Consider the following 56629-nt stretch of genomic DNA (forward strand, 5'->3'; position numbering starts at 1 on the left):
AGGGCAGGCGCGACCGGTTACGTGACCAAGGACAGCGATCCGGAGGTATTGCTGGCGGCAATCCGTAAGCTCGCCGACGGCGGACGTTTCATCGACCCGAAACTGGTCGACGCGATGGTCTTTGAAAAGCACGCGGGAGACGTGCCGCCGCACGAAGTCCTGACGGATCGGGAGTTTCAGGTGCTGCAGCTGCTCGCCAGCGGCCGGAGCATCAATGACATCGCGCAAGCGTGCTCGCTCAGCGCCAAGACGATCAGCACGCACAAGATGCGGCTAATGCAAAAGCTGGGTCTTTCGAACAACGCGGAGGTGATCCGTTACGCGATCAGGCACGGCTTGATCAGCGAGTAGTCGATGAAGCTGGACCATTGCTTTCGAACGAACCCGTCGCGCGGGTACACCTGATGGGAGAACATCGCATGGAAGTGCTATCGGCGCGTGAAATCGAATTGCGAGCGTGGATAAGCCGATGGTATGACCATGCCGTCGCAGTGGGCCTCGTACGGCCGCCGTTTCTGCTCGACGATGCAAAGGCCACACGCCTCGAGGCCTATTTCGCCGCGGGGTTGACGCCGGAGGAGGCTGCGCAGCTGTTCTTCGGAACCGTGCATTAAGTCTCGCCGCTCCTGGCGGTTCATCGACCGCAAACTCCCTCTCGAAGCACGGTGCCAGGCGCAAGTACCTGGCACCCGCCCGGTCGCCCGGCGCTCGCCATTGCGGTTGCCTCGCGCACGTCTCGCCCGCTCATCATAAGCGCGCATTTCCCACATATCGGGGAAACTCCCTGGCTCTCGAAAATTGGAATTCGACTTAACAAAGTTAGAATGACTGCTCTAAGACGGCTTCAGACCGTCTGCCCGACCGACGGCCCGGCGTGGGAACAACCTTCACGAATCGCAGTGGCAGCGATCACCGTGTCCGCGAGAACCTGAGAGATATCCCGTGAGCAGCCCAAAACAGATGCCATTTGCCCTATCCGTTTCGACCGACGTGTCGCAACTGCCGAACCAGTTCGTCGCCGGCTTTTGCGCGCTGATGAGGTTGAACGTCGATGCGTGCAGGTCCGCGGTCACAGGTGCCGCGCTGCACTGGGAAAGCCTATTGCGCGCCCAGACACCTGAACAGCTGATCAGACGCCAGGCCGATGTGATGCCTTGGCTCGTCCTGCAGTTCACCGGTTACACGCGCGGCTGGATGGACATCGCGTCGGAAACCATCGCGCCGTGCCGCGCCGGCAGCAATCACGACGACGGGCATCAGCTCCACGAGGGCACCCTGTGCGCTGAGCAGCCGGCCTGCGCAACGAGCATCGACGCGACGCTGAGCGAGGACCTCGTGCCGCCGCAGGAGCAGCGGGACGGCGAGTCCGTCGCCGAAGCAGACGTAGAGGAAATGGTCCGTGCCATTCTCGAGCGCGTTGCAAAGCCAACCCCCGACACGCCGGAACGCCGAAGTCCGCCTCGCGCACGCCGCTCGTCGACACGATAGGCGACAGGCTTCCACAAATTCTGCCGGGTCTGGTTCTCGCGTGCTGCCGATGCAGCCGTGGCCGGATCTGGTCACCCGTTGTTTCTTCCTGCCGCGAGGTAAGCGATATGTTGAGCCCGCACGAAGTGGCCACGCTGCTGCTGTTGAAGGATGCGCCTGAACGAATCGATTCGGATCGGGTAGAACTTGGCGCGCTGCGCGAACTGCAATTGATCGCGAATGAGCCAGCTGGCTCGGGATTCCGGCTTCCTCACGTGACGCCGCGTGGCGACGCTGTGCTACGGGCGTTCGCAAGGGTCCGTTGACTCGTGCAAGACAGCAAATAACACAGCATTCTCCCGGCGCGGGGAACGAATTATGCGGCAGCTCGAACCGAGGCTCGCGGTTCGATACCTGAAAACATCCGACAGGATGCTGCCACCAGCTTATGAAATATCTCGCCCGGGTTGCCGCACTTGCCGGCCTGGCTATTGCCGTCTGGCTCGTGTGGCACGTCGACGCGCAGAAGGTGCTCGGTTTGATGCGCGCGGCCGGCGCCGGGCTCGCGCTTGCAGGGATGGTCCATGTTCTGCCGATGCTCGCCAACGCGAGGAATTGGCAGATGCTGATGCGCGGCCCGATACGCCCGAATCTGTTCGCCGTACTGCGCCTCGTCTGGATTCGGGAGTCCGTGAACGGCATGTTGCCCGTCGCCCGAGTGGGCGGCGAAGTCGTGACCTTTCGCATGATGCGCAAATGGGGCATGGAGCCGGCCCCCGCCATGGCGAGCCTCGTCGTCGATCTGCAACTGACGCTGATCAGCGAAATGCTGTTCGCCATTGCGGCAATCGGCTATCTGATCGCCCATGCGGGCGCCGCGGCGTTGCACCTTGCGGCCAGGCTCGGAGGCGGCATCGCCATTCTGGCGGTTCTGCTTCTGGCGTTTTCGTTCGTGCAGCGCGCGAGTCCGTTCGCCCGTCTGACGAAGCTGTTCAATCGCATCACCAGCGGCAAATTCCGCTCGCTCGTCGGCGAGTCGGTCCGCATCGATCAGTCGATCAGCGAGCTCTGGCATCAGCCTGGCGTGATCATCCGTTACCTGCTCATCTGGCAATCACTCCAATGCATCGCGACCGCGCTCGAGCTATGGCTCGCGCTCTATTTTCTGTCGGCCAAAGCAGGTTTCCTGCAGGCACTCGTGCTCGAGTCGCTGATCCAGGCGCTCAGCAGCATCGCGTTCTTTGTGCCTGGCGCGCTCGGCGTTCAGGAAGGTGGGTTTCTGCTAATCGGTACGGTGCTTGGTTTTCCTCCGCAGCTATGCCTGGCGCTCGCGGGTGCGCGCCGTTTTCGTGACATCATCGTCTTTCTGCCGGGGCTGATTGCGTGGCAGGTGGAGGAATGGCGCGACAAGCGGCGGGCTCCAGCCGGTGCGGCGGCAGGTGGCGCCGCAGAGGATCCCGGTGAGCACCGTAGCCGCCCTTCGCAGAGGGTCGGTCGCAAATCATGATGCGAGACACTGGAAAACATGATGCGGTAGTGCTGTTCGGCGCCTTCGATCGCCACAACCTGGGTGATCTGCTGTTCCCTCACGTCGTCGCAAGACTGCTTGCGCGCGATGACGTGATCTTCGCCGGCCTCGCGCAGCGCGACCTGCGCGTCCACGGCGGTCACGCTGTACAGGCGCTCGCGCAATTGGCCGCCGAACGCGGCAAGGACCGCGTGCATATCGTGCACGCAGGCGGCGAGATCCTGACTTGCGGCGACTGGGAGGCGGCGGTGATGCTGCTGCCGCGGGACGAGGCACGGAAGATCATCGCGCGACTGGATGCACATCACGATGAGCGACGCGCATGGGCACGTGCGCTGACGGGTCTCGATGCGCTTGCTCCCTACATGGCGTCCCGTGAGATGTTTCCCTTTGCGTCGAGCGTCATTTATCAAGCGGTTGGCGGCGTCGATGTCGAGCGGCTGGACCCCTGCATGCGAGCAGAAGTCCTCGCGAAGCTCACGCAAGCCGACGACGTCAGCGTGCGCGACGTCCACACGCAGAACGGGCTCGCCGCGGCGGGCATTGTCGCGCGGCTCGTGCCGGACCCGGCGGTGATGGTGGCCGAGTTGTTCGGCGCGACCATTCGCGCTCGCAAAGAGCGGAGCGGCGTGGCGAATTTGCTGCGGGCGTTTCCGGACGGATATGTCGCCGTGCAGTTCAGTGCGGACTTCGGCGACGATAGAACGCTCGGTGTGCTAGCGAGCGAGCTCGATCGCGTGTCGAACGAGAGCGGGCTTGGTAGCGTCTTTTTCCGAGCGGGTGCCGCGCCCTGGCATGACGATATGGCGTGCTACGAACGGATTGCAGCACGGATGAAGGTCTCACGTACTCAACTCTTCCGTTCGCTGGAGATATGGGACATCTGCGCACTGATCGCCGATGCCGCGGCCTATGCGGGAAGCAGCCTGCACGGACGGATCGTCGCGATGGCGTTCGGCGTGCCGCGGGTGAATTTCGTTCATCCGGCGCGCGCGCATGACGCGACGAAACAGTCCGCGTTTGCCGCGACGTGGGAGCCAGCGGGCGTGCCGGGCAGCGTCGGGATCGAGGCTCTTTCGGAAGCAATGCTCGATGCGCTGACGATCGACCGGGCGTTGCTGGGGCGGACGGCCACACACCTCGCCGCGCGCTACCGCGAGGGGTTCGCACAGATGCGAGTTGCGATGTGTTGCGCGTGAAATCCGGGGCCCTGCGCGACGAGCGCAAAGCCCTGTCAGACAAACGCCGCAAGCAATGCCGTCAGATTTTCAGTCGAGAAACCTTCGTGCCGGCCAGCGACACGTCAGCCATCAGACCTGAATTCGTCAGCACGATCGCCTGAACGGGTTCGGTGGCCGTTGTCGTATCGATCGTGCCGTTCGCTCCGACCTTCACGAGCGCGACCGAACCTTCGCCACCGACCGACCATCCATTGGATTTGCGAAAGCTGTCGAGCGCCTCTTGCGTCATGAACAGAAAGATCATGGCCTTCGACTGCGCGCCCGCCTGCAACCCGAACGATCCCGATATCGTCTTGAAGTAGCCGACCGATTTCCCGTGCACCCGCAAAGCGCCTTCACCGTATTGGCCACCCGCGATGAAGCCGACCTTGAGCACGGACGGGAACACGAGTACGCCGTTCGCCTTGTCGACGAGTTCTCTTGAACCTTTGACCGTCTCGAACAGCCGCGTCAGGGTCTCGTTGACCTTCGCATCGATGACCTGCCGCTTCGATGCGTTGGATTCGGCGGCAACGGCGTCACTCAACGTGACCGCAGACCCGCTCAGCGCCACACCCGCGACTGCCAGAACCGCGGCACCTGTTTGTAAGAAGCTTCTTCTGCGCATGCTGCCTCCATCGTGGTTCACGGTCGGACCCGTGATGCTGCAATGGTTGAAGGAATATATTCCACCGACACTTGCCAATTGCGTTGACTGCTGCGGGACCGACTGCCTGTCGCCTTGAACGAATAAGCCGTGCATTCAGTCACCACCTGATCGTAGAAGATGACCTCGCTATTGTATGTAAGGGGCAGCACGGGTATTGCGTCGACATGCGTCGAATCGCGCAATTTGCGAATCGAAACTTTAAGCCTGCCTTAATCCGCACTTCATAGATTGAACGCTGGCCGAGCTGAGTTTGGTCGAAGGCTTTTCGAGCAAATCGAGTTCGGAATGAAATGGCTTATCGGATGGAGGAGAAACATGACGCGGACGCGAGGTATCGATGCCCACTAGAACGATCACTAAAGGCAACCATACATACCGGATCGTAACCATTGGGGTAGCGGAAGGTGGCTACACATTTGAAATCATCCACATCGACCGTTCTCGGAACGTGATCAAGGAAGTGCGCCATCAACCGGGTATCGCTTACGCTCTGGAGGAAACCGCGTTGGACAACGGAATTCAAGTGGCCACGGAAATGGCCGGACAGCAGAAAGACTGAATTCCGTTTCGTTTCTCCTTTGCTTAGCCCACGTGTGCGAGCGCGCGTGCCGTGCGAACCGTGGACGGGCGGTCGCGCAGCAGTAGTGGCATCAAACGCCGATTGGCTGTCCGCGCCGCCCACTCGCAATACGCGGCGCTGCCGAGCACCCAGCCGTTGAGCGTCGCCTGCATCAGGTTATCGACCTCGCATTCGTCGAGCGGCTGCGCGCCCAGATCGCGGTAAGCCTGTTGGCGCTCGAACGGCGTATTGCCGAGCGCCCGGTACAGCGCGTGATCCTTGATGAAGCTATCCACACGCGACCCAATGTGGTGCGCGCAACTCGACCACTGGTAGTTTGCCGGGTCGGCAACAAGACGCTTGCGCACCGGCGCCTGATCGATGACCTGGCTCGTGAGCAGGAAATACCGCTCGGGCTCGATCACCGTCGCCCGGTACCCGCCGCGCCACACCGCACCGCGGCGTCCATGGCGGCGGTTGAAGGTCTCGACATAGCGGCGGCACACTGCCTGCATCGCCATGGCCACGCTCGATTCGTATGAAGGCGTGACGAGGAACTGGACCGCGTCAGGCATGAGCACCCACGCGTGGACTGCCAGATCGGCGACGCGCGCGGCGTCTGCCAGACAGGCGAGGAAGTACAGGTAGTCTCCCTCGTCCAGGAATGCAGGGCCCGCGATTCCCTGCAAGATAACGTGTTGCGGTTGTTCGGGGACGTAGTGCCGTGCGAGCCGTGTCATGCTGAATTAACCGGAAATCCGCTGTGGGAACGCGATCCCACAGATATCGGACGCGTCATGGTGCGTAACGCGCTACAGAAAATTCTATCGATCATCTCCGCGCATTTGCATCGCGAAAAGGCCATTTTTCTGGCCTCTTTTCGCTGATTTGCCGATCGCAGCCAGCACCTTTTATGTCACCGCTGAATTACGGCGCCGCTTCGTATCCCAGGTCTATCCCTTGTCGAAAAGACTTAAAACACGCGAGACCGTCTTGGTGGTCAGCACCAGCAACGCGCCGGCGACGCTGTAGTCGACGTGATGCATAACGTCGACCAGATAGAAAACGGAAAGCGCAATGATCGGGTGGTAGATCGCACGGCTTATCAGGCTTTTCATCGGTATCTCACGCTGTAGTGTTCGCGCGAAGCAGTCAGTTCAGCGACGCGCCAGGTTCTAAAAGTCCGAGGAAGGCTTGACTGCCGAAGTACGGATGACGTCGATCCGTGATGTTCCTTCCTGTCGTGAACTCTGCCTGCGACATGCCGCTGCCGTCCTGCCCGTGAGTCGATGTTTCTTGACCGATCGTCCACTTCTCGCCGACGCATTGCGCGAGTCTCCAGCCGACCCGCAAAATGCTTCATAAGCTTCGCGAAAACATCGGTAAGGAATTTGTCATCGCGTGAGATAGCGGGTATAACATGTAGCCCTTGGCCGTCCTCGCGATTGCGCGACGGCCAGGTTTCTCGCCCGGGAAATCGCATTTCACGCGAGCTATCCATGGATGCAGTCTCTGATGTTCTGCGCGCCGTTCGTCTGAGCGGCGCCGTGTTTCTGAACGGGACATTCACCGCGCCGTGGTGTCTGATCGGCCGCACCGATGCATCGCTCTGCGGCGCTTATTTGCCGCCTTCCGAGCGCGTCGTTTCCTATCATCTGATCACAGAGGGGAGTTGCTGGGCGAAGCTGGCCGGCGATCCCGGTTCGGCCATTCACGTCCATGCCGGCGAACTGATCGTGGTGCCCCAAGGGGAAACGCACATCATGGGCAGCGCGATCGGCTTATCTCCGGTGCCGTCGGACTCGCTGCTGGCCGGGCAGATGGCGACAGCACCCGGTGAAGTGATGACGCTGTCCCATGGCGGCGGGGGCGCTGTGACGCGCATCGTGTGCGGCTTTCTGGCCTGCGACGATACTTTGAACAATCCGCTGCTCTCGGCGCTGCCACGACTCTTCAAGATCGACATGCGCCAGGATCCGCGCGCGGCATGGCTCGAGTCGTCTCTCAAACTTGCTGCCGCCGAAGCGGCCGAGTCGCGCGCGGGCGGCACGATCGTGCTTGCCAGGCTATCGGAACTGCTTTTCGTCGAAGCGATCCGCAGCTGTATCGAAGCGCTGCCTGAGAACCAGACCGGGTGGCTGGCCGGCGTGCGTGACCGCTACGTTGGGCGCGCGCTTTCGCTGCTTCATGCGCAGTCGGCGCATGCGTGGACCGTCGAGGAGCTTGCGCGCAAAGTGGGCCTGTCGCGTTCCGCGTTGGCGCAACGCTTTACCGATCTACTGGGGCAGCCGCCGATGCAATACCTCGCCAGATGGCGCATGCAGATTGCGGCGCACGAACTTCTGACCGGTAGCAAGCCGCTCAACGCTGTGGCGGAACAGATCGGCTATGAGTCGGAAGCCGCGTTCAGTCGCGCGTTCAGACGCGAATTCGGCATGCCGCCTGCCGGCTGGCGCAAGAGCAAGGGACAGCCCAACGGCGCGGCAACATCAGCGCAGCCCTCGCAACATCCGGGTGGCCTCGCCGCAATGCCGGACCGGTGATGTCTGCCAGGAGGCGCCGTGCCGGCTCGACGACCTCGTCTGTCGATCCGTGCAAGCAGCGAGAAGAAACGGCGTTTCAGTCATATCGCGCGGCGACTCGATCATAGAACCTCCAGACTCCCAATCGTAAATTGAGCGTGCCGGAAAGCCAGACCATTCGACTGGCTCCGCCCGGCGAACCGACGCTCAACGCCGGACCGCGCAGCGGTCCACATTGGGAGAACTTCTATGAACGCAGTATTGCGGCTGTCCGATCGCGATCGCTACGCCCGATGCATTCGCGCTTCGAAATTGGTCAATTGGGATATCGACCGTGATGTGATCGGAGGCCGTACCTTCGATATGTCCCAGAAGTATTTGCCGGACGGACTCTCGCTGGTGCCGGATTTCATCACGCTGTCGGACGCGGAAAAGCGGTTCGTTAGCCAGATTCAGGGGCGCACCTACGCGAACGTATTCGGGCTGGTCGAGCGCTTCATCAATGCCAAGGTGCTGGAAGTGAGCCGAGACTACTGGCTCGGCGATCAGGTCGCGCTCGAAGCGCTGGTGCGCTTCAGCGACGAAGAGCTCAAACACCAGGCGCTGTTTCGGCGCATCGAACGAATGATCGGCGAAACGCTGCCCGCCGGTTATCGCTTCGACGTCGATCCCGATGCGCTTGCCGCCGTGGTCCTCGGCAAGAGCACGTGGGCGGTGCTGGCCATGACGCTGCATATCGAACTGTTCTCGCAGATTCACTACCGCCAGAGCATTCATCCTGACGATCAGCTATCCGAGCTGTTCAAAGATGTATTTCTCTACCACTGGAAGGAAGAAAGTCAGCACGCGATTCTCGACGAGCTCGAATGGAAACGCCACGACGCTACGCTGACGGATGCGGCGCGCGATCACGCGGTCAACGAGTTCATCGAACTGCTGACCGCGTTCGACGGCATTTTGCGCGTGCAGGCGGCAGCGGACTCGCGCTATTTCATCGCGAACTGCGGGCGTGCCGTAGTCGAGGCCGAAGCCATGTCGATCGAAGCGAATTTCCATCACGCTTACCGGTGGCAGTACCTCCATTCCGGTATGCATCATCCTCATTTCGCGGAAGTGCTCGATGGGCTCGTCTCCGAAGAGCAGGGGACGCGCATCCGGGCGGTCCTCGCCACGATGCATTGAGCGCGCGGACGCACACGACTCATCCAGCTAAAGGAGAGAAATATGAATGCCAATGTACAGCCTACCGAAGCGCATATCGTCAACGGACTCAACGTCGACGATCTGCTCGCGCTGATCGACGACGTCAGGCGCGATGTGTCGAAAGCCGCGTCCAGCTGGCGCGTCGCGACCGTCTGGCAGGGCCAGACGCATAGTCGCGCGGAGGTCGACGGGTTCTCGATCGGCGGCCAGCGTGTGCCGCGCCGATTCACGATAGATATCGACGAGCCTTGCGAACTCGGCGGATCGAACCGGTTTGCGAATCCCCAGGAACATCTGATCGCGGCGTTGAACGCGTGCATGACGGTGGGCTACGTCGCGCAATGCGCGGTTCGCGGGATCACGCTGCAATCGCTCGAAATCGAAACGGAAGGCGACATCGACCTGAGGGGGTTTCTCGGGCTCGATCCGCAGGTCGCGAACGGCTACGAGAGTTTGCGTTACACCGTTCGTATCAAGGGCAACGGCACCAGGGAGCAATTCGCGGAAGTGCACGACGCGGTGATGGCGACGTCTCCGAACGTCTACAACCTGGCGAATGCGGTTGCGTTGAAAGCGACGTTCGTCGTCGAGTGAATGGCAAGGCGTGACGCGCGCGGCGAGGACCGGATGGTTTTCGCCGCGCCGCGTTTGCCTGGCGTGGACCTTACGAGGCGGTGAAGACAATCATTGGCGGGCGCGGCGACGGTCGGTGCTTCATCATTCCAGTCCCTCGTGCTTCATCGCAAGCTGGACGGCCGGACGCGCGCGCATGAGTTCGGCAAAGGTTGCCAGTTTCTCGGGCACTTCGATACCCATCTTTTTAGCCCAGAGCAGCATGGTGAACAAATAGGCATCAGCCACACTCGCTTCGCTGCCGAACAGGTAACCACCCCTGAATGAACTGACCCCGAGAAGTTGGACACTTCTGCAGGGAGTCTTGTGGGCAAGTATTCGGAAGAGACCAAGCTCGCGGTCGTCAAGGATTATTGTTCGGGAACGGCGGGGCTCAAAGTCGTTGCTCGCCGCCATGATGTGGATGTTACGTCGCTACGCAAATGGGTGGCAGGTTATCGTTCGCATGGTGCTGCTGGCGTAAGGGAAAAGGCGCGGGCCACCTATAGCTTAAAATTCAAGCTGTCGGTGTTGCGACGCATGCGTGACGAGAGCCTCTCCTATCGGCAAACGGCCGCGCTGTTTGATATTCGCAACTTCAATATTATCGCTACGTGGGAGCGCAACTACGATCAAGGCGGACTGGAGGCCTTGTCTCCGCACGCTTCCTTACGCCGCAAGAAGATGACAAAGCATCAGACCACAGAATCTCCGAGATCATCAAAGGGCGACGCTGGGCGCACTCGCGACGAATTAATGAAGGAACTGGACAACCTCCGCATGGAGAATGCCTATCTAAAAAAGCTCAATGCCTTGGTTCAAACGACCGCGCCGCAAGCGCAGCGCAAAAAGCGCAAATCGTGATCGAGCTAAGGCACCAATACCCTCTTGCCGGTCTGCTCAAGCTGGCAGGCTTGGCGCGCAGCACTTTCTATTATCAACAGAAGGCGCTGCAGCTAGTCGACAAATATGCTGACCTTAAGGCCCGGATCAAGGCTATCTTCGACAGACATAAAGGGCGATACGGCTACCGGCGAATCACCGCTGCGATCCGACAAGAGGGCCAGACCGTCAACCACAAAACGATCCAGCGTCTCATGGGTGATCTGCGTCTGAAGTCCTGCGTACGGATCAAGAAATACCGCGCCTATAAGGGCGAGGTTGGCAAGATCGCGCCCAATATCCTTGAACGTCAGTTTGACGCGCATTTGCCTAACCAGAAGTGGGTCACAGACGTGACCGAATTCAACGTTCGGGGAGAGAAGCTCTATCTCTCCCCAGTGCTTGACCTGTATAACGGCGAGATCATTGCGTACCAGATGGCCCGGCGTCCTTTGTTTGACATGGTAGGCACGATGCTGAAGAAAGCGTTTGGTCGGCTCAAGCAGGGCGACAAAGTTATCTTACATTCCGACCAAGGCTGGCAAGGCGAATTCAACCGGTCGTCGCAACACTGGATTGTTGAACAGATTTTAGGTACTCGTCCAGCGCTTCCGCAGGCGTCTTCCAGCCGAGCGTTTTCCGGGGCCTGGTATTCAATATGTTAGCAACGGCTTGGATCTCTCGAGCACTCCACCGGGACAGGTCTGTGCCCTTTGGAAAGTATTGTCGTAGAAGGCCATTGGTGTTTTCGTTCGTACCGCGCTGCCATGGGCTGTGCGGGTCGGCGAAGAATACCTTCACGCCGGACTCGATAGTGAAGCGGGCGTGATCGGACAGCTCCTTGCCACGATCCCAGGTTAGTGATCGCCACAACTGGGCAGGCAGGTCCGCCACGGTCTTCTTGAGTGCGTTGGCCATCGTGACAGCTCCGTAGCCGGCCAGCGCGGGTCCGTTTTTCGTGCGCGGAATCAGTCCATAGCCTTTCTCCCGGGGTAAGTGCACGAGCATCGTGAAACGGCTTGATCTTTCCACCAGCGTCCCAATGGCGGATCGGTTCAGGCCAATGAGCAGGTCTCCTTCCCAATGGCCCGGCACAGCACGATCTTCCGCCTCTGCAGGCCGACTGGAAATCATCACCTCCTCGCTTACGTGCGCCCACGCCTTGGCACGCGCTCTCGCTCGGGGAACGCGCAACGCACGACCGGTGCGCAGGCAGCCCACCAGCTCGCGCTTGAGCGCGCCGCGCCCCTGAATATAGAGCGCTTGATAAATTGAACCGCCCCGGGTTTTCCGGAGACTCCACTTCTTGAGAAAATGGAGCTATGGAAAACACGAAGAAGAAATCCCCAAGATACTCGCCGGAAGTGCGTGAGCGGGCTGTGCGAATGGTGCTGGAACATCAAGGCGACCGGGAATCGCAATGGAAAGTGATCGCGTCGATTGCGGCGAAGTTTGGCTGCTCGGGCGAGACGCTGCGTAGCTGGGTGCGCAAGGAGGAGCGGGATCGGGGTTTGCGCCCGGGCACGAGTACGCAGGAGCAGGATCGGCTCAAGGAACTGGAGCGGGAAGTACGTGAGCTTCGGCAGGTCAATGAAATCCTGCGCAAGGCGTCAGCGTATTTCGCACAGGCGGAGCTCGACCGCCGACCGAAGTGATGATCACGTTCATCGATGATCACCGGCACGTCTACGGGGTCGAGCCGATCTGCAGGGTGCTGCCAATCGCACCGTCGACGTACTACACCCATGTGGCTCGCCGCGCCAATCCTGACCTGGTGCCGCCGCGGGCCCAGCGTGACAGGATGCTCAAGGATGAGATCCGGCGCGCGTGGGAAGAAAACTTCCAGGTCTATGGCGCAGACAAGGTCTGGACGCAATTGAAGCGCGAAGGCATTGTCGTGGCGCGCTGCACGGTCGAGCGGCTGATGAAGCAGATGGGCCTGCGCGGCGTGGTGCGGGGCAAGACGGTACGTACGACAGTGAGCGATGGTTCGACGCCGTGCCCGAAGGATCTGGTGAAGCGGCAATTCACGGCCGAACGGCCCAATGCGCTGTGGGTTTCAGATTTTACCTATGTATCGAGCTGGCAGGGCTTCGTCTATGTCGCGTTCATCATCGACGTGTTCGCCCGACGCATTGTCGGCTGGCGCGTGTCGAGCTCGGCGCGCACGGACTTCGTTCTGGACGCACTGGAGCAGGCCTTGTACGAACGACAGCCGGCGCAGCAGGACGGGCTGATCCATCACAGCGACCGCGGCGTGCAATACGTATCGATCCGCTATACGGATCGGCTGGTCGAGGCGGGCATCGAGCCGTCGGTGGGCAGCGTGGGCGACTCCTACGATAACGCACTGGCTGAAACGATCAACGGCTTGTACAAGGCAGAGGTCATCCATCGCCTCGGACCGTGGCGCAATCTGCAGGCCGTTGAAATGGCGACGCTCGAATGGGTGGACTGGTTCAACAATCGTCGGCTCTTCGGCCCCATCGGCAACATTCCACCCGCGCAGGCCGAAGCCGCTTATTATGCAAATCTCGCTGGGTCTGCCGCCGTGGCATGACTCAAGCAAAATAGTCTCCGGGAAACCCGGGGCGGTTCAAATGGCTTCGTGAGAGATGCGCATACACTCATCGTCCGGGAAATCTACCTGCAATCGATTGGCAATCTGTTCAGGTGACCAGCCGTTGACCCACTTTCGGTCACCGCGATTTGGTTTATTTCGCCCCTTGAACGGCGCCTGCCTGGGCCCGGCAATTTCACGACCATCAACGTCATGTACTTTGCCCTCCAGGCGCTCCTGTACATATTGACGCAGCCGTGCATTAGTCGCCAGCTTCGCTGGCTTTGGTCGTTTAGCGAACCGTTCCGCCTTCCACTGCGCGACCGAAGCACGATACTCGAGGCACCCACCACGGGTCGCCGCATTGCGCGTGAGTTCCCGCGAAACGGTTGATGGATTGCGTCCGATACGGCGGGCGATCTCGCGCACCCCGAGGCCCTGGGCAGAAAGCAATGCTATCTCTTCTCGCTCAGCGAACGACAAGTATCGACCCGCAATAGGTTTCGACATGAATAGTGGCATGCCGCCACGATAGCGGAACCAGCGCGAGCCTACCGCTTGAGATGCGCCTACCGCCTCCGCTGCTTTCTCGCTTGTAATGCCAGTCGCGATCTGGTGCCAAAACCGACGCTCGATCTCATGTCCAAGTGATGGCGCGCCCGGCGAGTACATCGCTCCTCGCCCCGTCAACCGATACACCTGCTTTACACTTCGTCCCATGCAACACCCCTCGATAGAAGGTGTTGCGACGACCGGTTGAATTCGCCCAATACCAGATGCCGGTCTACCGGCGCCTTCTTGAGGCCCGCTCGATCACACAAAGCATGTCGCGCAAGGGCAACTGCTACGACAATGCCGCCATGGAGAGCTTCTTCGGAACGCTCAAAGCGGAGTTCTTTCGCTTGAACAAATTCGACAACCTTAACGAGCTGGAGACCGGCATAAAGGACTATATCCGATACTACAACCATGACCGTATCAAGCTAAAATTGCAGGGCATGAGCCCCGTCAAATATCGGGCTCGATTCGGTCAGGCGTAGTCATTTAACCGTCCAACTTCTGGGGGTCAGTCCAGAACATGGTGGCGATCAACTGAAAGCGTTGACCGAGCTTCTCACGCGCTGCCGTTGCTTCAGCATCCGAAGTGGGCTTGAAAACACGGCCGAACTGCTTGTGGATTTCTGTCGAAATGAACGCGAGCATCTCGAGCAGGCGCAGGTTGCCAGGTTCGCTATTGGGCGCAAGCGCAGGCTTGCGCTGTGCGACCCACGAAAGAATCGCGACATTCTCGGTAAGCCGCTGACCATCATCCATCTCGAGGGTTGGGACGTAGCTTTTTGGATTGATCTGATTGAACTGCTCCCCCGTTTCGGTCTGCTTCGACTTCAAATCGACGCGAACCCTGTCGAAAGTGAGGTCGGCCTCATGCATTGCGATATGGTCGGCGAGGCTGCAGGCACCAGGCGAATAGTAGAGCTTCATGGTAGGGGTCCCCCTTTCTTGAAATGAACTCGACCGTTTCATCGCAGCAAAGGGTGTGCCGCCGCCAGAGAAACCGTCCGGCGGACTCGATAGCATGTAGAAACTAGGGTCACTAGTATTCTGACTATGGCTCCTACAATAATTCAAGCTGTCTGACCCGGCCCATCCGAACCAGGATCACAACCGCAGCACGGCATCGGCGACGGCCAACGCACAGGAGGGACTATGCGGTCGGAAGTGAAGTCCGGCGTGCGTCTGAGACGTTATGCAATCGCGGTGGCGGCCGTGGTCGTTGCGCTGATCGTCGTCGGCCGCATCACCGGCGTCCTCGTCGACTGGCTGTGGTTCTCCTCGGTCGGCTATGGTGGCGTTTTCTGGACCCTCCTTTCCGCGCGGGTGCTGCTGTTTGCGGCTGTGTTCGTAATCTCGGCGTGCGCGATCTGGCTGTCGGGGATGTTGGCGCATCGTTACGCGAGGCGCGTCGATGTCTTGCGAGCGCAAGCGGCCGATCCGTCGCATGCGAGCGAGGTTGCGGTCGAACTGTCGGAACTGATCGCGCCGCACGTTCCCTGGCGCGCCAGTATTGCCTGCGCCGCGATCGTCCTGGGGCTGGTTGTCGCCGCTAGCGAAGCTTCGAGCTGGGACATCGCGCTTCGCTTCATTTATCAGGTGCCTGTTGGCGCGCGCGATCCGATCTTCGACAGGGACATCGGCTTTTATCTTTTCTCGCTCCCCGCGTATGTCGCTCTGAAGAACTGGCTGCTGCAGCTAGTGTTCTGGAGCGCGGCCGTGGCAGGTGCGGTCTACGCGTTGCGCGGCGACATTGCGCTGGAGCGGCCACCACGCACGCTGTCGGCCGCCGCTATCACTCATGGCTCCGCATTGCTCGGGTTGTTCTTTGCGGTGAAGGCGTGGTCGTGGTGGCTCGACCGCTTTCTGCTGCTCTATGGCGACAACGGCGTCGTGGTCGGCGCGAGCTATACCGATGTCCACGTCGAGTTGCCGGTCCTGTGGATGCTTATCGGCCTTGGAGCCGCCTCGTCCGTTGCCCTGTGCATCAACATGCGCCGGCGCAGCCATCTGCAGCCCGTCGTTCTCGCATTGCTCGTATTCGGCAGTTCGATTGTGTTCGCCGAGATCTACCCATCGCTGTTTCAGCGCTTCTATGTCAAGCCGAGCGAGCTGAAACTGGAAACACCCTATATCGAGCATACGATCGCGCTAACGCGACAGGCATACGGCCTCGCAAACATCGAGGTCAAACCGTTCGAGGCCGAGCAGGGATTGACGCTCGACTCGCTGCAGGCCAATCGGGCGACCATCGACAACATCCGGCTATGGGATGTGCCACCGCTGATGGACACTTACGCACAGTTGCAGGAGATCAGGACTTACTACAAGTTTCTTTCGGTGGACATCGACCGCTATCAGCTCGATAGCGGATACAGACAGGTGGTGCTGTCGGCGCGCGAACTCGACCCGGCGATGCTTCCATCCAACGCCCAAACCTGGGTGAACCTGCACCTTATCTTTACTCACGGCATCGGCGTCGTGATGTCGCCAGTCACCGAGAAGTCCACTGAAGGCTTACCGTCTTTCTATCTGCACGATATTCCGCCCGTCTCCAGCGGCGGCCCGGCCATTCGCGAACCACGTCTGTATTTCAGTGAAGGCCGCCAGGACTATGTGATCGTAAACGGCAACGTAGCTGAGTTCGACTATCCGCGCAGGCCGACCAATGCATACACGAGGTATAGCGGGCGCGACGGCGTCACGCTCGGCGGTGTGGGGCGCCGCAGTCTCTTCGCCTGGCAGCTCGACGATCCGAACATTTTGCTGAGCGGCTATATCACTGACCAGAGCCGGATACTGCTTCACCGCAACATTCAGGACCGCGTGCGGACGATCGCGCCGTTCCTGACTCTCGACCATGACCCCTATGTCGTCGCGAGCGATGGGCGGCTGTTCTGGATCCAGGACGCCTACACCGTCAGCCGGTGGTTTCCGTACTCCCGGCCCGGTTTCGGCGAAAACGCCAATTACATTCGAAACGCGGTCAAGGTCGTGGTCGATGCGTATGACGGCACGGTCGATTTCTACGCCAGCGATCCCGCCGACCCGCTCTTGCGCACATACGAGCGCATCTTCCCCGGTATGTTCAAGCCTTTGGACGCGATGCCAGCGGGTCAACGGCAGCATATCCGCTACCCCGAAGATCTGTTCCTGATCCAGGCGCAGCTCTACCGCGCGTATCACATGGATGCGCCGGAAGTGTTCTACAACCGCGAGGACCTGTGGCAGTTTCCTCAGGAACTGGTCGGCATGGATGGCGGAAGCTCCGCCAGTACCATGCCGCCGTATTACACGATCATGCGACTCCCCGGCGATCCGCGCGCCGAGTTCATTCTGATGCTGCCGATGGTGCCGAGCCAGCGGGAGAACATGATTGCGTGGCTCGCGGCGCGCTGCGATCAGCCCGGGTACGGCAAGCTCATCGTGTATACGTTTCCGAAGGACAAGCTGGTCTACGGGCCGTTTCAGATCGAAGCGCGCATTCAGCAGAATACCGAGATCTCGCAGCAGATCTCGCTGTGGAACCAGATGGGCTCACGCGTCATTCGCGGTCATCTTGTAGTCGTGCCGATCGAGAACTCGATCCTCTACGTTTCTCCGCTCTATTTGCGCGCGGCGTCCGGTCAGTTGCCGGAGATGAAGAGAGTGATTGCCGCCTATGGCGACCGTGTGGTGATGGAGGATACGCTGGATCAAGCGCTGGCGGCGCTATTCCAGCAGACCGCGCGAGCGTCATCGCCGTCCCGGGGCACGGTGGATGCTCGCGCGCGAGAGGCACTTGCTCACTACGACCGCGCCATCGAGCGATTGAAGGCGGAAGACTGGAGCGGCTTCGGCGCGGAACTGAATGCGCTGCGGCCGTTGCTCGAGGCGCTCGGTGCTGGCCGTTCCGATGATCAAAAATCACCAGCGGGACAGGGAACAGGCCGTTGAATGCCTGTGCGTCGATCAATGCGGCTCGCCGAGGCAAGCGTCGGCAACATCGACGATCGGCTCGCTGTCGGTGTGAGCTTCCGGAAACCGATCAACGCACCTGATCTGAACGTAGGTCCACCACGTTCCCGGTGGATCGTGACCCAGCCACATCACGGTGGCCGCGACCTTGGTTCGCAGCCCCCATTGCCGCCAGTCGGCGCCGGTCGGCGAAAAGTTTCCGTGAATGTCCTTATACAGGTTGCGGTCCAGGCCGTACCGCTTCAGATAGGGCGGGTTGATGCGCTCCTCGAGCGTAGCCGGCTCGCCACGTGCGATGCCCACCTGCGCGAGATCCGCGTCCCGACGGAAATCGCTGACGGCACGGCCGACCACCAACAGCTCGAACAGCAATACCCCGCCAATTGCGATGCAAGTCGCAACAATGCAAAGCGAGAGCGCCCAAAGCACCCGCCTTGTGGTCGTCGGTGTCTTCATCCCTGCCGACCTCGGTACCGGCATCGCGATTCGCTGCCAGCAAGAGCCAAGCCGGTCCGCAGTCCGGTACGGGTACTTCAGGCCCTTTGTAGAAGGTCAATCGCCTTTTCGGCGTCGTCCAGCGAGTCGAGCGCGAGATAAGCGATGAACTGCGTGCCAAGTACAGCGGCCGACACGCCGCGGAGATTGATCCCGCCATCCGCCAGCATCTGGCTCAATTGCGCGATGATGCCCAACTGGTCCAGACCCATTACACGGATGGAGTGAAGGCTCGGCGTGACGCTGAACCCCGCCTGGGTGGCGGCGCGGGTCACACTGTCTCCCTGTAGCGGAGCGACGAACACGACTCCCTTACCCGATGCCTCTGGCGTGCGACGCGCCACGATGAACTGCAAGTCGGCACCAGCATCCCGCAAGACGCTTAAGACTTTCGCAAGACCTCCCGGTTTGTCGTCGATGGTAGCTGCCCAAACCTCGACATGTTCCACACTCAGTTCCATGGCCGTCCCTCCCGGCTCGAACCTCATTAGAAAAATCTACTTCACGAACGGCAGGCGGGCAAGGCCCGTTGGACGGCGCACCGGTCGGCGATCCGCGTCCAACTTGCTCCTGCTGGGCATCTGTATCAAGATCAAGTCGCCTCTTCACCAACAGGCGACTCTGATGACAGACGATCCCGATGACGATCCCGCTACCGATCCCGACGAGCTGAAAGGCCCAGGCGGCATGAGCTTGAGGCAGATCCACGAACAGGTGCGGAAGTCCGCCCAGCGCGACCGCGAAGCGCAGACTGCACGCCACGCGCCCGCTCCTCCGCAAAGCCGCTGGCAGCGATGGGTGCGCTATGTATGGGGCCGTAGCGGGCGACGCTAGGCGCGGGTTGAAATAGGTCCGAACTGCATCTACCCGGCTACCCATTCGGGTGGTGTGCGCCCCCCGTGGTTCTGTCATTGTGAATCCGTCGTCATCACGCAATGGGCAGGGGGCTTGAAATGGAAACCACATCCTCGAGCGGCAATCCTTTGATGGATCTCTCGGACAATCTGGCGGACATCGTCGCGCGTGTAGGGCGGAGTGTCGTGGCGGTACACGGCCGGCATCGCATGCCGTCGAGCGGCGTAATCTGGCGACGTGGCGTCGTCGTGACGGCCGCACACACGATCAGGCGTGAGGAAGGAATCGAAGTCACATTGACCGACGGCCGCACGGTCGCCGCGGTCCTCGCGGGCCTGGACCCGGGCTCCGACGTCGGCGTGCTGAAACTGGACGGCGTCGATCTCGACCCGATCGATTCTGGCGATGCCCACTCACTGAAGCCGGGTCATCTTGCGCTCGCCGTCGCCCGTGCGGACGATTCCGGCGTTAGCGCTGATTTTGGCGTGATCGGCGGCGTAGGGGGAGCCTGGCGCACGTGGAGAGGCGGACAACTCGATGCGTTCGTGCGACTGGACGGCGGCCTGCGCCCTGGTTTCTCCGGGGCGGCCCTCGCGGATATGCGCGGGCAGGTCGTCGGCATCTGCACGTCGGCGCTGATGCGCGGCGCCGGCATCGTGATTCCGGGGACGACCGTGGAGCGCGTCGCCGATGAACTGCTGGCGAAAGGGCGCGTGTCGCGGGGCTACCTTGGTGTCGGCACGCAGCGGGTCGGCCTGCCGGAAGCCTGGGTCAAGGAAATGAACCTGTCGTTCGGCAGTGGCCTGTTGATCAACTCGCTTGCGCCGGGCGGCCCTGCGGAGCAGGCGGGCGTGCTGATAGGCGATGTACTGATCGAACTGGACGGCAAGGCTTGCCGCGACATGGGCGACGTCAGTGCCGCGCTGGGTTCGGCAAGCGTTGGGCAGCAGTTGCAGATCGCCTTGATTCGAGGTGGCGAACGCCACGCGTGTTCGGTCACGGTGGGCGAACGGCCCCAACGGAATTCGTGCAGATGAGGTCCGGGAAGGGACGAAATGTCGGATGGACAGACAGGACAGACAGCGCCTTTGCGGGTCGCCGTGATTGCGGCATCGTGGCAAGAGCGCGCGAGCCTGCAAGCGCTTGTCGAGGCGAACCCGGCACTCAAGTTCCTGGGTAGCGCAGCCGACGCCGAAAAGCTCGTCGATTGCCTCGCCGGTTCGGTGCCGGATGTGATCGTCACCGACATCGCGCCGGAGGCAAGCGACGCGCTCAAGACTCTGCTCGAACTCTCGCACGCGTCGCCGTCGCTCGTGCTGTTGAGCGACGACCCGGACAGCGACTGGATGCTCGATGCGCTGCTCGCCGACGCGGCGGCCATCCTGCCGCGCAACGCGATGCCAGCCGAAATCGTCGCGTCCATCGAAGCCGTCGCCGCGGGCCTTTGCGTGCTGACGCCCGACATCCTCGCAAGGCTGCTCGCCGAAACGAGACCGTCGCGCCAGAAGGCACCCGGCGACACGTTCGAAGCGTTGACGTTACGAGAGATCGAAGTGCTGGCGATGCTCGCCGACGGACTCGGCAACAAGGAGATCGCGCGGCAACTCGACATCTCGGATAACACGGTGAAATTCCACCTGTCGTCCATCTTCGGCAAACTCGGTGCGACCAACCGCACCGAGGCGGTGATGCTCGGCATGCGGCACGGATTCATCATGGTGTAGACAATCTCGTGTTGGTCTACCCGCGACGCTGCACGATGTCATGTTCGAGCGTTTTCCACGAGCGCGGCAATCTGCACGAATTCGACGTCGGGGCGTACACCGTAAAGACCGGTTACCCGATCGCGGAGCTCATCGGTGAAGAACGCTTTGGCTGCGTCCTCCGAGTCCCAAACGTAGAAGTTCGTGGCTTCACGCTTTGCGGAATTGAGCGTGAAAGCCTTTGAACGTAGCCCCGGCATTCCCTCGAACCCCCCACGTGCGGTCTCGGCAATCGTCCGCACAGCTCGTTCATCGAAATTGTCGCCGTAGCGAAACGTAACGAATACACCGATCATGTCGTACTCCTTTCGACGCAATCATCAATGGAAGCTTCGACGGAAGGGGCCGTCTTGGCAGGAACTGCACCCGCGCGGACTCGCGCATGCAGGTATGGCTGGGCTTGCCTGATCTACGTTAGTTCAATTCGCTCGTTAGCGGGCGGCTCGCTCGATTGCGAGCGAGAAAGCGGTGACGCAGAGCTTCGGTTGCCTCGCCAGACGCGCCAGGCAATGGCCGGCCTCAGCAGCGACGGCGGTGGAACCATCAGGTTGACGACCTTCAGAAACGCGGTTGCCAATGCGCTGTCGCGGGTCGCGGCAACGTGAAGCCAGCCGATATACCGGTTGATGAAACGTAGCATCGGCGGCCGCCGGCCCTCGATGAGCGGATTGCGAAGGTCGTTGCCGACCGCGATATCCCATGCAACGTCGACGATTTTCGCGGCCTCCGTGAAGAATCGCCGCGCAAGATCGTGCGCGCCTGCGCGCAGCAGGCACCGTTGCAGCGTCAGCGCCTCCTGCGCCGCGACCGTCATGCCCTGTCCGTAGACCGGGTTGAAGCTGCAGATTGCGTCACCGAACACCAGGTAGTTGCCGGGAAAGCGTGCAAGCTTCTCGTAGCGACGTCGCAAGCTGTGGACGTAGCGGTAGCGCCTGTAGCCGCTCAACGGCTGGGCTGCGGCGACGATGTCATGAATTTCCATGGTCGGCAGCGTCGCCAGATACGCGAGAAAGCCCTCATCGTTATCGGGCGCCTCGTCGCCGAGAAAGCCGCCGGTACTGACGATCCAACTGTCGTTCTCCTGTGCGAGGATCACGCCGTTTCGCCAGTTCGGCGCACTACCGGCGACGATGATGCCGAGCTTGCCGTCGAGATCGGTCGGCCGACGTCGATAGGTGCGGGTCGTGTAGCCGATGCCGACCTCGACCTTCTCGCTGACGGGAGCCGGGTAGCCGAGCACCGCGAGCCACGTCGCGCTGGACGAACCGCGTCCACTCGCATCGACGACGAGATCCGCGTCGAGGGTCTCTTCGGGCTTGCCTTCGGCGCGTATGCGCACACCCGTCACGCGCTCGCGGGCGGAGTCGCTGGCGAGCCCTCGCACCGCGCAGTTCTCGATGGCGCGCACATTCGGCAGTGCCAGAAGCCGCCGTCGCAGATGGCCTTCGAGCACCGGACGGCTCGCGAGAAGGCCGGTCAAATCGCTGTTGCCATTGGCAAGCGTGACGTTGCGGCCGATCCAGAGCAGGTCGTTCACGACATCGCCGAGCAACCCGCCGCTTTGCGTGACGACCTCGTTGTTGTATCCGGGAAAGAACTCCTCGAGCACCGCGCTGCCGCGGGCAAGCAGCCCATGTGTGTGACGGCCCTGCGGGACGCCTTTGCGCCAGCTGTCCTCTGCCGGAAACGCATCGCGTTCGAGCACGGTCACGGTGGAATAGAAATCCGACAGCGCGCGCGCGGCCAGCAGCCCACCCATTCCGGCGCCTATCACGATCGCATGCTTACCCAGGTTCTTCATGGCAAATCCTCCGGTGCGATCCGCCGCAATGAGTGCAGCGATGATCGTCTGGCGTGCATGGTAGGATCGACGCGTCCCCTGAGCGTCCCCTCGACGCCGTCATGGAGGCTTGCATGACGATGGCTCTGTTCAACGTGCGGACGCTTGGTTTTCCGGAGATTCGTCGGGACGACCAGCCGTGTCCGATAGGCTTGCGCAAAGGCCTGGCCCTGCTGATCTATCTGGCCGAAGCGAAGGGGCCGGTCGGACGCGACGTCGTCGCGACCATGTTGTGGCCGGATAGCAGCGAAGATGTCGTACGGGTGCGGCTGCGGCGCCTGATGTACCGCCTCCAGCTGACGCTGGGCGGCGACGTCCTCACCACCGACCGGTCGACGCTTCGATGGTCATCGGCGATCGACCTGCATATCGATTCGCAACTGTTCGAGCAAGCCTGCGATGTAGGAGAGTTCGAGCGGGCATGCCGTCAATATTCGGGCGACTTTCTCGAAGGTTTTTCACCCGGCGATTGCCCGCAGTTCGACGAGTGGGCTTTCTTTCGCCGTGAGGCCTTGCGGGGCAGGGCGATCAACGCGCTTGAGCGGGTGGTGCAAGACAGGCATGCGGCAGGCGACTACGCGGCTGCGGCAGCGCACGCGGGCCGTCTCGTTGCGCTGGACCCGCTCAGCGAAGCGTACGCGCGGCATCTGATTCGCAATCTGCTGCTCGCCGGTGATCGGGCTACGGCCGAGCGCCACTTCGATGCGCTGACCCAGCGCCTTCGCGACACGCTCGATGTGGCGCCCGAAACCGAGACCCGTGCGCTGCTGAACGCCGTCACCGCATTGCCGATCGAGGCGCCGCCGCCGACCCGTTATGTCCTCGGCGGCGGCGTCCATCTCGCGTTCCAGACCTACGGCGCCGGCCGCATCGATGTGTTGCTGCTGCCTGGTTTCGTGTCCCACGTCGAACGGATCTGGGAGGAGCCACGGTGCCGGGCGTTCCTGTCCTCTCTCGCTGAGATGGGCCGGCTCATCCTGCTCGATCGTCGCGGTATCGGGCTTTCCGATCGTGTCGGCTTCAACCCCGGCGTCGACGCAACCGCGCAGGACATCGGCACGGTGCTCGACGCCGCCGGAAGCCGCCGGGTGGTGTTGTTCGGTGCGTCCGAGGGTGGTCCGGCGTGCATCAAATTTGCCGCCGATCATCCCGATCGAGTCATCGGTCTCGTCCTGTTTGGCTCGCTGGCGAAGGGAAGCGCGGCACCCGACTATCCGCACGCGCTGCGGGCTAGCCAGTACGACGCGTGGCTCCAGCAACTCGTCGCGGCGTGGGGCGGCCCCGCGGGCATCGAAACGTTCGCGCCGAGCCTGTCTCGTGACCCCCAGGCGCGAGCTTGGTGGGCAGGTTTGCTGCGGGCCGCGTCGAGCCCGGGAGCGCTCAAGGGCGTGCTCGAGGCGTTGCGCGATATGGATGTGCGGGATCTGCTGGGCCGGATTGCGGCTCCGACTCTGGTGCTGCACCGTCACGACGACCACGCCGTTCGGATCGGCGCTGGCCGGCATCTTGCCAGCCACATCGCGCACGCACGATACGTCGAACTCGACGGCGCGGATCACTGGGTTTTCGCGGGCGACCAGGCAGCCGTGCTGACCAGCATCAGACAATTCGTTGGCAGTCTGGCTGCATGACTGAATCGGTCCTGGATGCTTGACGCACCTCAACGGAGAATCATTGGTGGGATCTCCGCAACCAGTGCATCGATGGCGCAACGAGTCTTCGACGGAAGATATCGCGTGTTCGGCCACACCGCGTGGATGTCCTGTGGTCGCACGCCGCAACGCTCCCTCACCGCGACGAGTTCGCCCGTCATCACATATCGTGTCAGCAACCAGCATGGCAACTGCACGAGCCCCAGACCGGCGACGCCTGCTCCGGCAATCGCCTGGATATCGTCCAGGCTCAGTTGCGGCTTGATCAGCAATTCGCGTTCAATCCCGTCCGTGTCGAGTACGCGCCACGGCGACATCGCACCGGCGCGCGAGTAGGCGATGCCCGCATGCTTCGCGAAATCGTCGATATCGACGGGCGTCCCATGCCGCGCAAGATAGGCCGGGGCCGCTCCGATGCTCGTTTCCTGAACGCCGAGATGCCGTGCGGCGAGGCTCGTGCTGTCGCGCAAATCGCCGATGCGCACCGCAAGATCGATGTTTTCCTCGACGAGATCGACTGCCCGGTCTGTAAACGAGATGTCGATCTGTAGTGTGGGGTGCTTGCGTGCCAGTCCGAACAACACCGGAGCGACGCAATGGTGGCCGAATGCGAGCGGCGCGCTGACCCGCAGGCGCCCGCGTGGCTCGCTGTATCCGGTCTCCAGTTCGGCTTCGGCGGCGTCCAACTCGGCAAGCGCCCGGACGCATCGATCGTAGTAGCTGCGCCCCGCCTCCGTCAGTGTCTGGCTACGCGTCGTGCGCTGAAGCAGACGTACGCCGAGGCGAGCCTCGAGCTTCGCTATCACTTTGCCGACGGCCGACCGCGTAAGGTGCATGCGTTCGGCCGCAACCGTAAAGCTGCCGGCTTCGATCACCTTGACAAAGACCGCTACGCCATCGAGTTGATCCATCGAATTGGGTCCTTGTGGGAATAAGTTGTGGGAAAAACTGCCTCAATAGGGACGTTTGTTCCCGTTATAGTACATCGGACGTGATGCTGCTGATCGATTAGCTCCCCTGTGTACGCCGACGTGTACGCGCAAACGCACCTTTTCCCTGCGATATCTCATGACACTCGCCACCCCTCCGAAAAATGCCGTGGCGCTCGCCGCGGTATGCCTGACCTCGCTGATGTTCGGCCTCGAAATTTCCAGTGTGCCGACGGTGCTTTCCACCCTTGAAAGCGTGCTGCACGCAAATTTCAAGGAGATTCAATGGATCATGAACGCCTACACGCTCGCGTGTACCACCGTGCTTATGGGCACGGGCGCGCTGGCAGATCGTTTCGGACGCAAACGCGTCTATGTGGTCAGCATCGTGATGTTCGGGATCACCTCGCTCATCTGCGGGCTCGCACAGAGTGCGCCGGTCCTGATCGTCAGCCGTTTTTTTCAAGGGATGGGCGGCGGAGCGATGCTGATCTGCCAGGTGGCGGTGCTGTCGCATCAGTTCCAGGAGGGGCGCGAGCGCAGCAAAGCGTTTGGCGCTTGGGGAATCATCTTCGGCATCGGCCTTGGGTTCGGTCCGATCATCGGCGGCATGATCGTCGCAGTCGCCAACTGGCAGTGGGTGTTCCTCGTCCACGCGTTGATCTCGATCGTGGCACTAGGTCTCGTCTACGCGGGTGTGCAGGAGTCCCGTGACCCACATGCGCAACACCTGGACCTTGCCGGCATCCTCACGCTTTCCGCGTCATGTTTCGGCCTCGTTTATTTCATTACGCAAGGACCGGATCTCGGCCTGGACAGCCCCGTCGCGCGAGGCATCGTCGCGGCGACGGGGTTGAGTTTTATCGCGTTCATCGTCGTCGAGAAGCGTAGTCGTCGGCCGATGTTCGATTTTTTCGTGTTCCGGACCCGCCGGTTTTCAGGTGCGATATGCGGATCGATGGGCATGAACTTCAGCTACTGGCCGTTCATGATCTACCTGCCGATCTATTTTCAGGGCGCGCTCGGCTACTCGAACGTGAAGTCCGGACTGTCGCTGCTCGCCTATACGCTACCGACACTGATCGTGCCGCCATTTGCCGAGCGGCTTGCGCTGCGCTTCGATGCGCGCAGGGTCATTCCGCTCGGACTGTTCATTATCGGTCTCGGCTTCATCGTGATGAGGTTCGGCGCTGGCGTGGAGCAGGCGAGTTGGCTCACGATGCTGCCGGGATGCCTGTTGTGCGGAACCGGGCTGGGGATGACCAACACGCCGGTCACCAATACCGCGACCGGCTCGGTCTCGCCGAACCGCGCAGGCATGGCCTCGGGTATCGATATGAGCGCGAGACTGATCAGCCTGGCCATCAATATCGCGCTGATGGGTTACATACTCTTCGAAGGCGTGCTTTCTTATCTTTCTCGCGCGCTTGCCGGCCTTTCCGAAGCATCGTCGCTGCGTTTTCTCGCGCAAAAGGTGGCCGCAGGCAATTTTGCGGATCTCACGCAGGACAGCGCGAAACTCGCAAGCGCCGATCCGCATGGCGTGATCGCTCATGCGGCGCTCGTCCACGGCTTTGGTCTCGTGATGCTGTACGGCGTGATCTGTGTATGGGCTTTGGCGCTGCTCAGCGTCGTCGCGTTCGGACTGGGCACGCAAGCGCATCGTCCGAACTCTGCACTGGATGAGTGTGCCCGTCGCCCGAGCACCTAAGCCTGCTGAATCACGCGTCCCACTGGGGAGCGAAGGGGGGAGTGACGTAACGCTGGTCCTTGCGAAGCGCTGCGATTGCTTTGCGGTCATCGTCGTCGAGTCGAACCGCTAGCGCATTGAGATTGGCTTGCTGGCTTTCGCGCCGCTGTGCCTTGGGGATCGCAATAACGCTGTCCTGATCGAGCAGCCAGGCAATGGCAATCTGTGCGGCAGTCGCACCGTGCTTGCTGCCGATCCGCGCCAAAGTCGTATCGCTTGCCGCACGTCCCTGTGCGAGCGGCGCATACGCCACCAACGGGATGTTTTTCGAACGCAGATAGGCGAGCATCGCGGACTGATCCAGGAACGGGTGATATTCGAGTTGATGACAGGCGATCGGCGCGCCAATGTCCTCAACGGCCGCTTTGATCAGCGGCATATTGAAGTTGCACACGCCAATGCCGCGGGTAAGCCCCGCCTCCTTGAGCTCCATGAGCGTCTCCAAAGCAGCCGCAAGATTCATGTCGCGGGACGGCCAATGGATCATGTACAGGTCGACGAAATCAAGCCGCAGCTTCTCGAGACTGCTGGCAAATGCGCGGCGCAGGGCATCGGGTTCGAGGTTCTCGTGCCATACCTTGGTCGTCACGAATAGCTCGTCCCGCGCGATCCCCGAGCCGGCGATGGCGGCGCCCACCGATTCCTCGTTCTGATACATCTCGGCGGTATCGATATGCCGATAGCCAACTTCCAGCGCGCTTTCGACGACCGGCCGACAGTCGTTGCCGGGCATGCGGAACGTGCCGAAGCCCAGGCGTGGTATTGCGAGCTCTGCGCGTTTGATCGTTTCCATGCTGTTCCTCCGTGTGGGTGAGGCGTCCAATGTCTCACGCGCCAATTGATGAATAAAGTATGGTTCAATCAAATCTGAAATGATTAAAATCACGAATCCATCATTGCTCGAGGCGCATCATGACCTTCGACGGTCGATTGTTCGCGGGGATAACGGTGCTTGCCGCTGTCGCGGAAAGCGGAAGTTTCGTTCGCGCCGCGGAGGCGCTCGGCGTGTCAGCGTCCGGCGTAAGCAGAGCGATAAGCCGGCTGGAAAAGCAGATCGGCGTCCGCTTGCTCGACCGTACGACCCGATCGCAAACCTTGACCGACGAAGGAAGGCGTCTCTACGAGACCGTCAGCCCGCATCTGGTCGGCATCGAGTGCGCGGCAAGTACGGCATCGGGTTCTGCCGGCGTGGTCCAGGGCAAGTTACGCGTCAACGTGGACCCGTTCTTTTCGCGGACCGTCCTCGCGTCGAAGCTGCCGGCATTTCTGCAGCAGTTTCCAGAGCTTTCGGTGGAATTGATCATGCGCGATGACGTGGGCGATCTCGTTGCGGATGGCTTCGACCTCGCGATACGTTTCGGGCCGCCACCCGTTGGTACTCTGGTTGCTCGCAAGCTGCTGGAAGCGCGGATCATCACGGTCGCGTCTCCGGCTTACCTTGAAAGCAACGGCAGACCCAATCGTCCAGATGACGTCGTCGATCACGAACGCGTACTTTTCTACAATCCGTTATCGGGACGCCCCTTTGAATGGGAGTTCCATCGGGGCAAGGAAGTCGTCAGCATTCCGGTTTCCGGGCGGCTGCTGGTCTCCGATGTCGGCACGATGCTGAACGCTTGTGTAGCGGGCGCAGGAATCGCCCAGGTCATGTCGATCGGAACGGAAGCACTGATCGCACAGCGAGAGCTTGTCGATCTGTTTCCGGACTGGCCGGATGAACGTTTCCCTCTATATGCGCTCTACCCGTCGCGTCGGCATCTGGCCGCAAAGGTGCAGGCGTTCATCGCGTTCTGCGTTGATGCGCAGATCACGCCGAATGGATCTGCGGCCTCGGCGCAAGCAAAGCGGAGCCGATCCCCATCGAGGCGTTCGCGTTCCCGGTCGCGCTGATGTGTGCGGAGAAGGCGAGGAGCGGGGATTTCAGATATTTAACGAACGCTGACCGGCGAGGCGGCACAGGACTCAAGGAGGCTATGCGATGCTCGCACTCTTTACCGATTTCGGGGCCGACGACATCTATGTCGGGCAGGTGAGGGTCGCCTTGCTACGACACGCGGCAGCCGGCACTCCCGTTGTCGATGTGCTGCACACTGCGCCGAACTACGACGCGAAGGCAGGCGCGCATCTGCTCGCCGCGCTATCGCATTGGTATCCGCCGGACTGTGTGTTCCTTGCCGTGGTCGATCCCGGCGTGGGTAGCGAGCGGGATGCCGTCGTGCTGCAAGCCGACGGGCAGCGGTTCGTCGGACCGGACAACGGGCTGCTCTCGGTCGTGGCGGCGCGCGCGGCGCATACCCGGACCTGGCGGATTACATGGCGTCCGGGCGCGCTTTCCGCCTCATTTCATGGCCGCGATCTGTTCGCGCCGATGGCGGCATGGCTCAGCCGCGGCGAGTTGCCTTCCGACAAGCTCGTTGAGAGGACAGGCTTGAGCGTGCAACTGGATGCGGGCGATTTCGCCGAGGTCATTTACGTCGATCACTACGGCAATGCGCTGACGGGGCTGCGGGCTGGAACGGTGCCGAGGTCTGCACGGCTTCGCATCGGAGATGCCGATGTCGAATACGCGCGGGTCTTTTCCGATGTAACGGCCGGTCAAGCTTTCTGGTATGAGAACTCGATCGGGCTCGTCGAGATCGCCGTGAATCGCGGCAGCGCCGCGACGCAGCTTGGTGTACGTGTCGGGGATGCCGTCGAAGTGAAGGGGGGCGGTGAATCGGTGGCATAGCCCGCACTATCAGAGTTGGAGCGCCGCGAAAGTGCCTGAAAATTAAAGCCTACGAGCGGTGAAGGAGGGCTGGGCGGCGACCCTCCCGTCGCCGCCATTTGCGCTTACGGCAAAGTGATCTTGCGTGTGAATTCGGCCGTCACGTTGGGTCCCGTGGCTACACCGAATACCGGGTAGACAGTTTTCGAGCCGCTAGCAGCCAGGCCCATGTAGTCGCCGAGGAAGTGGCCGCCCGCCACGGGCGCGTTAAGGATGTTGAACGAGGTGTCGGTGAGCTTGCGTTCATTACTCCAATTCGCCGGATTGGTACACGCAGTAGCAGTCGAGCAGAACACCGCGAAATAGTCGGTTCCCTCGAAGCCGGCGGGAGTGTTCGTGTCGTTACGAAAGTCGTAGTAGGCCACCACGATCGTATTGCCGTCGCCCGACGGCACCACCGCCGGAATGAACGCCTGCTGACGGCAGGGGTTGGTTGCGTTTGGCGGCGTCTTGTTGATCTTTACCGGCGTTGACCAGGTAGCACCGCCATCCGTCGATTCACTGAAGGCGATCCCGTCGATCGGAATCGATCCAGTGGGCGTGGTGCAGGTCGCGGACGAAAAGCGGTCGTCCTGCCAGGTGAGATAGATTGCCCCCGACGTCGGGTTCACAGCGACGCTGTACAGAATGGACGCATCGCGTATCGACTGGCCGCTGTCAGGCGAGACCACTCCGACCGCCTGAATGTCGTTGGTGAATGTCGGCGCCGACCAGCTCGCGCCTTTATCCGCAGACTTGATATAGCCGATGCTCAGGCCCGACGGCGTGGCATTGATCGCCGTGAAGAAATCGAGCAGGGTTCCATCATGCAAAACGCGCACCATGTTGTCGATTGTCTGTGCGTTCGTCCCGGGCTGGTAGATCGGGGCGGCGGTGCTCCATGTCACGCCCTTATCAGTGGATCGCGAGAAGAAGCTCGGGCCGGTGAAGTTGAACTTGAATACGGGAGCGCCGCCCGCCGCGGATGCTGCACCGTTGCGCAATTGCCGCGCGATCAGAACGCCATCGTTTTCCGCGAGCAACCTGGCGCCTTCCTTCGTTGGAGGGAACACGCTCAACTGGTCCCAAACTGCATAGACGTAGTTCGTCGCGGTCGGGTCCGCAGTGAGCGAGTTCTTGTCGTTGAGCACGTGCGGCGAGTTGCTGCGGATCAGCGTAACGGGAGTCTGCCACGTTACGCCATGGTCGCTGGAGCGGCTGACCAGCATTCCGCTATTGCGCGCGCCAAACGGCGTGGTCGGTTGCGCGGGGTCCAGCACCAGAGAGAAGAAGAAGGCCGTTCCGTCTTGCGCAAAGTCCACCCAGGGATCGGAAGCGCGGCGGAATTTGCCGCCAGTGCAGTTAGTCACGCCGGACGGAATCGAGTTGGACCAGGTGCTGCCCGCATCTTTGGAGACGACGCCGACGAGCCCGCGTGAGCCGCCGTCGCTCCAGCGATCCTGCTGGTGGCCGGCGAGGAGGCGAGACGAGTCCGTCGGGTCCACCGCGACCCAGGGTTCGATCGAGGTGGCGGGAAACAGGACGCTGCCGAATGCCGACTCCTGCGCGTTCAGCTGGTCAGCGGTGCAACCGCTAAATGGGTCGCCCGCGGCCACCTGGACGAGCGATCCCAGCGTTTGCGCGTGCGCGCCCGTGGCGATCGAGCATGCGAGCGCGACGACGCCACCACCTGCAATGCCCTGCAAAACAGACCGGGATAGGCAACTGAAATTGATTTTCATTCTGGGCCTCGCGAAAAAGGGAAAACGCCTGTGAGTTGCCGGCTTTCCTTCGCCGGCGCGATCACTTCCGACCTTCTGATATATGTGAAAACGTCTTTTCCCAGCGCAGAAACGATGCTTGCTTGCCGTCCGCCGAAGACATGCAGCAAGGCACGTATCTACCGAAACACACTAGGTCGCGGTGGCCAGATTTGTGTGAATAAATCTTGGCGTATGCCATTTCAACACTTGATATCCCCAGCATTGCTGGCATGGCATGGTGATTGCAGCGGATCACACATCGCGGTCGAAGAATGTATCCGCTGCAGAATCGTGGCGTTTGAGATCGACAACCCAAAAAAAGCCCGCCCTCGAAAGAGGGCGGGCTTGGATTCAAAGAAGCCACCCGGGGTGTTAGAGACCCAGGGATGCCTGCACTACATCAATGACTCGTGCCCAGATAAGCGGCCTTCACCGACGGATCGTTGCGCAACTGCAGCGCCGGCCCATGCGCGGCGATCCGGCCGTTCTCCAATACGTAACCGTAATCCGCCACGTTGAGCGCCGCCGCGGCGAACTGCTCGACGAGCAGCATCGTCACGCCCTGGCCCTTCAGATTTTCGATGATGCGAAAGACCTCTTCGACGAGTATCGGTGCGAGCCCCATCGAAGGTTCGTCGAGCAGCACGAGTTCCGGGTTCAGCATGATCGCGCGCGCCATCGCGAGCATCTGCTGCTCGCCCCCGGAGAGGGTGCCGGCGAGTTGATGGCGCCGCTCTTTCAGACGCGGAAAGAGTTCGATCGCGCGTTCCAGATCGGCGTTCACATCGCCGCGCGGCCGCGCCCACGTGAGGCGTGGAAAGGCGCCGAGGATCAGGTTGTCGTGCACGCTCATCGTCGCGAACACGCGCCGTCCTTCCGGCGAATGCGCGAGTCCGAGACGCGCGATGCGATGCGAGTCGAGCGCGTCGATCCGCTTCGCGCTCGCGCCCACGCCCATCGTGATCTCGCCGTCGCTCGCACGGATCATGCCGGAGATCGCGCGCATCGTGGTGGTTTTGCCCGCGCCGTTCGAGCCGATCAGCGTGACGACCGAGCCCTTGGGCACGTCGATCGAAATGCCGTGCAGCACTTTGACCTTGCCGTATCCTGCATGCAGATTCTTGACCGATAGCATGTGTGTTCCTGAGTGTTCCTGTGTATCTCGTGAGTCGAGGTAGGGGAGCGCGGCTCAGGCCGCTTGCCCCGCCGCCTCGCCGCCGAGATAAGCCTCGATGACTTTTTCGTTCGACTGGATGTCGGCCGGATTGCCTTCCGCGATCTTCTGCCCGAAGTCGAGCACCGACACGCGATCGCACACGCTCATCACGACATCCATGTGATGTTCGATCAGCACGACGGTGATGCCGTGATCGCGCACCTTGCGGATGATTGCGACCAGCTCCTTGATGTCGGGCGCGGTCAGGCCGGCCGCCGGTTCGTCGAGCAGCAGCACTTGCGGGTCGAGCGCGAGCGCCCGCGCGATCTCCAGCAGCCGTTGCTTGCCGTAGGGCAGGTTGCGCGCTTCTTCGCCGGCCGCATGTTCAAGCCCGACGAAGCGCAGCATGCCCAACGCACGTTCACGGGCGGCGCGCTCCTCGCGCCGGTAACGCGGGGACATCAGTCCGACGTCCGCGATATGTGCCCGAAACGTGTGATGCAAGCCGACCAGCACGTTTTCGAGCGCGGTCATCTCGCCGAACAACTGCACGTTCTGGAAGGTGCGCGCGATGCCCGCCAACGCGATCTGCGACGAAGTCTTACCCGCGATCGACATGCCACGGTACTCGATCGAACCTGCGGTCGGCACGTAGATGCCGGTCAACACGTTCATCATCGTGCTCTTACCGGAGCCATTCGGGCCGATCAGTCCGTGAACCGTGCCGCGCCGCACGCTCAGGTCGACCTGGTTGAGCGCCTTGAGCCCGCTGAACTGCATCAGGATGCCGCGTAGCTGCAGGATCTCTTCCGTGTCGCCCGCGTGCACGGCGGCGACCGCGTCTGCGCCGATCGTCGCGGCTTGATGAGCGTCGACGGTGCTCGCGCGCACCGCGCCGCCCATCATGCTCTTGCGCACGAATCCGATCACGCCGTCCTGCAGGTAGTACACGACGAGCAGGATCATCAGGCCGAAGATGCTCAGCCGCCAGTCGGCGAGCGTATCGATGCAGTATGAAAACGCGGCGAGCCCCACCGTACCGAGCACCGGAATCGCCACCTTGCGTGCCGTCGACACCTTGCGCGCGAGCGCTGCGCCTGCGCCGATCACGACCGCGACCGCCAGCACCGATGCGACGATGCGGAACATATCGATGTCATCGAGCAGCTTGGGTAACAGCACGATGATCGCCGAGCCGAGCACCGCGCCAGTGCGCGTCTTGCGCCCGCCCATGATGATCGCGAGCAGGAACAGGATGGTCAGCTCGAAGTTGTAGGTATTCGGTGAGATGTACTGCTCCGAATACGAGTACAGGCAGCCGGCCAGACCGGCGAAGCCCGCGCTGATAACGAACGCGTAGACCTTGTAACGGTACACGGATACGCCCATACAGTCCGACGCGATCGGACTGTCTCGCAGGGCTTCGAAGGCCCGGCCCAGATGCGACTTGAGCACCCGGTGCACGACGATCAGCGAGGCCACCAGCAGGGCCGCGACGAGCCAGTAGTATTCGACTTCGTTCATCGGCCGCGCGCCGAGCGACGGCTTCGGAATCTTGACGCCCATCGGCCCGTTGGTCAGAAAATCCATCTCGTTGATGAGAATCTGAAGGATCGTGCCGAACGCGAGCGTCACCATCGCGAGGTAGGGGCCGGACACGCGTAGCGCGGGCAGCGCGAGGATCGCGCCGAAGCCGGCCGTGACGAGAATCGCGAGCGGCGCGGTCACGAAAATCGGCAAGCCGAGCTTCATGAACAGCACGCCGGCCGTGTAGGCGCCGACCCCGAACAGCCCCGCATGTCCGAGCGAAACCTGGCCGGTGTAGCCGACCACGATGTCGAGACCGAACAGCAGGATCGCGTAGATCATGATGGTCTCGACCAGATGGATATAGTACGGATTGCCCGACAGCACCGGGAACACCGCAAGCGCGATCAGCACAAGTGCCGTCGCAACGAGTTTCTTCAGATTCACGGCGGCCCTCACACTTTCTTGATTGAAGTCTTGCCGAACAGCCCGGCGGGTTTCATCGCGAGCACGATGAGCAGCAGGACCAGCCCCGGCACGTCCTTATAGCCGGTGGAGAGATAGAAGCCGGTAGTGGTCTCGGCGATGCCGAGAATCACGCCGCCGACGAGGATGCCCAAACCGCTCGTGAGACCGCCGATGATCGCCACCGCGAACGCCTTGAGGCCGAGCACCGCGCCCATCGTCGCGCCGGTCAGCGTGAGCGGCGCGATCAGCACGCCGGCGAACGCGGCGGTCAGCGACGAGAGGGCATACGAAAACGTGATCACGAGGCCGGTGTTGATGCCCATCAGCGCGGCGGCGTCGCGGTCGTTCGCCGTGGCCACGACGGCCTTGCCGAAGATCGTCTTGCGGTTGAAGAACTCGACGGCGAGCATCATCGCGAGCGCGCCGCCGACCACCAGAAGTTCCATCGGCAGAACGTTCGCGCCGAACACCTTGAGCGGCGCTTCGGGCAGCGGCGACGGGAAGCGCAGATCGTCGCGGCCCCAGACGTTTTCCGCGACGTTCTTGAAGATGATGCCCAGCGCGATCGTCGACATGATCCAGCCGAATTCGGATTTGATCCTGATCGCGGGCCGCACCCCGATCCGTTCGACGAACGCGCCCTGCAACAGACCGAACGCGCAGACGAGCGGGATCATCAGCCAGTAGTTGACGCCGAGCGAGACCAGCGTGAGGCCGACCAGCGCGCCGAGCATCAGCGCGTCGCCCTGGCCGAAGTTCAGCGTGCCGGAGGTCGCGAATGTGAGTTGATAGCCGAATGCGATCACGGCGTAGATCATGCCGAGTGCGATCCCGCTATAGATGAGCTGTAAAAGAATGGTCATCGTCGAGCGCCTTAGAGTTCACCATCTATAAAACAAAGCCGCCCCCGCTGGCGGGCGGGTGCGGCTTTGGAGCATGCTGCCGCGCTGGATTTGCGCTTGTATCCGCGCTTAGTTCGTCGACGCCTGCTTGGCGCGCAACTGGCTGCCGTCCTTGCGATCAGCGTCGTACGCATAGATCACGCGGCCGCCCTTGACCTCGCCAAACACCGGCACGTTCGGGCTGATCGCCTCGTGGTCGTCGTGCGTGAACGGCTTGTCGTACACCATCACGACGCCTTCCACCTTGCCGTTGAGGTTTTCCAGCGCGGCGCGCACCTTCGGACCTTCGGTCGAACCCGCCTGGGTCATCGCCGCGGCCAGCAAATAGACCGAGTCGTAGCCCTGGGCGGCGGACACCGCCGATTCGATGCGGTTGTTCTTCGGCTTGAACTCCTTGAGGTACGCGTCGATGAACGCCTTGCGCTTGGGCGTGTTCGCTTCCTGAATGAAGGTCTGCGGCATCCGGGCGCCTTCGCCGTTGGTGCTCGCGTTGTCGATGTAGTTCGCCATCGACAGGGTCCAACTGCCGATCAGCGGCACTTTCCAGCCGAGCTTGGCCATGCCGTTGGCGATCTGCGCGAGTTCCGGCCCAATGCCATAGGTCAGCACCGCTTCAGCGCCGGCCTCCTTGGCCTTGAGCAGCTGCGCGGTCATGTCGACGTCCTTGATATTGAATTTTTCTACCGCAACCGGCTTCACGCCTTTCGTGGCCAGCGCCTTTTCGAGGTCTTCGCGGCCGAGCTGACCGTAATTGGTGGAGTCCGCGAGAATCGCGACCTTCTTGAAGCCACGTTTCGCGATCGCTTCTTCAACGATCATCGGCGCCTGAATGCGGTCGGCGGCGGCGTTGCGGAAGACGTAGTTATCCGGTTGATCGGTGAATTGCTTCGTCAGGACGCTGCCAGTCGCGACGTTGTTGAACACCGGAATCCTGGCTTCCTGGAAGAAGCGTTGAGACGCGAGCGCCACGCCGGTATTGATGTAGCCCACCACCGCAGCCACTTTTTCCTTGTTGATCAGCTCTTGCGCGATCTGTACGCCGCGTTCATTTTTCGCCTCGTCGTCGCGCTCGACCAGCACGATCTGACGGCCAAGCACGCCACCGGCCTTATTGATTTCCGCGGTGGCGAGCCGCACGCCGTCGCGCATGCTCACGCCCATCGAAGACGAACCGCCGGTGAAAGGTCCGTCGACACCGATCTTGATCGGGTCGGCGGCGTAACTGACGTCAATGAGGGCACACAACGCGAGCGCACTCACGACGCTCTTCAAGCGAATTCCCATACTGTCTCCGTAGCATGTCTTTTTTTGCACAGAGCCTGGAAGCGGCTTCCATGCACGCCGACTGGACGTTCTCAGGGAGCCTGAGCGCCTGTCGTGACGCAGTATGGATTTGCTAATCTATATGTAATATTCGGACTTACCCGCGTGGTGCAATACCGGGGTTATTGGCAGATTAGAGAGAAGCGTCTAACTTTGGTTATCGAGCGGCGGTGCCGAGCCACTGATTGACTCTGATATCTGTCGTTTAACTTCATGCGCGCCAATTCGGTGCCGTTGCGAAGCTTCGGAAACCGTCACCTCGCCCGCGCCGCAAGGCGCGCAATGATCCGCTCAGCCATCGCGCGGTCGATGACTTCGAATGAACGGCTCGTGCGCTCATAGGCATACATGGCGCCAGTCGCGATATCGAACCACCAGCCGCTCAATACGAGTGCCCCGGCGCTGACTTGCTGGCGGACGATCGGGTAGGTCATCAGGTGTTCGAGCTGCACCAGCACGTTGAGTTGCGACAATTGATCGTGCGCTTTCAAGCGGTCATCGAGCGGACCTTCCTGTTCGAGCCGAAACGCCGCGTTGTTGGCGTGGCATAGCCATTTATCGAGGTTTGGCGACTTCAGCTTGGCGTTGCGTGAGAACACGGCCTTCATCGCGCCGCACTCGGAATGCCCGCACACGACGATATTCGCGACTTTCAACACCAGCACCGCATATTCGATTGCGCTTGCCTCGGAAAGATCTCCGGTAGAGACGCCCTCCGCAGTCGCCGGCGGGATCAGATTGCCCACGTTGCGCATCGTAAAGAGATCGCCGGGATGGGTCGATGCCAGCAGGTCCGGCACGACGCGGCTGTCCGAGCAGGTGATGAAGAGCGCATCGGGAGTCTGCGCGAGCGCCAGTTTGCTGAACTGCTGCGCGTATTGCGGCAGCATCTTCTCCCGGAACTCGACGATGCCCATGATGAGTTTTCGCATGATCGCCTCTCAAACGACCGGTTGCCTTGCCGCCGACGTCTCCGACCCTCCAAGCCCTTGCGAGTCCGGGATACGCGCCAACGCCAGGTCCTCCGGAAATGGATGCCGCGCGCCGATCTCTCGGTCCAGCAGGGTCAGCTCGACACGCAATGCGTCGTGACGATGCTCCGGCAAGCACTGGAGGAGATTCTCTATCGCCGCGCGCTGACGCCGCGCGATCTGGATGCTGCCGGCGCCATACTGACGTATCTCGCGAAAACTGATATGCACGAAATCTTCCCAGTTCGGCGTTCGAAAGATCACGCACACACGGCCAGACTTATCCCTGATCTCTTCGGTGTACAAAGACCGTTTTCCGACTACGCGCAATAGCCGCTGTAGTTGATCGATGGCCAGCACGGCCGTTGTGGGATCGTTGATCGCGGCCGATAACGCCTTGAGCGCAATATCAACAAGGATGCGGAACGCGAACATCGGATCCTGTTCCATCGTGCGTTCGGTCCCAAAGGCGACCAGTGTACGCAGCCGGTTTTCATCGATTGCGCCAGCGTCCCCGTACAGATAAAACAAGGGTTCGTCGACTGCGACGAAATCGCCGACTTGCGGCACGAATTCGATAACCGAGTTCGTGCGCCTCGCCTTGGCGACCAGTCTTTCCAGATTCACGGCCAGAACGATGCCGGATGTACCGCTGTGGCGAACGATGCGATCAGGCACGCCTCGCTTGCGGTCAACGCACGGCGGGGCGATCCGGCCCGTCGCCGGCGCGGGATAAACGCTCTCGATGACCGCGATGCCGTGCTCTCCAACGCGCGCCACGAGGCTCACTGGACGCAGAAATTTCGCCGCATAGTCGATCAGGAAAAGGAATGCGACGACGGAAGCGAATCCGAATAGCGCTGCAATGAATACCTGAAGCTGGTGCACCTCGCTGTCACCCATCCAGCCCAAGGTCCTGTTGGCGAATAGAAGTGTGAAAACGAACAATCCCGAGATGTTGCGGATCACGTTATCGCGCAGCAAGGTCGTCGCGATGATCCGCGGGGTGTATTGACCGCCAGCGACCTGGATCGCGACGAGCAGCGAACCGAAGGTAAATACCAGAAACGCCAGGTCTGCGGAAACGATGTCGCCGACAAGTGACCGCGCGCCAGTCATGGACAGCCCGAAAAGGCCGGTTTTCGGGTCGAGGATGTCGTGTCCGATCAACCACCTTCCCAGCATTTCAGTGAGCGGCTTCACCACCGCATAGATCGCTACTGCGACGAGCGGTACCGTCCACAGGGAAGATCTGAGGTAACTCTTCAAGCTGTACCAGCGGTTCCAGTCCATGTTTGCGCTCTTCCTGCTTCGCGGTTCGCCTCGGACGATGAAATGGAGACTCCTCGGGCACGTGGAGTCTCCCCAGCCAATAAGACACGCGACCTTGCGGTCGGTCAATGAGACCTTGGTCCGACAGGCGTTATGAAGATTGCCGCAGGCGAGCGTCGTCTAACGCGCCATCGTGGGGAGTGCGTCTTCGGCGACTGGCGCGCCTGCCTGCACATCTTCGGCAGCGGCGGCGATATCGGACGCCACATGGGCCAGCTTCATCAGACGCGGCTGCAGCAGCAGCGCGACGAGACCGCTCCAGCCCGTCTGATGCGAAGCGCCGACGCCACGTCCGCTGTCGCCGTGAAAATACTCGTGGAAAAGCACGAGATCAGACGAACGCGGGTCGGCCTGCAATTGCGGATAAGCCGCCATCACCGGCCGCATGCCGTGCTCGTCCTTCAAAAAGAGGGTGGTGACACGCCGTGCGAGACCGTCGGCGATCTCGCTGAGCGAGCACCGGTTGCCTGACCCCGTCGGATACTCGATGCGGAACTCGTCGCCGTAGTAGCGATGGAATTCATACAGCGATTCGATCAGCAGATAGTTGACGGGCATCCACACGGGTCCGCGCCAGTTCGAATTGCCGCCGAATACGCGCGAATCCGATTCGGCCGGCTGATACTCGATGCAGACATGCGCGCCGCCATGATCGAACTCGTACGGTGTATCGCGATGCACGCGTGACAACGCACGCACGCCGTGATCGGACAGGAATTCATCTTCGTCGAGCGCGCGGCGCAGCAGCGCCGTCATCCGGTATCCGCGCAGCAGCGACAGAAGCGTGGTATTGCCCTTGCCGGGTTCGGTCCAGCGCGACACCAGCTTGGCCAGATTCGGCCGGTGATCGAGAAACCACGCGAGCCGTTCTCGCAGGCCGGGCAGGTGACCGTATATCCGCTCTTCGAGCACATGCACGGCGAACAGCGGAATCAGACCGACGATCGAGCGAACGCGCATCGGCACACGGGTTCCGTCCGGAAGATGCAGTACGTCATAGAAGAACTCGTCGCGGCCGTCCCACAACCCTGTTCTGCAGCCCTCGCTGCAACCGACGGCTTCCGCGATATACAGGAAATGCTCGAAAAACTTCACCGCGATTTCGACATACGCGTTGTTCGTCATCGCGAGCTCGAGTCCGATCTGCATCAGGTCGAGCGCATACGAGGCCATCCACGCGGTGCCGTCGGCCTGGTCGATGCGGCCGCCCGTCGGCAGCGGGGAAGAGCGGTCGAAGATCCCGACGTTGTCGAGCCCGAGAAAGCCGCCCTGGAAGATGTTGCGGTCATCCGCATCCTTGCGGTTGACCCACCACGAAAAGTTCAGCAGCAGCTTGTGGAACATCACTTCGAGAAACTGGTGGTCACCGACGCCCGTGACTTCACGGTCGAGTTCGTACACGCGCCAGGTCGCCCATGCATGAACGGGCGGGTTCGCGTCGCCGAAAGCCCATTCGTAGGCGGGTAACTGCCCGTTCGGATGCATGTACCGTTCTTTCACGAGCAGCAGCAACTGTTTCTTCGCGAAGTCGGGATCGATCATCGCGAACGCGGCCGCATGAAACGCGAGATCCCACGACGCGTACCACGGGTACTCCCACTTGTCCGGCATCGAGACGACATCGCCGTTGCACATATGCCGCCAGTCGGCGTTGCGGCCGTGCCGGCGTCCTTTCGGCGGTTTCGGCTGACCGGGGTCGCCGTCGTGCCAGCGCGTCACGTCGAACTGGTAGTACTGCTTCGTCCATAGCATGCCGGCGAGCGCCTGGCGTTGCACGAGCCGTGCATCGGCGTCGGCGATATCGTGCTGGAGCGCCGCGTAGAACTCATCGGCCTCCGCGATCCGGCGCGCGAACAGCGCTTCGAAGTCGAGCGGCGCGTCGTCGCGCGTGATGCCCGGCAGTGCCGCCGGACGCCAGCGCAGATACAGCACCGCGCGTTCGTGCGGCGCGAGCGACAGCGCCACATGCGCGGCGGCGCGGGTGCCCGCGTCGCGGCGTATCGCCTGCTCGTCGCCATCGACGAGGTAATCGTTGAAGCCATCCTTGAACGGGCCCGCGCCGGCGATGCCGAAAATGCGGCGCACATTGGTTTCGTTTTCGCAGAACAGCCATTCGATCGGCTGCTGCGCCGAGGCCGTGACGATCATCGTGCCCAGCGCGGGATTGTGCGCGATCACCCGCGCGCCTTCGGCGGACTCCGTCTCGAGCGTCAGCGACGGCCTGCCGGGCTTGCCTGACCACGCCCAGCGGTTGCGCGCCCAGAAGAGCGGCAGCACATGCAGTGGCGCGTGCTGATCCGCGCGATTTTCGACGCTGACGCGCATCACGATGTCGTCGGGTGTGTGCTTCGCGTACTCGACCCAGACGTCGAAATAGCGATCGTTGTCGAACACGCCGGTATCGAGGATTTCGTATTCGGGCTGATCGGCGCCGCGCCGGCCGTTTTCGTCGATCAGGTCCTGATACGGATACGCATCGTGCGGGTACTTGTAGAGCATCTTCATGTACGAGTGCGTCGGCGTGCCATCGACATAAAAGTAAAGCTCTTTCACGTCCTCGCCGTGATTGCCCTGCGCATTGGTCAAGCCAAACAGCCGTTCCTTCAGGATGGCGTCGCGCCCGTTCCAGAGCGCGAGCGACACGCACCAGTCGAGTGGGTCGTTGCCGAATCCGGCAATGCCGTCCTCGCCCCAGCGGTACATGCGGCTGCGCGCCTGATCGTGGGGGAAATACTCCCAGGCGGTGCCGTAGTCGCTGTAGTCCTCGCGAACCGTGCCCCACTGCCGGTCGCTCAGATAAGGGCCCCAGCGGCGCCAGCAACCGAGGTCCGGGCCATGCAGACGGCTTCCTTCCTTCGAACGGAGCAGATCGTTTGCGCGTAGCGATGACATGTGACCTCCCAATCCGGGATCGACTGCCGAACACGTTTGGTGCGTGAATCCACCCCGGTGCTGTGGCGCATGCGCCGCCGGGCGGTACTTGGATGATAGGCGCCGTTTGGCGTTATTGAGTTCGGCTCCGAAGCAGTGAGGGGCAGACTACGAACGCCATCGGGTATCCATCTAGATGCACGTTTTGTCCGGGCAAACGTCGTCTCTGTCCATTGAGGCGAACGCGGCCCAGGCTCTAAATTGGCGCCACTAAGCCCACCTGGCGCTTGCGAGAGAAACAAGATTACCTCGCGCGCCACCCGCCCGAACATACCGACAGCGAAGCGGACTGTTCGGGCGGCTCTAGAGGAGACACCGGCATGGCCCACCAGATAACCCTCCGTTTTGAGGACGGAGTGACCCGCTTCATCCACTGCGAGGAGGGCGAGCGCGTCACCGATGCCGCCATCCGCGCCAGGATCAATATCCCGCTCGATTGCCGTGATGGCGTGTGCGGCACCTGCAAGGCGGTCTGCGAGTCCGGTGAGTACGTTCTGGGCGACTGCGTGGAAGATGCGCTGAGCCCGGACGAGGTGAGCGCCCGCAAGGTTCTCACCTGCCAGATGAGCCCGCGCTCCGACTGCGTGATCCAGATCGCCACGAACTCCGATGTCTCGGGAACCGGCCCGTCCTCCCACAAGGGGCGGATCGTCGCCTGCCAACGAGCGTCGGACACTACGATCGCCTTCTCGGTCGAGCTCGAGAACCGCGCGGATCTCAGTTTTCTTCCCGGGCAGTACGTCAATGTCCAGGTGCCCGGCACCGATCAGACCCGGTCCTATTCGTTCAGCTCGGGGCCGTCCGAGCCGCACGTGTCGTTCCTTGTGCGCAATGTGCGTCAAGGGGTGATGTCGAGCTGGCTCTGCGAAACCGCCAAAGTCGGCGACGCGATCGAATTTCGCGGCCCGATGGGAAGCTTCTATCTGCGCGCCATCGAGCGGCCGGTGCTGTTTCTGGCGGGTGGCACGGGTCTCGCGCCGTTCCTGTCGATGCTCGACAAGATCGTGGAGGACGGCGGCAGTCCGTATCCGATCCACATGATCCTCGGTGTGAACACCGATGAGGATCTGGTCGGCATCGACCGGCTCGAAACCTATGCGCAGCGCCTGCCGAACTTCACCTATGCCTGCACCGTTTCCAACCCTGACAGTGCCTATCCCAACAAGGGCTATGTGACCCACCACATCAACGCGTCCCAGCTCAATGGTGGCGAAGCGGATGTCTATCTCTGCGGCCCGCCGCCGATGGTCGATGCGGTGCGCGATTTTCTGTCGTCAGAGGGGCTGACGCCGCGCAATTTCTACTATGAGAAGTTTGCCGGCACGGGCCTCGTGGTCCAGACCGGCGAGGAGCGCCTCGCTCCTGTCGATGTCGATGAAGCCTTCGACCTGCGCATGGCGCTCGAACTGGGGGCGGCTCAACTGACCATGGGCCGGCTGTCGAGCGAGCAACTGATCACCTTCCGCCAGCTCGCCGAGGCGACGGCGCCGTTCGTGCGAGGGCGGCACTTTACCGACGTGCCACGCTACATCGAGGCGAATCACGCGTTCCACCTGTTCACGATCGAAGCTTCCGGGAATGCGCAGCTGATCGCGCTGTACCGGCAGCTGGCCGTGCAGGACTACATCGCTCGCGCGCTGACCGACCAGATCGAGATCGTCGGCGATATCGTCCAGCAGCATCGGGACATCGTCGCCGCCTTCGAACTGGGCGACCTGAACGCGGCGCGGGACGTGATTGCGCTGCATGCGCTCCATTCCAAGGCCACGATGAGCCGGGCGCTGGAGCGCATGGCGACGGGCAAGACGGCACCGGCGGCCGCAGCGGCTCCCGCTCTCCCGCCTGCCGTGCCGCAGAGCGCGCCTCAGGTGTGTCCATTCTCGGGCAGCACGCTTCCGGCTTATTCACACGAGCTGGACTGGCCCGAGGGGCTGGAACCATTCAAGGTGGTCGATGACGGCTCGCAAGGCGACCCTTACGAGCACTACCGCTGGATGCGGGAGCATGCGCCGGTGCTGCGTTGCCAATCGGCGACTTCAGACGTGTGGTTCCTGTCGCGCTATGACGATGTCTACCAGGCGATCCGCAATCCGAAGCTGTTTTCCTCCGAGGTCGTCAGCCCGCCGCCGCTGACGTTCCTGACGCTGTTCGATGCGCCCGCGCATTCGCGCTTGCGCAAGGTCGTCCAGCCGTCGTTCCTGCCGCTGGCGCTCGATCCCTTTATCGATCAGATCGCGCAAAGGGCGGAGGATTTGCTCGATGTGATGATCGCCAAGGGCGGCGGTGACGTCGTCGACGATTTCGCGATCCCGCTCAGCATCTCGACGATCTCCGCGATGATCGACGTGCCGAACGAGGATGAGGAAAAAATGAAGTTCTGGTCGGACGAGACCTTTAGCTATTTCGGGCGCCTGGCCCGCAATGCGCCGGGGACCGGCACCGACGAGCAGAGCGCGCAGGCCTTCTTCGCTTACCTGAAGGAAGCGATGGAGCGGCTCGCTTTGACCGACAGCCAGTCGATCGGCGGACATATCGCGCGCATGTGGAAAGACGGGCTCCTTTCGGAAAAGGAAGCGAAAGAGCTGTGCGCGTTCGTCTTCATCGCCGGGCACGACACGACGACCATCCTCGTTGCCAACGCGTTTCGCATGTTCGCTGAACAGCCGAACCTGCTGGCACGTATCCGCGAAAACCCCGCCGACGCCGAGCGTTACGTCGAGGAGGTGGCGCGCTACCGTGGCACGGTCCAGCGCGTGAGCCGTATCACCACCGAGGCGACCACCGTCGCGGGCGTCGATCTGCCGAAGGGCGCGGTGGTGCGATTGCTGCTGTCGGCCGCGAACCGCGACAGCCGCAAGTTTGCCGATGGCGAGACCTTCGACATCGACCGCGATTCCAGCGGTCATCTGGGCTTCGGCAACGGCATGCACAAATGCCTCGGTGCGCCGCTCGCCAAGCTGGAGACGCTGATCGCGACGAAGGCTCTGGCCCGCAAGATCGGCGAGATTGCGCTCGATCCGGCAAGGCCGATCCAGTATGTGCGGGGCAACAATCTGACCAACTCCGGGCCCGAGCATCTGTTCGTGAAGCTGGGGGCGTTGTCGGCCTGAAGCGGATCAAGGGGCGAGAGCGAGTCAGTTCGCTCTTGCCTTTTCAGGCGGCAAGGATCGGTCGTGCGCTGCGGAGCGGTATTCGGTTGGCCGCAGTCCCGTCTGCTTGCGGAAGAAGCGTCCGAAATACGCCTCGTCCTGGAAGCCCAGTTCGCTGGCGATCTGCTTCACGCTGAGCGTCGAATAGCCGAGCAGCCGCTTGGCCTCATGAATCGAGCGTGCATCGATCGCCTCGATGGCCGAGACCCCGAACGTAGCGCGGCAGATCCGCGAAAGTTGGCCGGTGGTGACGCCCATCTCGCCGGCATAGCTGGCGACCGGGCGCCGCTCACGGCAATGGCGGTCGAGCAGGGCGCGGAACCGCTCGATTCGCGCGGCCATCGTGCGCTGCTCGGAACTGGCTGAGAGCCGGGCGCTCTCGCTGAGACGCCCGATCTTGACGAACAGGGTGATAGTGAGTGCGGCGCCCGCGGTGAACTGCCAGCGCTCGTGGCTCTCCGCCTCGTGCCCGATCGACTGGAACAGCGTGTCCAGAGATGTGCCGCGCTCCACGGCGGGATCGATCGACAACACCGTCGGCGTGCGGATGAATTCGAGCAGCTCGGGTGCGGCCGTCATCGCCAGCGATTCCAGCGCGGACTGCGCGGCGGTGATCACGTGACCGTCGACGTCGCTGCGGAAGTGAAAGCCGTGGACCGAGCGCGCCGGCACGACCACGAGGCATGGCGCCTGGACGGCCCAGGTTTTGCCGTCGATGAAAGTCTCGCCGCCGCCGGCGGTCACGTAGAGCACCTGGATCAGCGCATCGTGGACGTGCGGTTCGATGTCGAAATCGAAACGCCCGGCACGCAGCGGAATGCGCTCGTAATGGACCATGTCGCCCCAAGGCTGGTCGGCTTCCGCGCCATAGAGCGCGAAATGCAGCACGGTCCGGCGGCGCTGCTGGTCAGAGGCCATGATGCACGTTATGTCCTGCTCTATGTCGACTCTGTCCATTGTTCCACAGGCGCTCGGGGCGTTCAATGTCGATACGGATATCAGGAAGCGTAATCGCATACATATTTCAGGAAGGTAATTACATGAGACAGGAACTTGAAAATCGCGCAGCGGCCTCGACCCCGTACGCGCTGAACTTGAACGGAAAGGTCTGCGTGGTGACGGGTGCCGGCAGTGGCATTGGTGCCGGCATCGCGCGCGCGTTCGCCGCTATCGGCGCACACGTCGCGCTCGTGGATCGGAACCTTGCCGGTGCTGAAGCTGTCGCCGCCGAACTTCGGAAGGCCGGTGCGGTGGCGCGAGCGATCGGCTGCGACGTGTCGGACGAAGCCTCGGTTGCCGCTGCTGCCGACAAGGTTCGCGCGGAGCTCGGGCCGGTCGGCGCGCTCGTCAACAATGCAGGGCTGCTGCGCGCTGGAGCGCTCGAGACAGTCTCGATCGAGGACTGGAACCAGGCCATCGCCGTCAATCTGACCGGCTATCTGCTGTGTGCCCGGGCTTTCGGGCGCGACATGCTGGCGGCGGGCAAAGGCAGTATCGTCCACGTTGCGTCGATTGCGTCGCTCAATCCGCAGACCAATAGCGGTTCCTATAGCCCGAGCAAAGCGGGCGTGCTGCTGCTATCGCGGCAGTTGGCGGCGGAGTGGGGCCCACGCGGCGTGCGCAGCAACTGTGTGCTGCCCGGCATGATCCGCACCGCGCTGTCCGCGAAGTTCTACGAGGAGCCCGGCTTCGAGGCTCGCCGCGCCGCCGCCACCGCGAGCCGCCGCATCGGCGAGCCGGAAGACCTCGCCGGCCCGGCGCTGTTCCTCGCCTCTGATATGGCTGCCTACGTCAATGGCGCGGAGGTGCTCGTCGACGGCGGGCTCGATTGCATGCTGATGGACATGGTTCCGCGCCCCGGTTTCAACGCTACTGCGGCCGCGTGAGCGCCGTCACACCACAACGACAAGGAGATTGGATATGACCAAGGAGATCACCTGCGATCTGGTCGTGGTCGGATCGGGCGCCGCGGGCCTCGCCACTGCGATCACGGCACGCAAGCGCGGCCTCGATGTCATCGTGCTCGAGAAGGAGCCCGTGTTCGGTGGTACGACCGCGCTGTCGGGCGGCGTCTTATGGATTCCGCTGAGCAAATACGGCCGACAGCAGAACCCGGCTGACACCGTCGAGCGCGTGCGCGAATACATGATGAGCGAGACGGGCAATAACTACGATGCCGCCGCGGTCGAGTGCTTTGTCGAGAACGGGCCGAAAATGGTCGAGTTCTTCGAGCGCGAGACCGAGATGAAGTTCGTGCCCACGCTCTATCCGGACTATCACCCGGATGCGCCCGGCGGCGTCGACATCGGTCGCTCGATCCTCGCCGCGCCATATGACATTCGCGGGCTGGGCAAGGACATGCGCCGCCTCAAGCAGCCGCTCGAGACGATCACGTTCATGGGGATGATGTTCAATTCCTCGAACGCGGACCTCAAGCATTTCTTCCGCGCGACCAAGTCCATCATTTCGTTCATGTATGTGGCCCGCCGTCTGGCTACGCACATCAAGGAGCTTGCGCTCTACAGGCGGGGCATCAACGTCACGAGCGGCAACGCGCTCGCCGCGAGACTCGCGAAGTCGGCGCTGGCGATCGACATTCCGATCCTCACTTCGACGCCTGTGAAGGAACTGCTGAGCAAGAGCGGCAAGGTGATCGGCGTGCGCGCGAGCGCAGCGGACGGTGAGCTTCGAATCACCGCCCGGCACGGCGTCGTGCTGGCTTGTGGCGGCTTCCCGCACGATCTCAAGCGCATTGCGCAGGTCTATCCGCATGTGAAGCGTGGCGGTGAGCATCTGTCGCCCACGCCCGTCGGCAATACCGGCGACGGGTTGACGATGGCGGAGAAGGTGGGCGGTGCCGTGAAGCTCGGCTTCGCCGATGCGGCGGCCTGGATGCCTGTCTCGAAGGTGCCGTTTGGCAAGGGCCGCACCGGCGTATTTCCGCATCTGCTCGACCGGTATAAACCCGGCGTGATCGGCGTGCTGCGCAACGGTCAGCGCTTCACCAATGAATCGAACTCCTACCACGACGTTGGCGCCGCGTTGATGCGCGCCTGCGAGGGTGAACGGGAGACGGCGATGTGGCTGATCTGCGATAAGGTGGCGCTCGGCAAATATGGACTGGGCTATGCGAAGCCCGCGCCGATGCCGGTGGGGCCGTTGCTGCGCAAAGGCTACCTGATCAAGGGCGACACGATCGGCGAGCTGGCGCGCAATTGCGGCATCGCTCCCGATGCGCTCGAAATGACGGTCCATGCCTACAATCGCGATGCCGAGCGCGGAGAAGACCCGGCCTTCCAACGCGGCCGCACCTCGTTCAACCGTTATCTCGCCGATCCGGACCACAAGCCCAATCCTTGCGTTGCGCCTGTGGCGACCGGCCCCTTCTATGCGGTGAAGGTGGTGATGGGCGATCTGGGCACGTTCGACGGCCTCAAGACCAGCGTCACTGGCGAGGTGCTGCGGGCCGACGGCAGCGAGATCGAGGGCCTTTACGCGGTCGGCAATGACCGGCGCAGCGTGATGGGCGGCAACTACCCGGGCGCCGGTATCACCCACGGGCCGAATATGACGTTCGGGTTCGTCACCGGAAATGCGATCGCCACCAAAGCGATGACTCGCAAAGAGAAGGCATACGCATGAATACCCAACCAATGTTTCTGGCCAAGCCCCTCGTCGATTTCCGGGTCTACACGATCGCGCTACGCAAGATGCCCGAGTTTCTCGACGTGTTCGACAGGCTCGCGATGCCAATCCTGCTCGAGACGCTTGGACATCCGCTCGGTTTTTGGACGAGTATGGTCGGACCGCAGAACCAGTTCACTCACCTGTGGGGGTATGACGATCTGGCCGACTACGAACGACGGTGCCTGGCACGCGATACGCACCCGGACTTCCCCGCCTATCTGAAGGCATCCGGCCATCTGATCACGGCACAGGAGACACGGCTCATTCGGGCCACCGCGCTGGATAGCGTCGCAAAGTAATCCGAAGCATTCGGCCGAAGCGGGCTCCATCGCGGAGCCCGCGTGCTTCTTTGACCGAAGAGGCGGCTCAGGTCTGGTTGGCCCACAGATCGTCAATTGCGCGGACCGCCAGCAAGTAGCCGTCGGCCAGCACGAGGCAGTTCTGTTCGATGTCCTTCAGCGTCGTGCTGCCGTAAAGATGCGGCTCCTGCACTGACACGCACTACGCAGAAAAATTTCGCACCTTATCCCCGCTTTCCGTGTCAAACGATAAGCCGCCCGAACCGCCGTTCAGGGCGCCGGCACTTCCGCGCCTACAGGCACGGGTTGTGCACGTGATCTCCTGCACGCATTCCACATCGGAAGAATAAGGAGGGCGGTCATGACCACGACTGCCAGTTTTCACATCGGGTACACGCGATATCTCGGTCCCGAAGGCGAGCCCGTACAGCCATTGCCGGCCTTTGCGCGGGAACCCGAGGCGCTGATCTCCCTCTATCGCGCGATGGTGCTGACCCGCGCATTCGATACCAAAGCGGTCGCGCTGCAGCGCACTGGCAAGCTCGGCACGTTTGCTTCGTCGGTGGGGCAGGAGGCGATCGGAGTGGGCGTCGCGAGCGCGATGCAGGCCGATGACGTGCTGTTTCCTTCGTATCGCGATCATGCGGCGCAATTGCTGCGCGGCGTCACGATGACGGAAAGCCTCTTGTATTGGGGCGGTGACGAACGCGGCAGCGACTTCAGCGTACCGCGGCTCGACTTTCCAAATTGCGTTCCCATCGGCACACAGGTCTGTCATGCCGCCGGCGCGGCCTACGCGTTCAAGCTGCGCGGCGAACCGCGCGTCGCCGTGACGATTTGCGGCGATGGCAGCACATCGAAGGGCGACTTCTACGAAGCGATGAACATGGCGGGCGTCTGGCAGGCGCCGCTCGTGCTCGTCGTCAACAACAACCAGTGGGCGATTTCGGTGCCGCGCAGCACGCAGAGCGCGGCGCAAACGCTCGCGCAGAAGGCAATCGCGGCGGGCATCGACGGTTTGCAGGTCGACGGCAACGATGTCATCGCCGTGCATCAGGTGATGCATGCGGCGCTCGCGAAAGCGCGCCGAGGCGATGGCCCCACGCTGATCGAAGCGCTCAGCTATCGACTCGGCGATCACACGACGGCCGACGATGCAACGCGTTATCGCGACCCGGATGAGATTCGGAAGCAATGGGAATACGAGCCGCTGCTGCGTTTGCGCAAGTATCTGATGCGGATGAACTTCTGGGACAAAGCGCAGGACGAGCAACTCGGCCGGGCGTGTCACGCGCAGGTCGAGGCAGCCGTCGAGGCGTATCTGGCTGTGCCGCCCCCCGATACCTCGGCAATGTTCGATCACTTGTACGAGACGCTGCCGCATGCCATGCGTGAGCAACTGGAAAACGCGCAGCGATTCGCACCGATAGCGGGCAATGGTCGGCATGGTCAGAACGGAGGCAACGGCCATGGCTGATCTGAACATGATCGATGCGATCAACCTGGCGCTCGCATACGAACTCGAACACGATCCCGCCGTCGTGCTGCTCGGCGAGGACATCGGCGTGAACGGCGGCGTGTTTCGCGCGACGGCCGGCTTGCAGGCACGCTTCGGCGCGCAGCGCGTGCTCGACACGCCGCTCGCCGAGTCAGCGATCGCGGGCACCGCGATCGGCATGGCAGCGATGGGACTGAAGCCCGTCGCCGAGATCCAGTTCAGCGGGTTTCTGTATCCGGCGATCGATCACGTGCTCAATCATGCGTCGCGTCTGCGGCATCGGACTCGCGGACGCCTCACCTGTCCGCTGGTGATCCGCGCGCCGTGCGGCGCAGGCATCCATGCCCCGGAGCATCACTCGGAAAACCCCGAAGCCCTGTTCGCGCACATTCCTGGCTTGCGCGTCGTCACGCCTTCGTCGCCGGCGCGCGCGTACGGGTTGTTGCTGGCCGCGATTCGCGATCCCGACCCGGTGATCTTCTTCGAGCCGACTCGCCTTTATCGGCTGTTCCGGCAGACAGTGGAAGACAACGGCGAAGGGCTGCCGCTCGACACCTGCTTTACGCTGCGCGACGGCTCGAATGTGACGCTGGTGTGCTGGGGCGGCGCCGTGCAGGACGCACAGGGCGCCGCCGATCTGCTCGCGCAGGAAGGCGTGATGGCCGAAGTGATCGACGTCGCGACGCTCAAGCCGATCGACATGAACACGATCCTGGCCTCGGTGGCGAAGACGGGCCGCTGCGTGATCGTGCACGAGGGTTCGCGCACGGGCGGCATCGGCGCGGAGATCGCCGCCAATATCGCCGAGCGCGGGCTTTATTCGCTGCTCGCGCCTGTGCAGCGCGTGACCGGCTATGACGTGGTGGTGCCGCTGTACCGGCTCGAGAATCAATACATGCCGGGTGCCTCGCGCATCGTCGCGGCGGTGCGGCAAGCTATGGAGGCGTCGTAAAGCCATGAAAATCTTCAAACTGCCGGACCTCGGCGAAGGCTTGCAGGAAGCGGAAATCGTCGAATGGCATGTGAAAGATGGCGACGAAGTACGCGCGGATCAACCGTTGCTGTCGGTCGAAACGGCGAAGGCGATCGTCGAGATTCCGTCGCCGCAATCCGGCCGCATCACGAAGCTGTTCGGACGGACCGGCGATATCGTGCACCTGGGCGCGCCGCTCGTCGCGTTCGAGGGCGAGGCCGATGATGCAGACGCGGGCACTGTCGTCGGCCATATGGAAGTTGGCCAGCATGTCGTGCAGGAAGCGCCTGCGTCGCCTGGCACGGGCGGTGGCGTCAGCGCGGCCGGTGGTGTGATCAAGGCGATTCCGGCGGCGCGCGCGCTTGCGCGCAAACTGGATGTCGATCTCTCGATGGTGACGCCGTCCGGCCCGGAAGGCGTGATCACGGCGGCTGACGTGCAGCGCGTCGCGAAGATACTTGGCGAAGTCGGTCCGGCCGAAGTGCTGCGCGGCGTGCGGCGTGCGATGGCGCACAACATGGCGCGCGCGCAAAGCGAAGTGGCCGCCGCGACCGTGATCGACGACGCCGATATTCATGCGTGGCCGCCGCACACCGACGTGACGATCCGCCTGATCCGCGCGCTGGTCGCGGGCTGCCGCGCCGAGCCGCCACTGAACGCATGGTTCGACGGACATACGGGGCGACGCCATGTCCTTGAGAAGATCGATCTCGGCATTGCCGTCGATCTGCCCGATGGGCTTTTCGTGCCGGTGCTGCGCGACGTCGCGCATCGCGATGCGGCGGATCTGCGCGGCGGTCTCGACCGGATGCGCGCCGATATCCGCGCGCGCAAGATTCCGCCGGAAGAAATGCGCGGCAACACGATCACGCTGTCGAACTTCGGAATGATTTCGGGGAAGTACGCGGCGCCCATCGTCGTGCCGCCCACCGTCGCGATCCTCGGCGCGGGGCGCATCCATGAACAGGTGGTCGCGGCAGACGGTGCGCCTGCCGTGCACCGGATCTTGCCGCTCAGTCTGACGTTCGATCATCGCGTCGTGACAGGCGGCGAGGCGGCGCGCTTCCTGGCGGCGACGATCGCGGATCTGCAGAACGCGTGGTAGCGGTTAGCGTGTGCCTGGCGTGATTCGCCAGCATCGTATCGATAAGAGCGCGAGCCTCGCGGTCGATGCACACGAGGGCAACGCTCTCCGACTCGTATGTAACCGGATCGGCGAAATCACCGGTGAGGTGTTGTTTTCGTGTCCTTCTGCGTAACGACCACGTGACGTGATAGGTCAGCGCGATTCCATCGGACAAACGGGCCGTGCGTGGCTCCATGTGTGCTTCGATAACGAATCCGCGATAGCGCCCGACGATGTGACGTTTCATCGATTGATGAACGATCAGGCCGCCAGGCGGCCTATCCCCATTTCCGGACGGCGCAGGCCCGGCGGGAACACGTGCCATGTGCCGTCGGCATGGCGAAAGAAGAAGAGTGAAAACGTCCCGGAGGGCCGATCGATCTGAATGCACACGCGGCATGTTTCGCCCGAGCGGGAGCGGTCGAGCAGACGCACGCACGCCCCGCGGCCCCGTGTCGGGCCAACGAGTTTTTCGACCTCCGAACGCAGTGACCGATTGCCCGCCATGATTTTCCCTTCGATAGACGATGAGTCGATGCTATGGAGATCGGTGCGTGCGTCCAATCGGCGCCGGCGGAATGTCGTCTCAGGAAGCACTGATTTCAGCCGTCAGGATTTCCTGAATCAGAACCAGCACGCGGAAACTCGTTGCGGGGCAAGGAGACGTCCACGGCGTCGCCCTCGGCGGTGTCGTCGATGAAGCTCATCGAACCGCCGCGTCCGTTGCTGTCACGCTTGACCGCGATGACGTAGCGATCGCGCTCCTGCAAGTCGTGTTGAGCGAGGGAGCAATATGCCGTGGCCAGCCGAGTCAGGAATATTCGATCTGCGAGGCGCTGGTGTTCGAGCCAGCTAGTCTCGAAAGACGGAAGGATTTAAGCCACGCTGATGATGGAATGCTGGGAAATTCGCGGCGTTCCATGTTTGACGGCTATCATAGAACTCTTGATAAAGCCGGATTGAACGGACATGACAGCCCCTGTATTGAAAGATGTCGAAGCCCCTGTGCGGGAGAGTGACAACAGCCTTGTGTGGTCAGACGCACGGCTCCTCGGCTTCACGCCGATGGATGACGTGCATAAGGAATTCTATGAAGTCGCGCTACGGCTCGTGACCTGCACCGATGCGAGCGCCCTTGCCGCGATCGAGGAATTCGAGAAGCATGCGGTCAGCCATTTCGAGCAGGAAGACGAATGGATGCGCACCACCAACTTTCCCCCGCGCGACTGCCACATCGAAGAGCACGAAGCCGTGCTGAAGTCAGTCCGCGACGTTAAAGCAGCGGTCGAAGCGGGGCAGGCCGGTTGCGCGCTGGTGCATGACATCGGCATGCATCTGTACAACTGGTTTCCCGGACACGCCGACTACCTGGATTCGGCGCTTGCCGCATGGATGACCAAACAGACGATGGGTGGAAAACCTGTTGTCTTGAGGCGGACGATTTGAAGTTTGCCGTTTCGACCGTCGAAATACACTGGACCTCATAAGTTGTAGCCAGCAGGCTGCTGGCTCAACCCGTGTCGCGTGGCTCGGCTCGCGTCAACGCATCGTCGCTTGCGGGCGTCGCGACTGAAATCGCCGCCGACGATATCCCCCCGTTCAACTACCCGACTCGCGCAGCACGATGTCGCCCAATTCGGCGAGGCGAGCCGCGTCGACGCGCACGCTCGGGCACGAGATGCCCATCGCGGCGATCATCTCGTCGTGCCCGTCGTAGATGGGGCGAGCCACGCAGCGGATGCCATCGGTGAATTCCTCGTCATCGATGGCATAGCCGCGCTGGCGCGTTAGTTCCAACTCCTGCGCGAGAGCCAGCTCCGAGGTCAGGGTGCGCAACGTGTACGCGGCCAATTCGGCGGGCGTTTCGGCGTGGCCGAAGGCCAGGAACGCTTTGCCGAGCGCCGTGCAGTGCAGCGGCGACAGCGCGCCGATCGGATGATCGACCTTGAGCGGCAAGGTCGAGTCGACCTTGTCGATATACCAGACGCGCGAGCCGACCAGCACCGCCAGATGCGTGCATTCCCCGGTGGACGCGGCGAGTCTTTCCAGCGCCGGGCGCCATGCTTCCTTGATCGCGACGACTTCCTCCAGCGTGCGTTGTACCGGCTTGCCCGGCTGACTGCCGTTCGAGGCCAGATAGCGCCGGTTGGAATCCTGCGCCGCATAGCCGGCGGCAACCAGCGTCTTCAGGAGATGGGCGGCCATGGATTTGTCCATCTCGAGTTCGCTCGCGAGTTCCGTTAGCCGGACGGGGCCGTGATGAGTCCGCAGATACGTCAGTGCTTCGAGGCCTCGAGTCAGGGACTGGAGCAGTCGCATGAAATATCCCTCCACACCAATAAAAGTTTTCGTGTGCAAAACATTAAAAGTTTTACATAGGAAAACTCTAGCCGAAAAATCACTCAACGTAGGGAATTACACGGATTTTTTTACGCTAGATGTGAAGTAATGTTGTGCCTATGCAAATTCAGTACTGGTGAATTGGGTCGGTCTGTCGGGTGAGTTCAGTTTTTAATCCAAGTTGTTTTGCATGCGTCAACTTTACGGAGGCAGGCATGTTGGGGAGACACGGAGTAAAGCGTCGCGCGCTTGTGCTGGCTGCACTACTGGCCTCGGCCGCGGGATTCACGACCCCGGCCTTCGCGGATTCGGGCGAAGTGTCGATCAGCGACTATTTCACCGGCGACATGGGGGAGAAGGCGTTCAACGAACAACTCGCCAAATTCACCACGGCGACCGGGATCGCAATCAAGCAAAGCCCGGTGGGACACGAGGATTTCAAGTCGGTGATCCTGGTACGCGCGGCCGGGCATAGCCTGCCCGACGTATTCAGTTTCTGGGCGGGCGCCAAGACGCAATTCATCGCCGATTCGAAGAGCCTGCATCCGATCGACGGCATGTGGAAGTCCGCGGGGCTGGATTCCGTGATCTCCAAACCGATCGCGGCAGCGGCGACGAGCTACAGCGGGCATCGCTATCTGGTGCCGGTCGACTATCACTTCGTCGGGGTTTTCTATAACCCGAAGGTGATGGCCAAGGCGGGCATCACGACGATGCCGACCACGTGGGACGGCTTCCTCGCCATGTGCAAGCAACTCAAGTCGCAAGGCATCACGCCGATTGCGATGGGTTCGAAGAATCGCTGGCCTGCGCAGTTCTGGTTCGACTACATGCTGTTGCGTACCGCGGGGCCGGACTATCGCGCGAAGCTGATGACGGGGCATGCCCGCTACGACGATCCGCAGGTGAGCTCGGTGATGGGCCAATGGAAGTCCATGCTCGATGCGGGCTATTTCAACAATAACGCCAACGCAATCGACTGGACCGATGCCGCCGACAAGGTCGCGAAGGGCGATGCCGCGATGACGCTGATGGGCACGTGGATCACCGGCTACTGGAACAACAACCATCTGGTGGCGGGCAAGGACTATGACGTTGCGGTGTTCCCGCAGATGCAGGCGGGTGTGCCGAACGTCGCGCTGGGCCCGGTGGACGGCCTCGTGATTTCCGCCAACTCGAAGAACGTGGCGGGTAGCGAAAAGCTGCTCGACTACATGGTCAGCAACACCGACGTGCAGTCGGCATGGACGTCGTCCCAGGGCGCGCTGTCGGCCAACGTGAAGGTCGATCAGTCCCACTACAGCCCGGTGATGCAGAAAGCCGCCGCCGCGGTCGAGAAGTCCAACAGCTTCGCCTTCAACTATGACCTCGCCACGCCGCCGCCGGTGTCGGAAGTCGGACTGTCGATGTTCGCGAAGTTCA

49 protein-coding genes, 7 pseudogenes and 1 other annotated feature (2 of these 57 cut by a window edge) are annotated in these 56629 nt (G+C 62.0%); of the genes and pseudogenes, 30 read left to right on the forward strand and 26 right to left on the reverse strand.

What is annotated here, in order from left to right:
• From QFZ94_RS39120 to QFZ94_RS39145, 6 genes are all read left to right on the forward strand, one after another.
• Window positions 1–351, forward strand: the 3' portion of a protein-coding gene (locus tag QFZ94_RS39120) for a response regulator (RefSeq protein WP_368581374.1). It extends 282 nt beyond the left edge of the window; 351 of the gene's 633 nt are visible here — the last part of the coding sequence; its start codon lies off the left edge, out of view; the stop codon is at window positions 349–351.
• Between the two features lie 68 nt (window positions 352–419).
• Complete coding sequence (locus tag QFZ94_RS39125) at window positions 420–614, forward strand: hypothetical protein (RefSeq protein ID WP_368581375.1); 195 nt, start codon at window positions 420–422, stop codon at window positions 612–614.
• 328 nt (window positions 615–942) lie between these two features.
• Complete coding sequence (locus QFZ94_RS39130; protein ID WP_429463268.1) at window positions 943–1488, forward strand: phasin family protein; 546 nt, start codon at window positions 943–945, stop codon at window positions 1486–1488.
• 107 nt (window positions 1489–1595) lie between these two features.
• Entirely contained in the window at window positions 1596–1793 is a 198-nt protein-coding gene (locus QFZ94_RS39135; RefSeq protein ID WP_410850884.1) for a hypothetical protein, read from the forward strand.
• A gap of 122 nt (window positions 1794–1915) precedes the next feature.
• Window positions 1916–2974 (forward strand): lysylphosphatidylglycerol synthase domain-containing protein, encoded by a 1059-nt coding sequence (locus tag QFZ94_RS39140; protein ID WP_429463270.1) that lies wholly within the window; start codon window positions 1916–1918, stop codon window positions 2972–2974.
• Window positions 2971–4194 (forward strand): polysaccharide pyruvyl transferase family protein, encoded by a 1224-nt coding sequence (locus QFZ94_RS39145; RefSeq protein WP_429463272.1) that lies wholly within the window; start codon window positions 2971–2973, stop codon window positions 4192–4194. The genes QFZ94_RS39140 and QFZ94_RS39145 overlap by 4 nt, the downstream gene beginning before the upstream one ends.
• A gap of 61 nt (window positions 4195–4255) precedes the next feature.
• Here QFZ94_RS39145 and QFZ94_RS39150 read toward each other — a convergent pair whose 3' ends face one another.
• Window positions 4256–4843 carry a BPSL1445 family SYLF domain-containing lipoprotein gene (locus QFZ94_RS39150; RefSeq protein WP_410850881.1) on the reverse strand — a complete coding sequence of 196 codons (588 nt, stop codon included), beginning with the start codon at window positions 4841–4843 and terminating at the stop codon, window positions 4256–4258.
• Window positions 4844–5222: 379 nt separating this feature from the next.
• On the opposite strand from QFZ94_RS39150, the gene QFZ94_RS39155 reads away from it, so the two are divergent.
• Window positions 5223–5444 carry a hypothetical protein gene (locus QFZ94_RS39155; RefSeq protein ID WP_368581380.1) on the forward strand — a complete coding sequence of 74 codons (222 nt, stop codon included), beginning with the start codon at window positions 5223–5225 and terminating at the stop codon, window positions 5442–5444.
• A 23-nt stretch (window positions 5445–5467) separates the two neighbouring features.
• Here the strand turns inward: QFZ94_RS39155 and QFZ94_RS39160 are convergent, their stop codons facing one another.
• Together QFZ94_RS39160 and QFZ94_RS39165 are read right to left on the reverse strand one after the other, a co-directional pair.
• Entirely contained in the window at window positions 5468–6184 is a 717-nt protein-coding gene (locus QFZ94_RS39160; RefSeq protein ID WP_368581381.1) for a transposase, read from the reverse strand.
• Window positions 6185–6397: 213 nt separating this feature from the next.
• Complete coding sequence (locus QFZ94_RS39165; protein ID WP_429463275.1) at window positions 6398–6562, reverse strand: hypothetical protein; 165 nt, start codon at window positions 6560–6562, stop codon at window positions 6398–6400.
• A 381-nt stretch (window positions 6563–6943) separates the two neighbouring features.
• Here QFZ94_RS39165 and QFZ94_RS39170 point away from each other — a divergent pair, with 381 nt between their 5' ends.
• The 3 genes from QFZ94_RS39170 to QFZ94_RS39180 all read left to right on the forward strand — a co-directional run bounded on the left by QFZ94_RS39170 (window position 6944) and on the right by QFZ94_RS39180 (window position 9763).
• Window positions 6944–7987, forward strand: a complete 1044-nt coding sequence (locus QFZ94_RS39170; RefSeq protein WP_429463277.1) for an AraC family transcriptional regulator — start codon at window positions 6944–6946, stop codon at window positions 7985–7987.
• A 228-nt stretch (window positions 7988–8215) separates the two neighbouring features.
• Window positions 8216–9148 (forward strand): hypothetical protein, encoded by a 933-nt coding sequence (locus QFZ94_RS39175; protein WP_429463280.1) that lies wholly within the window; start codon window positions 8216–8218, stop codon window positions 9146–9148.
• A 42-nt stretch (window positions 9149–9190) separates the two neighbouring features.
• Window positions 9191–9763 (forward strand): OsmC family protein, encoded by a 573-nt coding sequence (locus QFZ94_RS39180; RefSeq protein WP_429463282.1) that lies wholly within the window; start codon window positions 9191–9193, stop codon window positions 9761–9763.
• 123 nt (window positions 9764–9886) lie between these two features.
• Here QFZ94_RS39180 and QFZ94_RS39185 read toward each other — a convergent pair.
• Window positions 9887–10063: pseudogene (locus QFZ94_RS39185) on the reverse strand (glutathione S-transferase C-terminal domain-containing protein); the annotation flags it as partial.
• A gap of 45 nt (window positions 10064–10108) precedes the next feature.
• On the opposite strand from QFZ94_RS39185, the pseudogene QFZ94_RS39190 reads away from it, so the two are divergent.
• A pseudogene (locus tag QFZ94_RS39190) lies at window positions 10109–11208 on the forward strand (IS3 family transposase); the annotation flags it as partial.
• 7 nt (window positions 11209–11215) lie between these two features.
• Here the strand turns inward: QFZ94_RS39190 and QFZ94_RS39195 are convergent.
• Window positions 11216–11938: pseudogene (locus QFZ94_RS39195) on the reverse strand (IS30 family transposase); the annotation flags it as partial.
• 47 nt (window positions 11939–11985) lie between these two features.
• Here QFZ94_RS39195 and QFZ94_RS39200 point away from each other — a divergent pair.
• Window positions 11986–13223 (forward strand): IS3 family transposase gene (locus QFZ94_RS39200; RefSeq protein ID WP_429458928.1). Its coding sequence is split into 2 segments (ribosomal slippage): window positions 11986–12289 and window positions 12289–13223, totalling 1239 coding nucleotides; the frame shifts between segments, so codons are not numbered across the junction.
• Window positions 12276–12392: a sequence feature (AL1L pseudoknot), on the forward strand. Its footprint overlaps the gene before it by 117 nt.
• Window positions 13224–13262: 39 nt before the next feature.
• Here QFZ94_RS39200 and QFZ94_RS39205 read toward each other — a convergent pair.
• Window positions 13263–13922, reverse strand: a pseudogene (locus tag QFZ94_RS39205) (transposase); the annotation flags it as partial.
• A gap of 68 nt (window positions 13923–13990) precedes the next feature.
• On the opposite strand from QFZ94_RS39205, the pseudogene QFZ94_RS39210 reads away from it, so the two are divergent.
• Window positions 13991–14263: pseudogene (locus tag QFZ94_RS39210) on the forward strand (IS3 family transposase); the annotation flags it as partial.
• Window positions 14264–14288: 25 nt separating this feature from the next.
• Here QFZ94_RS39210 and QFZ94_RS39215 read toward each other — a convergent pair.
• Window positions 14289–14705: pseudogene (locus QFZ94_RS39215) on the reverse strand (glutathione S-transferase N-terminal domain-containing protein); the annotation flags it as partial.
• Window positions 14706–14930: 225 nt separating this feature from the next.
• On the opposite strand from QFZ94_RS39215, the gene QFZ94_RS39220 reads away from it, so the two are divergent.
• On the forward strand, window positions 14931–17711 hold the full coding sequence (locus tag QFZ94_RS39220) for a UPF0182 family protein (protein ID WP_429463284.1): 2781 nt from the start codon (window positions 14931–14933) through the stop codon (window positions 17709–17711).
• A gap of 15 nt (window positions 17712–17726) precedes the next feature.
• Here QFZ94_RS39220 and QFZ94_RS39225 read toward each other — a convergent pair whose 3' ends face one another.
• Window positions 17727–18188, reverse strand: a complete 462-nt coding sequence (locus QFZ94_RS39225) for a hypothetical protein (protein ID WP_429463286.1) — start codon at window positions 18186–18188, stop codon at window positions 17727–17729.
• A 77-nt stretch (window positions 18189–18265) separates the two neighbouring features.
• The gene (locus QFZ94_RS39230) at window positions 18266–18688 is read right to left on the reverse strand and encodes an ACT domain-containing protein (protein WP_368581389.1); all 423 of its coding nucleotides are present in this window, start codon (window positions 18686–18688) and stop codon (window positions 18266–18268) included.
• 163 nt (window positions 18689–18851) lie between these two features.
• Here QFZ94_RS39230 and QFZ94_RS39235 point away from each other — a divergent pair, with 163 nt between their 5' ends.
• From QFZ94_RS39235 to QFZ94_RS39245, 3 genes are all read left to right on the forward strand, one after another.
• The gene (locus QFZ94_RS39235) at window positions 18852–19061 is read left to right on the forward strand and encodes a hypothetical protein (protein WP_410850876.1); all 210 of its coding nucleotides are present in this window, start codon (window positions 18852–18854) and stop codon (window positions 19059–19061) included.
• A gap of 152 nt (window positions 19062–19213) precedes the next feature.
• Complete coding sequence (locus QFZ94_RS39240) at window positions 19214–20119, forward strand: S1C family serine protease (protein ID WP_429463682.1); 906 nt, start codon at window positions 19214–19216, stop codon at window positions 20117–20119.
• 18 nt (window positions 20120–20137) lie between these two features.
• Complete coding sequence (locus QFZ94_RS39245) at window positions 20138–20806, forward strand: response regulator transcription factor (RefSeq protein WP_410850875.1); 669 nt, start codon at window positions 20138–20140, stop codon at window positions 20804–20806.
• A 38-nt stretch (window positions 20807–20844) separates the two neighbouring features.
• On the opposite strand, the gene QFZ94_RS39250 is transcribed toward QFZ94_RS39245, so the two are convergent.
• Together QFZ94_RS39250 and QFZ94_RS39255 are read right to left on the reverse strand one after the other, a co-directional pair.
• Window positions 20845–21141, reverse strand: a complete 297-nt coding sequence (locus tag QFZ94_RS39250; protein ID WP_429463289.1) for a hypothetical protein — start codon at window positions 21139–21141, stop codon at window positions 20845–20847.
• A gap of 113 nt (window positions 21142–21254) precedes the next feature.
• A complete protein-coding gene (locus QFZ94_RS39255) occupies window positions 21255–22646 on the reverse strand; it encodes an FAD-dependent oxidoreductase (RefSeq protein ID WP_429463291.1) in 1392 nt (463 codons plus the stop codon).
• 113 nt (window positions 22647–22759) lie between these two features.
• On the opposite strand from QFZ94_RS39255, the gene QFZ94_RS39260 reads away from it, so the two are divergent.
• Entirely contained in the window at window positions 22760–24316 is a 1557-nt protein-coding gene (locus QFZ94_RS39260; RefSeq protein WP_429463293.1) for an alpha/beta fold hydrolase, read from the forward strand.
• A 29-nt stretch (window positions 24317–24345) separates the two neighbouring features.
• Here the strand turns inward: QFZ94_RS39260 and QFZ94_RS39265 are convergent, their stop codons facing one another.
• Complete coding sequence (locus QFZ94_RS39265; RefSeq protein WP_429463295.1) at window positions 24346–25248, reverse strand: LysR family transcriptional regulator; 903 nt, start codon at window positions 25246–25248, stop codon at window positions 24346–24348.
• Between the two features lie 157 nt (window positions 25249–25405).
• Here QFZ94_RS39265 and QFZ94_RS39270 point away from each other — a divergent pair, with 157 nt between their 5' ends.
• The gene (locus QFZ94_RS39270; RefSeq protein ID WP_429463297.1) at window positions 25406–26977 is read left to right on the forward strand and encodes an MFS transporter; all 1572 of its coding nucleotides are present in this window, start codon (window positions 25406–25408) and stop codon (window positions 26975–26977) included.
• A gap of 10 nt (window positions 26978–26987) precedes the next feature.
• Here the strand turns inward: QFZ94_RS39270 and QFZ94_RS39275 are convergent, their stop codons facing one another.
• The gene (locus tag QFZ94_RS39275) at window positions 26988–27809 is read right to left on the reverse strand and encodes an aldo/keto reductase (protein WP_429463299.1); all 822 of its coding nucleotides are present in this window, start codon (window positions 27807–27809) and stop codon (window positions 26988–26990) included.
• Window positions 27810–27928: 119 nt separating this feature from the next.
• Here QFZ94_RS39275 and QFZ94_RS39280 point away from each other — a divergent pair, with 119 nt between their 5' ends.
• Window positions 27929–28906 (forward strand): LysR family transcriptional regulator, encoded by a 978-nt coding sequence (locus QFZ94_RS39280; protein ID WP_368581398.1) that lies wholly within the window; start codon window positions 27929–27931, stop codon window positions 28904–28906.
• An 88-nt stretch (window positions 28907–28994) separates the two neighbouring features.
• On the forward strand, window positions 28995–29744 hold the full coding sequence (locus QFZ94_RS39285; protein WP_429463301.1) for an SAM hydrolase/SAM-dependent halogenase family protein: 750 nt from the start codon (window positions 28995–28997) through the stop codon (window positions 29742–29744).
• A 104-nt stretch (window positions 29745–29848) separates the two neighbouring features.
• Here QFZ94_RS39285 and QFZ94_RS39290 read toward each other — a convergent pair whose 3' ends face one another.
• The 8 genes from QFZ94_RS39290 to QFZ94_RS39325 all read right to left on the reverse strand — a co-directional run bounded on the left by QFZ94_RS39290 (window position 29849) and on the right by QFZ94_RS39325 (window position 42096).
• On the reverse strand, window positions 29849–31504 hold the full coding sequence (locus QFZ94_RS39290) for a sialidase family protein (RefSeq protein WP_429463303.1): 1656 nt from the start codon (window positions 31502–31504) through the stop codon (window positions 29849–29851).
• A 421-nt stretch (window positions 31505–31925) separates the two neighbouring features.
• Entirely contained in the window at window positions 31926–32660 is a 735-nt protein-coding gene (locus QFZ94_RS39295; RefSeq protein ID WP_176111174.1) for an ABC transporter ATP-binding protein, read from the reverse strand.
• Window positions 32661–32714: 54 nt separating this feature from the next.
• Window positions 32715–34655, reverse strand: coding sequence for an ABC transporter permease subunit (locus QFZ94_RS39300; protein WP_429463305.1), 1941 nt, complete (start codon window positions 34653–34655; stop codon window positions 32715–32717).
• 8 nt (window positions 34656–34663) lie between these two features.
• A complete protein-coding gene (locus QFZ94_RS39305) occupies window positions 34664–35539 on the reverse strand; it encodes a branched-chain amino acid ABC transporter permease (protein ID WP_176122035.1) in 876 nt (291 codons plus the stop codon).
• A 108-nt stretch (window positions 35540–35647) separates the two neighbouring features.
• Window positions 35648–36862 carry an ABC transporter substrate-binding protein gene (locus QFZ94_RS39310; RefSeq protein WP_368581402.1) on the reverse strand — a complete coding sequence of 405 codons (1215 nt, stop codon included), beginning with the start codon at window positions 36860–36862 and terminating at the stop codon, window positions 35648–35650.
• 293 nt (window positions 36863–37155) lie between these two features.
• A complete protein-coding gene (locus QFZ94_RS39315) occupies window positions 37156–37833 on the reverse strand; it encodes a carbonic anhydrase (RefSeq protein ID WP_429463308.1) in 678 nt (225 codons plus the stop codon).
• A 9-nt stretch (window positions 37834–37842) separates the two neighbouring features.
• Window positions 37843–39165, reverse strand: coding sequence for a DUF2254 domain-containing protein (locus QFZ94_RS39320; protein ID WP_368581404.1), 1323 nt, complete (start codon window positions 39163–39165; stop codon window positions 37843–37845).
• A 159-nt stretch (window positions 39166–39324) separates the two neighbouring features.
• The gene (locus QFZ94_RS39325; protein ID WP_429463310.1) at window positions 39325–42096 is read right to left on the reverse strand and encodes an MGH1-like glycoside hydrolase domain-containing protein; all 2772 of its coding nucleotides are present in this window, start codon (window positions 42094–42096) and stop codon (window positions 39325–39327) included.
• Between the two features lie 359 nt (window positions 42097–42455).
• Between QFZ94_RS39325 and benC the strand changes: the two genes are divergently transcribed.
• Window positions 42456–45245, forward strand: a complete 2790-nt coding sequence (benC, locus tag QFZ94_RS39330) for a benzoate 1,2-dioxygenase electron transfer component BenC (RefSeq protein ID WP_429463312.1) — start codon at window positions 42456–42458, stop codon at window positions 45243–45245.
• 24 nt (window positions 45246–45269) lie between these two features.
• Here benC and QFZ94_RS39335 read toward each other — a convergent pair whose 3' ends face one another.
• Window positions 45270–46202 (reverse strand): helix-turn-helix domain-containing protein, encoded by a 933-nt coding sequence (locus tag QFZ94_RS39335; protein WP_429463314.1) that lies wholly within the window; start codon window positions 46200–46202, stop codon window positions 45270–45272.
• 122 nt (window positions 46203–46324) lie between these two features.
• Here QFZ94_RS39335 and QFZ94_RS39340 point away from each other — a divergent pair, with 122 nt between their 5' ends.
• The 3 genes from QFZ94_RS39340 to QFZ94_RS39350 are packed head-to-tail and all read left to right on the forward strand — an operon-like array spanning window position 46325 to window position 49270.
• Window positions 46325–47170 (forward strand): SDR family NAD(P)-dependent oxidoreductase, encoded by an 846-nt coding sequence (locus QFZ94_RS39340; protein WP_429463316.1) that lies wholly within the window; start codon window positions 46325–46327, stop codon window positions 47168–47170.
• Window positions 47171–47198: 28 nt separating this feature from the next.
• Window positions 47199–48926, forward strand: a complete 1728-nt coding sequence (locus QFZ94_RS39345) for an FAD-dependent oxidoreductase (protein ID WP_429463318.1) — start codon at window positions 47199–47201, stop codon at window positions 48924–48926.
• The gene (locus QFZ94_RS39350; protein ID WP_410848335.1) at window positions 48923–49270 is read left to right on the forward strand and encodes an NIPSNAP family protein; all 348 of its coding nucleotides are present in this window, start codon (window positions 48923–48925) and stop codon (window positions 49268–49270) included. Before QFZ94_RS39345 ends, QFZ94_RS39350 begins: the two co-directional genes overlap by 4 nt.
• A gap of 67 nt (window positions 49271–49337) precedes the next feature.
• Here the strand turns inward: QFZ94_RS39350 and QFZ94_RS39355 are convergent, their stop codons facing one another.
• Window positions 49338–49469, reverse strand: coding sequence for a hypothetical protein (locus tag QFZ94_RS39355; protein WP_429463320.1), 132 nt, complete (start codon window positions 49467–49469; stop codon window positions 49338–49340).
• 162 nt (window positions 49470–49631) lie between these two features.
• Here QFZ94_RS39355 and pdhA point away from each other — a divergent pair, with 162 nt between their 5' ends.
• From pdhA to QFZ94_RS39370, 3 genes are read left to right on the forward strand one after another with little or no spacing between them, the layout of a single operon-like run.
• A complete protein-coding gene (pdhA, locus tag QFZ94_RS39360) occupies window positions 49632–50747 on the forward strand; it encodes a pyruvate dehydrogenase (acetyl-transferring) E1 component subunit alpha (protein ID WP_429463322.1) in 1116 nt (371 codons plus the stop codon).
• Window positions 50740–51720, forward strand: coding sequence for an alpha-ketoacid dehydrogenase subunit beta (locus tag QFZ94_RS39365; protein ID WP_429463324.1), 981 nt, complete (start codon window positions 50740–50742; stop codon window positions 51718–51720). The genes pdhA and QFZ94_RS39365 overlap by 8 nt, the downstream gene beginning before the upstream one ends.
• Window positions 51721–51724: 4 nt before the next feature.
• The gene (locus tag QFZ94_RS39370) at window positions 51725–52846 is read left to right on the forward strand and encodes a dihydrolipoamide acetyltransferase family protein (protein ID WP_429463326.1); all 1122 of its coding nucleotides are present in this window, start codon (window positions 51725–51727) and stop codon (window positions 52844–52846) included.
• Between the two features lie 282 nt (window positions 52847–53128).
• On the opposite strand, the gene QFZ94_RS39375 is transcribed toward QFZ94_RS39370, so the two are convergent.
• Window positions 53129–53374: a hypothetical protein gene (locus QFZ94_RS39375; protein ID WP_368581683.1), complete on the reverse strand. Its 246-nt coding sequence runs from the start codon at window positions 53372–53374 to the stop codon at window positions 53129–53131.
• 131 nt (window positions 53375–53505) lie between these two features.
• Window positions 53506–53643, reverse strand: a pseudogene (locus tag QFZ94_RS39380) (oxidoreductase); the annotation flags it as partial.
• A gap of 193 nt (window positions 53644–53836) precedes the next feature.
• Here QFZ94_RS39380 and QFZ94_RS39385 point away from each other — a divergent pair.
• Window positions 53837–54313: a bacteriohemerythrin gene (locus QFZ94_RS39385; RefSeq protein WP_410848340.1), complete on the forward strand. Its 477-nt coding sequence runs from the start codon at window positions 53837–53839 to the stop codon at window positions 54311–54313.
• A 153-nt stretch (window positions 54314–54466) separates the two neighbouring features.
• On the opposite strand, the gene QFZ94_RS39390 is transcribed toward QFZ94_RS39385, so the two are convergent.
• Window positions 54467–55186 carry an IclR family transcriptional regulator gene (locus tag QFZ94_RS39390; RefSeq protein ID WP_368581414.1) on the reverse strand — a complete coding sequence of 240 codons (720 nt, stop codon included), beginning with the start codon at window positions 55184–55186 and terminating at the stop codon, window positions 54467–54469.
• Between the two features lie 236 nt (window positions 55187–55422).
• Here QFZ94_RS39390 and QFZ94_RS39395 point away from each other — a divergent pair, with 236 nt between their 5' ends.
• A protein-coding gene (locus QFZ94_RS39395; RefSeq protein ID WP_429463329.1) for an extracellular solute-binding protein crosses the window boundary here: on the forward strand, window positions 55423–56629 show its 5' portion. It continues 77 nt past the right edge of the window; 1207 of the gene's 1284 nt are visible here — the first part of the coding sequence; its start codon is at window positions 55423–55425; its stop codon lies beyond the right edge, outside the window.

The sequence above is a fragment of the Paraburkholderia sp. JPY465 genome (assembly GCF_050436725.1).
GTDB lineage: Bacteria > Pseudomonadota > Gammaproteobacteria > Burkholderiales > Burkholderiaceae > Paraburkholderia > Paraburkholderia youngii.

What these genes read in the sequence shown, in the direction of transcription:
- QFZ94_RS39140 (WP_429463270.1), top strand. Translation starts at nt 1,916, where the DNA reads ATGAAATATCTCGCCCGGGTTGCCGCACTTGCCGGCCTGGCTATTGCC.
- QFZ94_RS39255 (WP_429463291.1), bottom strand. Translation starts at nt 22,646, where the DNA reads ATGAAGAACCTGGGTAAGCATGCGATCGTGATAGGCGCCGGAATGGGT.
- QFZ94_RS39150 (WP_410850881.1), bottom strand. Translation starts at nt 4,843, where the DNA reads ATGCGCAGAAGAAGCTTCTTACAAACAGGTGCCGCGGTTCTGGCAGTC.
- QFZ94_RS39340 (WP_429463316.1), top strand. Translation starts at nt 46,325, where the DNA reads ATGAGACAGGAACTTGAAAATCGCGCAGCGGCCTCGACCCCGTACGCG.
- QFZ94_RS39315 (WP_429463308.1), bottom strand. Translation starts at nt 37,833, where the DNA reads ATGCGAAAACTCATCATGGGCATCGTCGAGTTCCGGGAGAAGATGCTG.
- QFZ94_RS39245 (WP_410850875.1), top strand. Translation starts at nt 20,138, where the DNA reads ATGTCGGATGGACAGACAGGACAGACAGCGCCTTTGCGGGTCGCCGTG.
- benC (WP_429463312.1), top strand. Translation starts at nt 42,456, where the DNA reads ATGGCCCACCAGATAACCCTCCGTTTTGAGGACGGAGTGACCCGCTTC.
- QFZ94_RS39385 (WP_410848340.1), top strand. Translation starts at nt 53,837, where the DNA reads ATGACAGCCCCTGTATTGAAAGATGTCGAAGCCCCTGTGCGGGAGAGT.
- QFZ94_RS39305 (WP_176122035.1), bottom strand. Translation starts at nt 35,539, where the DNA reads ATGACCATTCTTTTACAGCTCATCTATAGCGGGATCGCACTCGGCATG.
- QFZ94_RS39350 (WP_410848335.1), top strand. Translation starts at nt 48,923, where the DNA reads ATGAATACCCAACCAATGTTTCTGGCCAAGCCCCTCGTCGATTTCCGG.
- QFZ94_RS39125 (WP_368581375.1), top strand. Translation starts at nt 420, where the DNA reads ATGGAAGTGCTATCGGCGCGTGAAATCGAATTGCGAGCGTGGATAAGC.
- QFZ94_RS39335 (WP_429463314.1), bottom strand. Translation starts at nt 46,202, where the DNA reads ATGGCCTCTGACCAGCAGCGCCGCCGGACCGTGCTGCATTTCGCGCTC.
- QFZ94_RS39285 (WP_429463301.1), top strand. Translation starts at nt 28,995, where the DNA reads ATGCTCGCACTCTTTACCGATTTCGGGGCCGACGACATCTATGTCGGG.
- QFZ94_RS39310 (WP_368581402.1), bottom strand. Translation starts at nt 36,862, where the DNA reads ATGGGAATTCGCTTGAAGAGCGTCGTGAGTGCGCTCGCGTTGTGTGCC.
- QFZ94_RS39145 (WP_429463272.1), top strand. Translation starts at nt 2,971, where the DNA reads ATGATGCGAGACACTGGAAAACATGATGCGGTAGTGCTGTTCGGCGCC.
- QFZ94_RS39270 (WP_429463297.1), top strand. Translation starts at nt 25,406, where the DNA reads ATGACACTCGCCACCCCTCCGAAAAATGCCGTGGCGCTCGCCGCGGTA.
- QFZ94_RS39165 (WP_429463275.1), bottom strand. Translation starts at nt 6,562, where the DNA reads ATGAAAAGCCTGATAAGCCGTGCGATCTACCACCCGATCATTGCGCTT.
- QFZ94_RS39250 (WP_429463289.1), bottom strand. Translation starts at nt 21,141, where the DNA reads ATGATCGGTGTATTCGTTACGTTTCGCTACGGCGACAATTTCGATGAA.
- QFZ94_RS39390 (WP_368581414.1), bottom strand. Translation starts at nt 55,186, where the DNA reads ATGCGACTGCTCCAGTCCCTGACTCGAGGCCTCGAAGCACTGACGTAT.
- QFZ94_RS39320 (WP_368581404.1), bottom strand. Translation starts at nt 39,165, where the DNA reads ATGGACTGGAACCGCTGGTACAGCTTGAAGAGTTACCTCAGATCTTCC.
- QFZ94_RS39295 (WP_176111174.1), bottom strand. Translation starts at nt 32,660, where the DNA reads ATGCTATCGGTCAAGAATCTGCATGCAGGATACGGCAAGGTCAAAGTG.
- QFZ94_RS39180 (WP_429463282.1), top strand. Translation starts at nt 9,191, where the DNA reads ATGAATGCCAATGTACAGCCTACCGAAGCGCATATCGTCAACGGACTC.
- QFZ94_RS39325 (WP_429463310.1), bottom strand. Translation starts at nt 42,096, where the DNA reads ATGTCATCGCTACGCGCAAACGATCTGCTCCGTTCGAAGGAAGGAAGC.
- pdhA (WP_429463322.1), top strand. Translation starts at nt 49,632, where the DNA reads ATGACCACGACTGCCAGTTTTCACATCGGGTACACGCGATATCTCGGT.
- QFZ94_RS39155 (WP_368581380.1), top strand. Translation starts at nt 5,223, where the DNA reads ATGCCCACTAGAACGATCACTAAAGGCAACCATACATACCGGATCGTA.
- QFZ94_RS39225 (WP_429463286.1), bottom strand. Translation starts at nt 18,188, where the DNA reads ATGAAGACACCGACGACCACAAGGCGGGTGCTTTGGGCGCTCTCGCTT.
- QFZ94_RS39170 (WP_429463277.1), top strand. Translation starts at nt 6,944, where the DNA reads ATGGATGCAGTCTCTGATGTTCTGCGCGCCGTTCGTCTGAGCGGCGCC.
- QFZ94_RS39260 (WP_429463293.1), top strand. Translation starts at nt 22,760, where the DNA reads ATGACGATGGCTCTGTTCAACGTGCGGACGCTTGGTTTTCCGGAGATT.
- QFZ94_RS39370 (WP_429463326.1), top strand. Translation starts at nt 51,725, where the DNA reads ATGAAAATCTTCAAACTGCCGGACCTCGGCGAAGGCTTGCAGGAAGCG.
- QFZ94_RS39280 (WP_368581398.1), top strand. Translation starts at nt 27,929, where the DNA reads ATGACCTTCGACGGTCGATTGTTCGCGGGGATAACGGTGCTTGCCGCT.
- QFZ94_RS39235 (WP_410850876.1), top strand. Translation starts at nt 18,852, where the DNA reads ATGACAGACGATCCCGATGACGATCCCGCTACCGATCCCGACGAGCTG.
- QFZ94_RS39290 (WP_429463303.1), bottom strand. Translation starts at nt 31,504, where the DNA reads ATGAAAATCAATTTCAGTTGCCTATCCCGGTCTGTTTTGCAGGGCATT.
- QFZ94_RS39175 (WP_429463280.1), top strand. Translation starts at nt 8,216, where the DNA reads ATGAACGCAGTATTGCGGCTGTCCGATCGCGATCGCTACGCCCGATGC.
- QFZ94_RS39240 (WP_429463682.1), top strand. Translation starts at nt 19,214, where the DNA reads ATGGATCTCTCGGACAATCTGGCGGACATCGTCGCGCGTGTAGGGCGG.
- QFZ94_RS39230 (WP_368581389.1), bottom strand. Translation starts at nt 18,688, where the DNA reads ATGGAACTGAGTGTGGAACATGTCGAGGTTTGGGCAGCTACCATCGAC.
- QFZ94_RS39375 (WP_368581683.1), bottom strand. Translation starts at nt 53,374, where the DNA reads ATGGCGGGCAATCGGTCACTGCGTTCGGAGGTCGAAAAACTCGTTGGC.
- QFZ94_RS39275 (WP_429463299.1), bottom strand. Translation starts at nt 27,809, where the DNA reads ATGGAAACGATCAAACGCGCAGAGCTCGCAATACCACGCCTGGGCTTC.
- QFZ94_RS39220 (WP_429463284.1), top strand. Translation starts at nt 14,931, where the DNA reads ATGCGGTCGGAAGTGAAGTCCGGCGTGCGTCTGAGACGTTATGCAATC.
- QFZ94_RS39365 (WP_429463324.1), top strand. Translation starts at nt 50,740, where the DNA reads ATGGCTGATCTGAACATGATCGATGCGATCAACCTGGCGCTCGCATAC.
- QFZ94_RS39160 (WP_368581381.1), bottom strand. Translation starts at nt 6,184, where the DNA reads ATGACACGGCTCGCACGGCACTACGTCCCCGAACAACCGCAACACGTT.
- QFZ94_RS39135 (WP_410850884.1), top strand. Translation starts at nt 1,596, where the DNA reads ATGTTGAGCCCGCACGAAGTGGCCACGCTGCTGCTGTTGAAGGATGCG.
- QFZ94_RS39265 (WP_429463295.1), bottom strand. Translation starts at nt 25,248, where the DNA reads ATGGATCAACTCGATGGCGTAGCGGTCTTTGTCAAGGTGATCGAAGCC.